Source organism: Algoriella xinjiangensis (assembly GCF_900115015.1).
GTDB lineage: Bacteria > Bacteroidota > Bacteroidia > Flavobacteriales > Weeksellaceae > Empedobacter > Empedobacter xinjiangensis.
Genome location: NZ_FOUZ01000006.1, coordinates 115,343 through 173,013, shown reverse-complemented (window position 1 = coordinate 173,013; position 57,671 = coordinate 115,343). Strand labels below are relative to the sequence as shown.

The 57,671-nt window shown below is 30.5% G+C and carries 52 protein-coding genes and 1 tRNA gene (2 of these 53 running past the window's edge); 35 read left to right on the top strand and 18 right to left on the bottom strand.

The window, feature by feature from the left end; translation table 11 throughout:
- From secD to BM072_RS07375, 3 genes are all read left to right on the top strand, one after another.
- Positions 1-2,625, top strand: the 3' portion of a protein-coding gene (gene secD / locus BM072_RS07385) for a protein translocase subunit SecD (RefSeq protein WP_245752075.1). The gene continues 348 nt to the left of window position 1, outside the view; only the last 2,625 of its 2,973 coding nucleotides appear in the window; the start codon falls outside the window, past its left edge; its stop codon occupies positions 2,623-2,625.
- Positions 2,626-2,717: 92 nt separating this feature from the next.
- Entirely contained in the window at positions 2,718-3,266 is a 549-nt protein-coding gene (locus tag BM072_RS07380) for a twin-arginine translocase TatA/TatE family subunit (RefSeq protein WP_245752073.1), read from the top strand.
- Positions 3,266-3,841: a phosphatase PAP2 family protein gene (locus tag BM072_RS07375; RefSeq protein ID WP_092908018.1), complete on the top strand. Its 576-nt coding sequence runs from the start codon at positions 3,266-3,268 to the stop codon at positions 3,839-3,841. The genes BM072_RS07380 and BM072_RS07375 overlap by 1 nt, the downstream gene beginning before the upstream one ends.
- Positions 3,842-3,919: 78 nt before the next feature.
- Here the strand turns inward: BM072_RS07375 and BM072_RS07370 are convergent, their stop codons facing one another.
- Entirely contained in the window at positions 3,920-5,068 is a 1,149-nt protein-coding gene (locus tag BM072_RS07370; protein WP_092908017.1) for an AI-2E family transporter, read from the bottom strand.
- 145 nt (positions 5,069-5,213) lie between these two features.
- A complete protein-coding gene (locus BM072_RS07365) occupies positions 5,214-7,367 on the bottom strand; it encodes a S46 family peptidase (RefSeq protein ID WP_092908016.1) in 2,154 nt (717 codons plus the stop codon).
- 282 nt (positions 7,368-7,649) lie between these two features.
- Between BM072_RS07365 and lipB the strand changes: the two genes are divergently transcribed.
- The 11 genes from lipB to BM072_RS07310 all read left to right on the top strand — a co-directional run bounded on the left by lipB (position 7,650) and on the right by BM072_RS07310 (position 24,638).
- Positions 7,650-8,363: a lipoyl(octanoyl) transferase LipB gene (gene lipB / locus BM072_RS07360; RefSeq protein ID WP_092908015.1), complete on the top strand. Its 714-nt coding sequence runs from the start codon at positions 7,650-7,652 to the stop codon at positions 8,361-8,363.
- A gap of 68 nt (positions 8,364-8,431) precedes the next feature.
- The gene (locus tag BM072_RS07355) at positions 8,432-11,152 is read left to right on the top strand and encodes a helix-turn-helix and ligand-binding sensor domain-containing protein (protein WP_092908014.1); all 2,721 of its coding nucleotides are present in this window, start codon (positions 8,432-8,434) and stop codon (positions 11,150-11,152) included.
- Positions 11,153-11,328: 176 nt separating this feature from the next.
- Positions 11,329-14,262 carry a SusC/RagA family TonB-linked outer membrane protein gene (locus BM072_RS07350; RefSeq protein ID WP_092908013.1) on the top strand — a complete coding sequence of 978 codons (2,934 nt, stop codon included), beginning with the start codon at positions 11,329-11,331 and terminating at the stop codon, positions 14,260-14,262.
- Positions 14,263-14,280: 18 nt separating this feature from the next.
- Positions 14,281-15,714 carry a RagB/SusD family nutrient uptake outer membrane protein gene (locus BM072_RS07345; protein WP_092908012.1) on the top strand — a complete coding sequence of 478 codons (1,434 nt, stop codon included), beginning with the start codon at positions 14,281-14,283 and terminating at the stop codon, positions 15,712-15,714.
- The gene (locus BM072_RS07340; RefSeq protein WP_092908011.1) at positions 15,715-17,061 is read left to right on the top strand and encodes a glucoamylase family protein; all 1,347 of its coding nucleotides are present in this window, start codon (positions 15,715-15,717) and stop codon (positions 17,059-17,061) included.
- A 51-nt stretch (positions 17,062-17,112) separates the two neighbouring features.
- Entirely contained in the window at positions 17,113-19,359 is a 2,247-nt protein-coding gene (locus tag BM072_RS07335; RefSeq protein WP_092908010.1) for a glycoside hydrolase family 3 N-terminal domain-containing protein, read from the top strand.
- Positions 19,360-19,445: 86 nt separating this feature from the next.
- Positions 19,446-20,282, top strand: a complete 837-nt coding sequence (locus BM072_RS07330; protein ID WP_092908009.1) for an endonuclease/exonuclease/phosphatase family protein — start codon at positions 19,446-19,448, stop codon at positions 20,280-20,282.
- 3 nt (positions 20,283-20,285) lie between these two features.
- Positions 20,286-21,740 carry a glycoside hydrolase family 30 protein gene (locus BM072_RS07325; RefSeq protein WP_092908008.1) on the top strand — a complete coding sequence of 485 codons (1,455 nt, stop codon included), beginning with the start codon at positions 20,286-20,288 and terminating at the stop codon, positions 21,738-21,740.
- A gap of 110 nt (positions 21,741-21,850) precedes the next feature.
- Complete coding sequence (locus tag BM072_RS07320) at positions 21,851-22,702, top strand: alpha/beta hydrolase (RefSeq protein ID WP_092908007.1); 852 nt, start codon at positions 21,851-21,853, stop codon at positions 22,700-22,702.
- Between the two features lie 144 nt (positions 22,703-22,846).
- Complete coding sequence (locus BM072_RS07315; protein WP_092908006.1) at positions 22,847-24,289, top strand: MFS transporter; 1,443 nt, start codon at positions 22,847-22,849, stop codon at positions 24,287-24,289.
- 55 nt (positions 24,290-24,344) lie between these two features.
- Positions 24,345-24,638 carry a hypothetical protein gene (locus BM072_RS07310; RefSeq protein ID WP_092908005.1) on the top strand — a complete coding sequence of 98 codons (294 nt, stop codon included), beginning with the start codon at positions 24,345-24,347 and terminating at the stop codon, positions 24,636-24,638.
- Positions 24,639-24,673: 35 nt separating this feature from the next.
- On the opposite strand, the gene BM072_RS07305 is transcribed toward BM072_RS07310, so the two are convergent.
- The 3 genes from BM072_RS07305 to BM072_RS07295 are packed head-to-tail and all read right to left on the bottom strand — an operon-like array spanning position 24,674 to position 26,568.
- On the bottom strand, positions 24,674-25,789 hold the full coding sequence (locus BM072_RS07305; RefSeq protein WP_245752071.1) for an agmatine deiminase family protein: 1,116 nt from the start codon (positions 25,787-25,789) through the stop codon (positions 24,674-24,676).
- Between the two features lie 27 nt (positions 25,790-25,816).
- Positions 25,817-26,188, bottom strand: coding sequence for a hypothetical protein (locus BM072_RS07300; protein WP_092908003.1), 372 nt, complete (start codon positions 26,186-26,188; stop codon positions 25,817-25,819).
- Positions 26,189-26,229: 41 nt separating this feature from the next.
- The gene (locus BM072_RS07295) at positions 26,230-26,568 is read right to left on the bottom strand and encodes a hypothetical protein (RefSeq protein WP_092908002.1); all 339 of its coding nucleotides are present in this window, start codon (positions 26,566-26,568) and stop codon (positions 26,230-26,232) included.
- A gap of 170 nt (positions 26,569-26,738) precedes the next feature.
- On the opposite strand from BM072_RS07295, the gene BM072_RS07290 reads away from it, so the two are divergent.
- On the top strand, positions 26,739-27,713 hold the full coding sequence (locus BM072_RS07290) for a bile acid:sodium symporter family protein (protein WP_092908001.1): 975 nt from the start codon (positions 26,739-26,741) through the stop codon (positions 27,711-27,713).
- The gene (locus BM072_RS07285; protein WP_177190275.1) at positions 27,694-28,782 is read left to right on the top strand and encodes a DUF3810 family protein; all 1,089 of its coding nucleotides are present in this window, start codon (positions 27,694-27,696) and stop codon (positions 28,780-28,782) included. The genes BM072_RS07290 and BM072_RS07285 overlap by 20 nt, the downstream gene beginning before the upstream one ends.
- Positions 28,783-28,814: 32 nt before the next feature.
- On the opposite strand, the gene BM072_RS07280 is transcribed toward BM072_RS07285, so the two are convergent.
- Entirely contained in the window at positions 28,815-29,825 is a 1,011-nt protein-coding gene (locus BM072_RS07280) for a hypothetical protein (protein ID WP_092907999.1), read from the bottom strand.
- A 134-nt stretch (positions 29,826-29,959) separates the two neighbouring features.
- On the opposite strand from BM072_RS07280, the gene BM072_RS07275 reads away from it, so the two are divergent.
- A complete protein-coding gene (locus tag BM072_RS07275) occupies positions 29,960-30,772 on the top strand; it encodes a WG repeat-containing protein (protein ID WP_092907998.1) in 813 nt (270 codons plus the stop codon).
- Positions 30,773-30,805: 33 nt separating this feature from the next.
- Here BM072_RS07275 and BM072_RS07270 read toward each other — a convergent pair whose 3' ends face one another.
- From BM072_RS07270 to prmC, 3 genes are all read right to left on the bottom strand, one after another.
- On the bottom strand, positions 30,806-31,372 hold the full coding sequence (locus BM072_RS07270) for a GNAT family N-acetyltransferase (protein ID WP_092907997.1): 567 nt from the start codon (positions 31,370-31,372) through the stop codon (positions 30,806-30,808).
- A 54-nt stretch (positions 31,373-31,426) separates the two neighbouring features.
- Positions 31,427-31,954, bottom strand: coding sequence for a hypothetical protein (locus tag BM072_RS07265; protein WP_125113015.1), 528 nt, complete (start codon positions 31,952-31,954; stop codon positions 31,427-31,429).
- A gap of 120 nt (positions 31,955-32,074) precedes the next feature.
- Entirely contained in the window at positions 32,075-32,902 is an 828-nt protein-coding gene (gene prmC / locus BM072_RS07260) for a peptide chain release factor N(5)-glutamine methyltransferase (RefSeq protein WP_092907995.1), read from the bottom strand.
- A gap of 86 nt (positions 32,903-32,988) precedes the next feature.
- Here prmC and BM072_RS07255 point away from each other — a divergent pair, with 86 nt between their 5' ends.
- The 4 genes from BM072_RS07255 (at position 32,989) to BM072_RS07240 (ending at position 36,293) form a co-directional block, all read left to right on the top strand.
- A complete protein-coding gene (locus BM072_RS07255; RefSeq protein WP_092907994.1) occupies positions 32,989-33,327 on the top strand; it encodes a DUF3060 domain-containing protein in 339 nt (112 codons plus the stop codon).
- 556 nt (positions 33,328-33,883) lie between these two features.
- Complete coding sequence (locus BM072_RS07250; protein ID WP_092907993.1) at positions 33,884-34,666, top strand: hypothetical protein; 783 nt, start codon at positions 33,884-33,886, stop codon at positions 34,664-34,666.
- Positions 34,663-35,508, top strand: coding sequence for a hypothetical protein (locus BM072_RS07245; RefSeq protein WP_092907992.1), 846 nt, complete (start codon positions 34,663-34,665; stop codon positions 35,506-35,508). The genes BM072_RS07250 and BM072_RS07245 overlap by 4 nt, the downstream gene beginning before the upstream one ends.
- A 2-nt stretch (positions 35,509-35,510) precedes the next feature.
- A complete protein-coding gene (locus BM072_RS07240; protein ID WP_092907991.1) occupies positions 35,511-36,293 on the top strand; it encodes a hypothetical protein in 783 nt (260 codons plus the stop codon).
- A gap of 76 nt (positions 36,294-36,369) precedes the next feature.
- Here the strand turns inward: BM072_RS07240 and BM072_RS07235 are convergent, their stop codons facing one another.
- Positions 36,370-37,413, bottom strand: coding sequence for a serine hydrolase domain-containing protein (locus tag BM072_RS07235; RefSeq protein WP_092907990.1), 1,044 nt, complete (start codon positions 37,411-37,413; stop codon positions 36,370-36,372).
- 125 nt (positions 37,414-37,538) lie between these two features.
- Between BM072_RS07235 and uvrA the strand changes: the two genes are divergently transcribed.
- The 3 genes from uvrA to BM072_RS07220 all read left to right on the top strand — a co-directional run bounded on the left by uvrA (position 37,539) and on the right by BM072_RS07220 (position 42,712).
- Complete coding sequence (gene uvrA, locus BM072_RS07230; protein WP_092907989.1) at positions 37,539-40,340, top strand: excinuclease ABC subunit UvrA; 2,802 nt, start codon at positions 37,539-37,541, stop codon at positions 40,338-40,340.
- A 94-nt stretch (positions 40,341-40,434) separates the two neighbouring features.
- Positions 40,435-41,973, top strand: a complete 1,539-nt coding sequence (locus BM072_RS07225) for a SulP family inorganic anion transporter (RefSeq protein ID WP_092907988.1) — start codon at positions 40,435-40,437, stop codon at positions 41,971-41,973.
- Between the two features lie 37 nt (positions 41,974-42,010).
- Positions 42,011-42,712 carry a DUF4328 domain-containing protein gene (locus BM072_RS07220; protein ID WP_092907987.1) on the top strand — a complete coding sequence of 234 codons (702 nt, stop codon included), beginning with the start codon at positions 42,011-42,013 and terminating at the stop codon, positions 42,710-42,712.
- A 37-nt stretch (positions 42,713-42,749) separates the two neighbouring features.
- On the opposite strand, the gene BM072_RS07215 is transcribed toward BM072_RS07220, so the two are convergent.
- Positions 42,750-43,241 (bottom strand): DinB family protein, encoded by a 492-nt coding sequence (locus BM072_RS07215; protein WP_092907986.1) that lies wholly within the window; start codon positions 43,239-43,241, stop codon positions 42,750-42,752.
- 215 nt (positions 43,242-43,456) lie between these two features.
- Here BM072_RS07215 and BM072_RS07210 point away from each other — a divergent pair, with 215 nt between their 5' ends.
- The 4 genes from BM072_RS07210 (at position 43,457) to BM072_RS07195 (ending at position 47,294) form a co-directional block, all read left to right on the top strand.
- A complete protein-coding gene (locus tag BM072_RS07210) occupies positions 43,457-45,097 on the top strand; it encodes an AMP-binding protein (protein ID WP_177190274.1) in 1,641 nt (546 codons plus the stop codon).
- A gap of 84 nt (positions 45,098-45,181) precedes the next feature.
- Entirely contained in the window at positions 45,182-46,351 is a 1,170-nt protein-coding gene (locus tag BM072_RS07205; protein ID WP_092907985.1) for a sigma-54-dependent transcriptional regulator, read from the top strand.
- Between the two features lie 8 nt (positions 46,352-46,359).
- Complete coding sequence (locus BM072_RS07200) at positions 46,360-46,785, top strand: hypothetical protein (protein ID WP_092907984.1); 426 nt, start codon at positions 46,360-46,362, stop codon at positions 46,783-46,785.
- Positions 46,782-47,294 carry a hypothetical protein gene (locus BM072_RS07195; RefSeq protein WP_092907983.1) on the top strand — a complete coding sequence of 171 codons (513 nt, stop codon included), beginning with the start codon at positions 46,782-46,784 and terminating at the stop codon, positions 47,292-47,294. Before BM072_RS07200 ends, BM072_RS07195 begins: the two co-directional genes overlap by 4 nt.
- Before the next feature lie 28 nt (positions 47,295-47,322).
- On the opposite strand, the gene BM072_RS07190 is transcribed toward BM072_RS07195, so the two are convergent.
- On the bottom strand, positions 47,323-48,372 hold the full coding sequence (locus tag BM072_RS07190; protein ID WP_092907982.1) for a nucleoid-associated protein: 1,050 nt from the start codon (positions 48,370-48,372) through the stop codon (positions 47,323-47,325).
- 219 nt (positions 48,373-48,591) lie between these two features.
- Here BM072_RS07190 and BM072_RS07185 point away from each other — a divergent pair, with 219 nt between their 5' ends.
- On the top strand, positions 48,592-49,419 hold the full coding sequence (locus tag BM072_RS07185) for a DUF6515 family protein (RefSeq protein WP_092907981.1): 828 nt from the start codon (positions 48,592-48,594) through the stop codon (positions 49,417-49,419).
- Between the two features lie 74 nt (positions 49,420-49,493).
- Here BM072_RS07185 and BM072_RS07180 read toward each other — a convergent pair.
- A tRNA-Met gene (locus BM072_RS07180) sits at positions 49,494-49,567 on the bottom strand.
- A 115-nt stretch (positions 49,568-49,682) separates the two neighbouring features.
- Here BM072_RS07180 and BM072_RS07175 point away from each other — a divergent pair.
- Together BM072_RS07175 and BM072_RS07170 are read left to right on the top strand one after the other, a co-directional pair.
- Complete coding sequence (locus BM072_RS07175) at positions 49,683-50,066, top strand: START-like domain-containing protein (protein ID WP_092907980.1); 384 nt, start codon at positions 49,683-49,685, stop codon at positions 50,064-50,066.
- Positions 50,067-50,078: 12 nt separating this feature from the next.
- On the top strand, positions 50,079-50,897 hold the full coding sequence (locus BM072_RS07170; RefSeq protein WP_092907979.1) for an aminotransferase class IV: 819 nt from the start codon (positions 50,079-50,081) through the stop codon (positions 50,895-50,897).
- On the opposite strand, the gene BM072_RS07165 is transcribed toward BM072_RS07170, so the two are convergent.
- On the bottom strand, positions 50,894-51,445 hold the full coding sequence (locus tag BM072_RS07165; RefSeq protein WP_092907978.1) for a YqgE/AlgH family protein: 552 nt from the start codon (positions 51,443-51,445) through the stop codon (positions 50,894-50,896). The two genes, BM072_RS07170 and BM072_RS07165, sit on opposite strands and share 4 nt — an antisense overlap.
- 86 nt (positions 51,446-51,531) lie before the next feature.
- Here BM072_RS07165 and pdxH point away from each other — a divergent pair, with 86 nt between their 5' ends.
- On the top strand, positions 51,532-52,179 hold the full coding sequence (pdxH, locus tag BM072_RS07160) for a pyridoxamine 5'-phosphate oxidase (RefSeq protein ID WP_092907977.1): 648 nt from the start codon (positions 51,532-51,534) through the stop codon (positions 52,177-52,179).
- A gap of 70 nt (positions 52,180-52,249) precedes the next feature.
- On the opposite strand, the gene rocD is transcribed toward pdxH, so the two are convergent.
- The 3 genes from rocD to hemW are packed head-to-tail and all read right to left on the bottom strand — an operon-like array spanning position 52,250 to position 55,502.
- Positions 52,250-53,491 carry an ornithine--oxo-acid transaminase gene (rocD, locus tag BM072_RS07155; RefSeq protein ID WP_092908067.1) on the bottom strand — a complete coding sequence of 414 codons (1,242 nt, stop codon included), beginning with the start codon at positions 53,489-53,491 and terminating at the stop codon, positions 52,250-52,252.
- Between the two features lie 59 nt (positions 53,492-53,550).
- Positions 53,551-54,357: a glutamate racemase gene (gene murI, locus BM072_RS07150; protein ID WP_092907976.1), complete on the bottom strand. Its 807-nt coding sequence runs from the start codon at positions 54,355-54,357 to the stop codon at positions 53,551-53,553.
- Positions 54,358-54,374: 17 nt separating this feature from the next.
- Positions 54,375-55,502 carry a radical SAM family heme chaperone HemW gene (gene hemW, locus BM072_RS07145; RefSeq protein WP_092907975.1) on the bottom strand — a complete coding sequence of 376 codons (1,128 nt, stop codon included), beginning with the start codon at positions 55,500-55,502 and terminating at the stop codon, positions 54,375-54,377.
- Positions 55,503-55,644: 142 nt separating this feature from the next.
- Here hemW and BM072_RS07140 point away from each other — a divergent pair, with 142 nt between their 5' ends.
- Positions 55,645-55,836: a cold-shock protein gene (locus BM072_RS07140; protein WP_092907974.1), complete on the top strand. Its 192-nt coding sequence runs from the start codon at positions 55,645-55,647 to the stop codon at positions 55,834-55,836.
- A 58-nt stretch (positions 55,837-55,894) separates the two neighbouring features.
- Here BM072_RS07140 and BM072_RS07135 read toward each other — a convergent pair whose 3' ends face one another.
- Positions 55,895-56,437 (bottom strand): hypothetical protein, encoded by a 543-nt coding sequence (locus BM072_RS07135; protein ID WP_092907973.1) that lies wholly within the window; start codon positions 56,435-56,437, stop codon positions 55,895-55,897.
- 41 nt (positions 56,438-56,478) lie between these two features.
- Between BM072_RS07135 and BM072_RS07130 the strand changes: the two genes are divergently transcribed.
- Entirely contained in the window at positions 56,479-56,811 is a 333-nt protein-coding gene (locus BM072_RS07130) for an MGMT family protein (protein WP_092907972.1), read from the top strand.
- 63 nt (positions 56,812-56,874) lie between these two features.
- A protein-coding gene (locus BM072_RS07125; protein ID WP_092907971.1) for an ABC transporter ATP-binding protein crosses the window boundary here: on the top strand, positions 56,875-57,671 show its 5' portion. 136 nt of this gene lie beyond the right edge of the window; only the first 797 of its 933 coding nucleotides appear in the window; it begins with the start codon at positions 56,875-56,877; the stop codon falls past the right edge of the window.

The following is a 57,671-nucleotide window of genomic DNA, read 5'->3' as shown; positions in this document are numbered from 1 at the left end:
GAAAATTTATCAGCTAAAAGTCAAAACCCAATGTTGGGAACTGCTTTGGATGCGACAGATAAAGCTCAAAAAACAAACGGTAACGTACCTTATGTAGAATTATTTTTTCAGGAATTTGATAAAATCAAAGGAGGAACAAAATATGCTGCAGCAGATTTATTTGGAAACAAAAACAATGCAGATAAGATTCCTTATAATGCATCTGATGACCAAGTAAAAGAAGTTATTCGTAAAGATATCGAAGCAAAAGTTGCAACAGCATATGATGTAATTAGCTCTCGTATTAATCAATTTGGTGTAGTAGAACCAGTAATTCAACGTTTAGGAGATAAAGGTGACGGACGAATTTTGGTAGAATTACCAGGTGTTTCGGATACAGATCGTGTAAAAAAATTATTACAATCTACTGCTAAATTAGAATTTTGGCAAGTTGTAAGACAAGATCCTACAGTTATGTCTTATTTTTCTGGTGTTAATACAGAGAAATATAAAGTAACAAACAAAGACGGTCAAGTTATCAAATCTTTAGCAGAAGTTATGCAACCAGTAGGTTCTAACGCTAGTTTTGTAGTTGACGTAAAAGATACTGCTGTTGTAAATCGCGTATTACAAGACAAAGGTTTTGTAGCGGCTTTACCATCAAATATTAGAGGATACAAATATTCTTGGGCAAATAAACCAATGGATTTAGGAAAAGCTGAAGCAAAAGGTTCTCCTAAATTATTAGAGTTTTATGCGTTAAAAGGTAAAAATGGTGCGCAAGAACCATTAATTACTGGAGATAAAGTTGTTTCTGCATCTGCAGAAAGAAATGCAGGATCTTTAACTAATGAGCCTGTAGTATCTATGCAAATGAGTCCGGTAGGAGCACAGGAATGGGCTCGTATTACAGATGAATTAAAACCATCAGGTACAGATAGAAATGGTCAAGGTGTTGCAATTGTGTTAGATAACATGGTTTATTCTGCACCAAACATCAAAAACCAAATTACAGGAGGTAGTTCTCAAATTTCTGGAAACTTTACACTTGAGGAGGCAAAAGATTTAGCAAACATTTTACAAGCCGGTTCTTTACCAGCATCATCTAAAATTGTTTCTGCAGAAATCGTTGGTCCATCATTAGGACAAGAAGCTATTAACAGTTCGTTAATCGCATTTGGTTGTGCATTTGCATTGGTATTAGTATGGATGGTATTCTACTACAGCCGTGCAGGTCTTTATGCAAATGTTGCATTAATCATCAACTTATTATTCTTATTAGGATTCTTAGTTTCGTTAAAAGCGACATTATCTTTACCTGGTATTGCGGGTATTATCTTAACGTTGGTTACAGGTATGGACGCCAATATCTTAATTTACGAAAGGGTAAAAGAGGAGTTAAGAAAAGGAAAATCATTGCGTCAAGCAGTAGATTTCGCTTATTCTTGGAAAGGAGCTTTTTCTGCTATTATTGATGCCAATTCAACATCATTTATTACAGCTTTAATTCTTTTCGTTTTTGGTAAAGGACCAGTTGTTGGTTTTGCTACAACGTTTATGATTGGTATTTTTACTTCTACATTTACAGCGATTTTTATTACACGTTATTTTGTTGAAGGTCGTTTAGCTAAAGGAAAATCAGTACCATTCTATACAAGTTTTACAGCGCATTGGTTACAAAATATCAAAGTAGATTTGTTAAAAACGAGAAAGGTTTCTTATACAATTTCTATCATTTTAACAATTGCTGCATTAGCTTCTATCTTTACGAAAGGTTTTGATATGGGTATCGAGTTTAAAGGAGGACGTACTTATACAGTTCGTTTTGACAAAAGCGTAGATCCACAACAAATTTCTGAAAGTTTAGGAGATGTATTTATCTTAGACGGAGAAAAAATTATTCCGCAAGTAAAAACTTATGGAGGTGAAAATCAAATAAAGATTACAACAGCTTATAAAGCTGACGAAGATGGATCAAACGTTGATGACGAAATTAAAGACAAATTATATTCAGGCTTAAAACCATATTTACCAGCAAATTTATCTGAAAAAGATTTCTCAGAAGATAATGCAAAAATTGGTTTAATGTCTTCTGCAAAAGTAGGTCCTACAATTGCCGATGATACAACAAGAGCCTCATTTATAGCAGTAACATTAGCATTAGTAGCAATTTTCTTCTACCTAATTGTAATGTTTAAACGTTGGCAATTCTCATTATCAACAATTATTGCATTGGCGCATGATGTGATTATCGTATTAGGAGTTTTCTCATTCTTTAAAGGAATGTTACCTTTTAATATGGAAATTGACCAAGCATTTATCGCCGCAATTTTAACAGTAATTGGTTATTCGATGAATGACTCGATTATTATCTTAGACCGTATTCGTGAAAACTTAACTGTAGAAAAAAATCATAAATTATATGATATTATCAACATTTCTACATCAGAAACTTTATCACGTACTATTAATACATCGTTGTCTACGTTCTTAATCGTATTAATTATCTTCTCTTTTGGAGGAGAATCTATCAAAGGATTTATGTTTGCAAAATTGATTGGTATCGTAATTGGTACATTCTCATCTATTTTTGTAGCATCACCATTATTATATGATTTTACTCCGAAAGGAAAAATGAATAAATAAAAGTCAAATTTTAAATAAATTTTAAGAAAGCCATCAAGTAAATTTGATGGCTTTTTTTATGGTACTCAGTTTAGATTTTATACATTTGTTTCGTGAATAGTTTAGTAATATACCCAGCGTTTTTAGACTTCCAGGAAGTCGTGATTATTATGGTGGTTGCCGTTGTAATTTTTGGACCAGATAAAATTCCAGAAATTGCACGTGGATTAGGAACTGCTGTACGTAAATTAAAAGAAGCATCAGAAGATATAAAGCAAGAGATTATGAATCCTATACAGGAATCTGATGTAACAAAAGATCTTCAGAATACAATTAAAGAACTAAATCCGATGGATCAAGTGAAAAATTCTTTTCAGAAAATTAATCCAATGGACGATTTTCAGAAGTCTTTTGATGATGTAAGAAATCCAATTGATGAAATACACAGTGCAGTTCATCAAGATAATTTGGTGGATGATGCATTAAGGACAGAACCTGTTAAAACTGAAACTCCAATTCAAGAAGAACCAATTCAGATTGAAGAAGTAACTGTAACAGAATCTGCTGTAGAACCACAAACAGAACAATTGACGGTTGAGCCACAAGAAGAAATTAAGGAACCAACTGTTAACAATGCTTTAGGCGGTTCGGTAAGTAGATAATGATACAAGATTTTTTTGATTGGGACGTACAAATATTTTTGTACTTCAATAATTTAGGAACAGAAAAATGGGATTGGTTTTGGTTACTTATAACCGATAAAAAAACATGGATTCCGTTATATGTTATTTTCTTAATTCTACTTTATACAAAATTAGGATGGAAAAAAACATTATTGGCCGGAATTTGTATTGCGCTAATGATAACTTGTGCAGATCAATTTACTAATATTCTTAAAAATTCGTTTCAACGTTTTCGACCTTGTTATACAGAATCTATTCAAGGATTATTTCGTCCGATAGATTGCGAGGGTAGAGGAAAATATGGTTTTACATCTGCGCACGCATCCAATCATATTGCAATCGCACTTTTTATGGGCGTTTTGTTAAGACGTCAATACAAATGGTTAATTTATGTTTTGGTAATTTGGGCATTAATGATAGCTTATAGTAGAGTTTATGTAGGCGTTCATTTTACCGGAGATGTTTTCTTTGGAACATTAATCGGAATATTTTTCGCTTATGTTTTCTTGAAACTTTATTATTTTCTTGAGAAAAAATATTTAAATAAAGTATAAATTAAAAAGCTGAAACAGATTTGTTTCAGCTTTTTTTATGAAGTGTTTTCTTAAATTATGTAAAATAGAAATTAGCTTTTACGCCGTTTCTTGATCTTCGACTAACTTTTTCTTCTTCTTTTTAGATTGTTTTTTATGCGCTAAAAAATTATTCAAATCCGAATCAATTTCAGTTTCGTCATCATCGCCCAACAAATATCCCCAAGGTTTTAATTCGGTCACATTATCAAAAACAATTTTCATTAAAGCCAGAATTGGTATGGATAATAACATTCCCATAATTCCCCAAGTCATTTCTCCGATAACTAAACCGATAATCACAATTAGTGAATTTATCTTGACTTTAGAACCTACAATTTTTGGCATTACAATGTTTCCATCTATGGCGTGAATGGCTAGAAAAGCAATCAATACAAAGAAAATTTTGGATGCTGACATCGTAGCAAACGTAATGATAAGTGTAACCAATAACGAAATTACGATACCAACATACGGCACAATATTGAGTACACCGGTAAGTATTGCTAAAACAAAACGATATTTTAAGTCTAAAATAGTGAAAGCAATAAATGCTAAAGTAGAAACGATAATCATTTGTAAAAACAGTCCAATTAGATATTGTTTAACCATTTTTTGAATTGATGTAATTACTTTATACACCTTTTCGTGCGATTCTGAATCAAATGCATAAAATAAAAATTTAACCAAATGACGGCGATAAATCAATAAGAAAACGACATAAAGAAATGTAAATAAAATAGTTACACTCATTGATGTTACAATAGAAACTACTTTTTCTATAACAATTGTACTTGTTTCTATGGTCGATTTTATATTTTTACTTAAATATTCTATTTGCGCGTGCGAATTAATTCCAAAAGTTTGGTGTATCCATTGTTGAATATTGGTAAAAGCATCTATAATTTGCTTCTGAAATGTTGGCCATTCATTTGCAATTTCTGCTAATTGTATTGCGATTAAATAAAAAATTCCGATAATAAACGAAGCAAATAATAACGTAGTTACAATACTTGCAACTGCGCGAGGAAATCTCAAAAATCGTTCAAAAAAATTACAAACCGGAACCAATAATATCGAGATTAAAAAGCCTAGTATTAAGGGAACTAAAATCTCTTTACCTATTATTGCAATAAATGTTAAACAAATAATTGATAATAATGAGCAGGTTAGTTTTAAATAAAATGGCCATTTTTTAATGACTTCCATAATTTATCGTGTTTTATTTAGGTGAAATTATAAGTTGATTGTAGTAAATATACTTGATAAAATTTAATATTCTTTTGATTTTTTTAAGAAATTCGCATAAAAAAACCACGTTATTAAAACGTGGTTTTCAGTTGTTTATCTGTTATTATTTACTTTCGTCAATAATAGTCATTTCGTTAATCAAACGTTGTGCGTTGGCATATTTGTCAATCACCCATAAAATGTAACGAGAATCTACCATAATGTTACGGCAAATTTCTGGATCATAATTTAAATCAGACATTGTTCCTTCCCAAACGCGGTCAAAGTTTAATCCAATTAAATTTCCTTTTGCATCTAAAGCAGGCGAACCAGAATTTCCTCCAGTTGTATGGTTTGTTGCAATAAAGTTAACCGGTAATTTCCCCGTTTTATCGGCATATTTACCATAATCTTTTGTTTCGTATAAATGTAACATGTGTTTAGGTAAATCGTACTCATAATCACCTGGAATGTATTTTTCTACAATTCCTTCCATGTGCGTAATTGGTTCGTAATAAACCGCATCACGAGGTTGGTAACCATCTACTTTACCATAAGTTACACGTAAAGTTGAATTGGCATCTGGAAAGATTTTACGGTCTGCAAAAACATCCATTTGTCCTTTCATATATGTACGCATCAACTTACTCATTTTGTCTTGATTAGCTAAATATGTAGGCGTAACTTTAGTTTGATTTGCATCTAAAATTAAACGAATTTGAGCAATTAAAGCATCGTCTTTTAATGCTTTAATAAATTCTGCATCATTTTCTGCTAATGCCTTGATGTTTCCTAATGTAGATTGTCCGTTTAATTTTTTAGTTCCATTTACAATAGAATTTCCTAATGCAGTTTTGATAGTTGCAGCAGTTGTATTTGGTAATAAATTTTGAGGAACAACCTTGAAATAATTATCCGTTAAATCCGAAGAAATAGTTTGATCTAAATCCGCATTATAATCCTTGTGCATAGAAGCAACCGTGTTTAACGATTTTGCTTTTACTTCTGCATAATTTTTTTGACCAACAGCATTCAAAATATTATTTAACGTCAATGCCATTCTAAACGTTTCTGAATTAGAATAAAACGTTTCTGTATACATTGTGTATGCTAAATTGTAATCTTTATTTACTTTGTTTAATTCGTTTAAATCAGAAATAACCGTTGCATATTGCTTTTTAAGTTTCGAATCTTTTTCAATTCTAGACATAAATTCTTGCTCGTATGCTTGACGTTTTTCTACAGCTTTAGAACGATTTAATCCTAAAACTTCTCCAATCCATTTTTTGTGAGAATTAGAAATACGCGCTTGTTTAGACGCATACGCGATACGTGTTGCATTGTCTTCTCTCATTTTTTTATCAATGTGAGATAATGCAATTGTACGAACATTGATACGCGCAGGATCAATTACATCTTTAATTTGCTCGATTGATGAAGCAGCTAAATATTCGTCCGTAGTTCCTGGAAATCCATAAACAAACGTAAAATCATCTTGTTGAATACCAGTTATATTAATCGGTAAAAAATGTTTTGGTTTAAATGGAACATTGTCTGCAGAATAATCAGCAGGTTTATTGTTTTTATCTGCATAAATACGGAACATAGAAAAATCTCCGGTATGACGAGGCCAAACCCAGTTATCCGTATCATTACCATATTTACCAATTGCAGATGGCGGCGCACCAACTAAACGAACATCTTTATACGTTTCTGTTGTAAATTGGTAATATTTATTTCCTTTGTAAAAAGGCTTGATAAATGCAGCTTGATAAGATTCTGTTTTTGTTTTACCGTTTAAATCTTCAATATTTTTTTTGATGATTTTATTACGGTCTTCTTCAGACATATTGTCTTTTACACCTTTTAAAATTGCAGATGTTACATCTTTAATATCAACAATAAAAGTTGCAGTTAAACCTTCATTAGGCAATTCGTCTTTTAACTCTTTTGCCCAAAAACCATCTGTTAAATAATCATTTTCTAAAGAAGAATGAGCTTGAATTTCGCCATAACCACAGTGATGATTTGTTAATAATAAACCATTTGGAGAAATAACTTCGGATGTACAACCACCACCAAAGTGAGCAACCGCATTATTGATACTTTTGTCTCCTGTACTAAAAATATCACTCGATGAGATTTTTAATCCCATATCCTTCATTTCCTTCTCATTCAATTCTGTAGGAATCCACATTCCACCACCTTGTTGTGCAAAAACATTAAAGTTTGCAAACAAAGCCATTAAAATTGAACCTTTAACGATTAGTTTTTTCATTCTTTATTCTGATTAATTAGTTTTTATCGATTTCTAAAAAACCAAAGATAAAGGTTTCGTTGTGTAGTTGAAAGGTTATAATCAATATTTTTAGTGATTTTTATCTCAGTTTATCAATTTATTTTATAGTAATTGAGTTTTTGTACTATTTTTTGTCTTTCAATCTTCTATTAAAGTTTAAAATCAAAAAGGATATATGTTAATGATATTAAAAATATACCGCAGCCAATCTTTATATAAGCAGCTTTCTTTGTAAATTCGCAACTCGAAACACATTGTAAAATGAAACAAGTTGTAAAATTTCAAGATTTAGGAATTGATAGAGATTACCAAGAAATTTGGGATTATCAAGAATCTCTTTTAGCAGATAATATCGCCATCAAACAATATAACCGCGCACAAGAAAAGGAAGGAAAATCTGATTTTAAAACGACAACTAATCATCTTTTATTTGTAGAACATCCGCACGTTTATACGCTTGGTAAAAGTGGACATTTGGAAAATATGTTAGCTTCTAGCGATAAATTAAACGAGATAAATGCCACATTTGTTAAGACGAATAGAGGAGGAGATATTACCTATCACGGACCACAACAATTGATTGGTTATCCTATTATTGATTTAGATACTTTTAAGCCAGATATTCATTTGTATATGCGCAATTTGGAAGAAGTAATTATTAAAACAATTGCAGAATATGGTCTAAAAGGAGAACGTTCTAAAGGAGAAACAGGTGTTTGGTTAGATCCCGGAAAACCATTTGCACGTAAAATTTGCGCAATGGGTGTTAAAGCTTCTCGTTGGATTACAATGCACGGTTTTGCGTTGAATGTAAATACAGATTTACGTTATTTTGAGTACATTGTTCCTTGTGGAATTCAAGACAAAGCGGTGACTTCTTTAGATAGAGAGCTTGGTTTTCAGATTGATATGAACGAAATTAAAGCACATGCAAAAAAACATTTTATGGATGTTTTTGATGTAGAAATAAAATAATATTATCTCGAAAATATAAATTAATTTTAAAGACTGTTTTTTAGCAGTCTTTTTTTGTATCTATTAATATGAAGTTTTATTTATTATTTTTTATACTAATTTCCAACCAACTTTTTTCGCAATCATTTGCGCCAATCATTACAAATTATTCAAAAAGCGAATATCTTGGCGAATCGCCGATTTGGGATATTACAGAAAATAAGGAAAAAGGAATTATTTATTTTGCCAATAATCGTAATATTTTAAAATATGACGGTAATTTTTGGGAAAAAATTCCGACCAATAGTTTGGCGATTATTCGTTCTATTATTTCAATCAATAACGTTATTTATACAGGTTCGTTTAATAATTTTGGATATTGGAAACTAGAAAATGGTAAGCAAAAATATACCTCAATTTCAGATCAGTATAATAGTTTTAAAGGAACTGAACAAGAGGAAATTTGGAAGATTTTCTACCACAAAAAAAGTATTTATTTTCAGTCTTTTAATTATCTTTTTGAGTTTGATGGTAATCAAGTAAAACGTTATAAACTGCCGTCTTTGTCGTCTTATGTCTACGTTGTTGACGATAAATTGTATGCTACAACGATTTCGAAAGGAGTTTACGAATTTTCGAACGGTAATTTTATCAAGAGTTTTGATGTATACAAGGATAAACCGATTGTTGTGCATGGTTTGGAGAAATACAAAGGCAATTTTTTAATCGGAACTTTAACCGAAGGAATTTTTGTTTTAAATAAAGACAATAAAATCTCTGCATTTGATGAAAAATTTAATCATTTACTAAAAAATAATCTGATTTTGAAAATGATTAAATACGAAGATAATTTAATCATCGGAACGTCTAATAACGGAATTTATGTGTACGATTTAACACATAAAACCTACAAAAATTACAATCAAAATCTAGGTTTAATTAGTAATACGGTTCAAAATATAAAAATTGATCAAAAAGGAAATGCTTGGATTGGAACTGATAAAGGAATTTCTAAGATTGAATTGAAAAATAAAACTCAATTACTTTACGATTTCAACGGTCATTTGGGAAATGTATTTACATTCGATTTTTATAAAAATAACTTGTTAATTGGGACAAATCATGGTTTTTATAACTACTCTATCACACAAAATGAAACCAATACTTTAATAGAAAAAGGCTTGATTTGGAATGTTACGAATATTGATAATCAGGTTTTTGTTTCGGATAGTTGGGGAACTAATTTGTATAATGGTAATTTATTACAGAAAATTTCACCGATAAACGGAGGATATAAATTGCTCAAAAAAGAGAATTTTTTTTATCAGTCTTCGTTTACGGGTATTTATCAATTTACAAATGAAACGCAGAATAATCCGAAGAAAATATCAAATTTATCAATGCCTATTTTAGATTTTATTGTAGTAAATAAAAATATTTTAGGAATCGGGAAAAATGGTGGTTTATTTCTTTTTGATAGTACAAAAAACACTGCAATTGAAATAAAATATGCAAATAAATCTTTGGTTAATCCTCAAATTATCTGTGAAAATGAGATGGTTTATATCTTAATTGATAATCAAACGTTGGTTAATTTTGATACAAAATCGAATAAGTTTACGGAGTTAAAATTAAACTCTAAACTAAAAAATATTAGCCGAATAAGACAATTAGGCGATAATATGTTTTTGGTAGAAGCCGACAATATTTTATATTATTCTAAAATAGAAAATAACACGTTAATTCATTATTTAATTCCTAAAAAATTGTACGATGGTAAGTTGGTTGACGATAATTTAATCGGAAAAATCAACGGACAATTTCTTTATCTAAATTTAGAGAATGGTATTTTGAAATACGATTTAAATTCAATAAAAAGAGATTTACCTCGCGTTAAAATAATCGCAAAAATTAACCAAAATATACTCGAAAATGATCCAAAAATTGAATATTCTAACAATTATATTGATTTTTATGTCTCAATCTTAAATGATGATTTTTCTAATTATCAATTGTTTTATCAATTAAATGATTCAAAAATTTTACCCTTAAATTCTCCAATTATCAATTATAAGCAATTAGAAAGTGGAAAATATGATTTAAAAATTTATACATTGAAAGATGGAGATTTTAAAAAATTGAATCATTTTGATTTTCGCGTTAAGAAAATATGGTACTTATCTACTGTAATGATTATCCTATATACTTTAGTTGTTTTAGGTGCGATTTTTTCTTTTTATCAATACAATAGATTTAAAATTAAACAACGTTTCAAGATTAAACAAAAAGCATTTGAATACGAATTGAATCTTTTGGAATTGAAACATAAGCAAGAGTTAAAAGAATTTACACACAGAAAAGAGAAAGATTTATTAGAAAACTCATTACAATCTAAATCAACAGAATTGGCTGCGCAGGCATTAATATTGGCTAATCAACGCACATTGATTACAGAAGTTAATCAGTTATTTAATCAATTAGACGCAAATGATGAAAGTAAAAAATTGAAGAAAAAATTTGAGAAAACGTTTTCGTCATATAGTTATAATAAGAACGAATGGGAGAGTTTTGAACTGAATATTCAGGAAATTCACCAAGATTTTATCAAAAGATTATCAGAAGAATACACAGAATTATCTGCTAAAGATTTGAAGCTTTGTGTTTTCTTACGCATGAATTTATCGACTAAAGAAATAGCACCATTAATGCATCTTAATTATCGCTCGGTAGAACTACAACGATATAGGTTAAGAAAAAAAATGCATATTTCATCAGAAATTAACTTAAATAAGTATATGATTAATTTTTAAAATTCAGAAAATTAATCACATCATGACTACATCAAAATAAAAAGTTAATAAAACTAACTATTTAATTATCAATATTTTAAATTTTAATATTCCGGAAGTGTATTTTGTACACTTTTTTACTTGTTAATCAAGTGTTAAATGATGCTATTTTTGAAATAACCATTTATTGAAATAAAATGAAAAAATATTTTTTTCCATTATTTATTCTCGGGTCTTTAAGTATAAATGCCCAAGTTACGAATGATTCTATACAAGTTGAAGCTGATCCTTTTGCAAGTGATTCTATCATATTAAATCAAGCAGTTGTGATAGGTTATGGGTCTGTAAAGAAATCAGATTTGACATCAGCTGTATCATCAGCAAATTCGAAAGACATTATGCAAATCGCCAGTACCACTGCAATGCAGTCGTTACAAGGTAAATTAGCAGGTGTTAATATTATAAATACTGATACTCCTGGTGGAACACCAACAGTTTTGGTAAGAGGAATGGGAACCGCATTAGGAGGTAAAGCTCCTTTATATGTAGTTGATGGTTTAATTGTGCCAAATATTGCAAATATCAATCCAAGTGATATTGATAAAATTGATGTTTTAAAAGATGCAGCATCTTCTGCTATTTACGGTGTACGTGGTGCTAATGGAGTTGTTGTAATTACAACTAAACGTGGTAAAACTGGTAAGCTAAAAGTAAATTACGACACTTATTTCGGTGTAAGAAATACTATGAATATGGTTGAAATGGCAGATGCCAATCAATATATTACTTATTTTAATGAACAACGTAAGGCAACTGGCGGATCACTAATTTCTACAAATCAAAAATATAATACTGATTGGTTTGACGAAATGTTAACTACTGGGCAAATTATTAGCAATAATGTCTCGTTATCAGGAGCTGGAGAAAGTATTAATTACATGTTTAGTGTTAATAACTTTGAAGAAAAAGGAATTTTAGAAGGAAATAATTTTAAAAGAACATCTATTCGTAGTAATAACGATTACAAATTGTTTGATGGTAAACTTAAAATCAAGCAGAGTGTAAGTGCTACTTTTTCAAGAGAAATTCCAAAGCCTTATGGTGCTTTTGATGTTGCTTATCGTCAATCTCCTTTAGTTCCTGTAAAATATGAGAATGGACGTTGGGGGTTACCAATTTTTAATACAACAACGGGCGAAGTTACTTATGTAGCAAATGCAGGTGAGGTTACAAGTAATTTAAATTCGCACGGTAATCCTATGGCGACGTTGTTTTATGACAATCAAAAAATCAATACAACGACAATTCAAGGAAATATCGAGGCAGAATTAAAGTTAACAAAAGGATTAACAATTACTTCAAGAACAGGAGCTACTAAATATTGGTATAAATACAGAGAATATAATCCAATAAAAGAAAAATGGATTGCTGGTAATCCAATTAGAACCGCTTCAGAATTTGAAGGTTTAAAAGCAGCAAACCCTACAAGTGGAACGTATATGAATAATTCGTTAAACCTTAACAATATTGAAACATTTAGATGGTCTTGGGAAAATTTTGTGACATTTGATCGCAAATTCGGAGATCACTCATTTAATGTTGTTGCAGGTGTTTCTGCTGAAAAAACAGGAATTGGAGAATTTTCAAATACAACAGTTTATGATGTGCCTGATAAAGAACAATATTGGTCTGTTCACCATGCTTCAGGAGATTATGAAGCATCAATAGATCAAAATAATTATACACCTGTTGCTTACGCATCATATTTTGCACGTTTACAGTATAATTATGCAAACAAATATTATGTTTCTGGTATTATTAGACGTGATGGTTCAAGTCAATTTAAGAACAATCAACAATATTGGGGAACTTTTCCATCAGCTTCTGTTGCTTGGAATATCTCAAACGAAGAATTTTTAAAGGATAGTAATACAATTTCATTCTTAAAACTTCGTGGAGGTTGGGGACGTTTAGGTAATGCTGATGTACCTTATAATTATACTACAATTACTACAGCTACAGGAAGTGATAATGCAAATTATGTTTTCGGACCAGGTCAAGATCTTGTTTTCGGAGCTTATGTAGGTTCACCTGCTTATGATGTTTCTTGGGAAATAGTAGAGGAATGGAGTACGGGTTTAGATTTTGAATTGTTTAAAGGAAAAGTTACAGGTAATTTAGATTATTATAACAAAACCACTAAAAATGCAATTTTAAGTATTAATCAGATTTTATCTTCTCCTTATGATAAAAATTTTGTTGATCATGCAGCAGAAGTTGTAAACAAAGGATTTGAGATTGCTTTAAACTATAACAATGAAACCTCAGGCGGATTACGTTATTCAATTGGTGGAAATTTTAATTACAATGAAAACGAAGTAACTTATGTTAAACCAGGTTATGCAGGTATGACAGGAGGGTCTTTAGGTAACGGACAAATTGCAAAACGTCTTGAAGCTGGTCAACCATTAGGTTCTTTTTGGTTATATGAAGTAGAAGGCGTTTGGCAAACACAAACCGATATTGATAACAATGCGCATCTTTCCAGTGCACGTCCAGGACATTTACGTTACAAAGATCAAAATGGAGATGGTGTAATTGATGATCGCGATAAAAAATTTATGGGATCATACATTCCAAAGTTTAATTACGGAATTAATATCAATTTAGATTATAAAAACTTTGACCTTAATATTAGTGGTTATGGCGCTGGTGGAAATAAAATTTACAACGGAATCAAAAACACGCGTTTAGGTGGAGAAAATATAACAGTTGATACATTTAATAATCGTTGGACGGGTGCAGGAACATCTAATACAAACCCTGGTTCAGAAAGAGATCAAGTTGCATCGTCTTATTACTTAGAAAAAGGAGATTATTTCCGTTTAAGCAATATTACTTTAGGTTACAATTTCCGAGATAAAATAGATTTTGTAAAAAACCTAAGATTATATGTAAGTGCACAAAATGTTTTCATTGTTACAAAATATTCAGGATTTACACCAGAATTAACACTAAATAATGAAAAAGGTAAACGTTACGATGGAAGTCCTTACGGAACAACTGGAATGGATTTCTCAGCTTATCCAAACGTAACAACATTTTTAGTAGGATTAAATGTAGAATTCTAATCTTTAAACTTTAATAAAATGAAAAAAAATATAGTTAAAATAGCAATTTTTACAGCTTTCTCATCTTTTACAGTCTTTTCTTCTTGCTCTAATGAATTTTTAGATATAGCTTCTGAGGAAAATATTGCAATAGATGATCAAGCAACTCAATCACCAGAAAAATATGTAAACGGAATTTATGGTATGTTTACAGATTGGGATTATGCATTTTCTTGGTTAGGTGTTACCGAAATGATTTCAGATAATGCAGACAAAGGAAGCTCATCTACAGATAATGGAGGAGATAAAAGAGATTTAGACGAATTGTTGCATAGTTCTACAACTGGTTCAGTAGAAGCAATGTGGACAAAATTTTATAAAACAATAGGAAGATCTTCTTATTCTATAAAATATACAACAGAATCTACAATTACAGATACAGAAAAGAGTAGATTAATTGGCGAAGCAAAATTTTTGCGAGCATTATCTTACTTTTATTTAGTTCGCATGTTTGGAGACGTTGTAATACAAGATTTAGAAGATGCTTCTACATATTCTGTTCGTCAACCAAAAGCAGAAGTATATGCCTATATCGAAGAAGATTTATTAGATGCAATTTCTAAATTACCTTTAAAAAGCGAATATGCAGCAAAAGACTTAGGCCGTGCTACAAAAGGAGCAGCTCAAGGTTTATTAGCAAAAGTATATTTATATCAAGGTAAAAATCAGCAAGCATACGATATGGCTACAACGGTCATTAATTCTGGTCAATATGATTTAGAAGCCGATTATGCAACAACTTGGCGTGTAGAAACTGAAAATGGAAAAGAATCTCTTTTCGAAATTCAGGCCAGAGGTACGGCTGTAGCACATGGTGTACAACAATATTCAGAAACCCAAGGTGCTCGAGGTACTGGTGGTTGGGGTTGGGGATTTAATGTTCCTTCTCAAAATTTATTAGATGCTTTTAATGCAGAAGGAGATGCAATTCGTCGTGATGCAACAATCATTTTTAGGGGAGAAACATTGTATGATGGTCGTTTGGTACCAACTTCTGTAGAAAACCCAATGTACAATGAAAAAGCATATTCAAGTGCTAATTTAGGTTCTGGCGATGGAGATAAAAATATACGAGTTATTCGTTTCTCAGAAATGTTATTGATTCAAGCCGAAGCAGCAAATGAGATTGGTCAAGATGCTTTAAGTTCATTAAACCGAGTAAGAGCGCGTGTAAAATTAGCTCCAGTTTCTGGTTTATCAAAAGACCAACTTCGTACAAAAATTTGGAACGAAAGACGTTTAGAATTAGCTTTCGAACACGATCGTTGGTTTGATTTAGTTCGTACAGGACAAGCCAAAGCAATGATGGCTGCTAATGGAAAAATATTTGTTACAGGTAAACATGAGTTATTTCCAATTCCTAATGCTCAATTAATTCAAACACCTTCAATGACGCAAAACCCAGGTTGGTAAATGCTTATAACATACAAAACGGCAATCCTTACTTGCGCTATATTATGTAGTGCAAGTGGCTTTGCCCAAACAAAAAAGGAAAATAAGTTGTTGGATAAAGTTCAGCAACAGACGATACAATATTTTTGGGATTATGCAGAACCACACTCAAAATTAGCAAGAGAACGATTTCATCCAGATGGATTTTATCCCGAAAATGATTCAAATATCATTACAACTGGTGGAACCGGTTTTGGATTGATGAGTTTAATTGTTGGTATTGAGCGAGATTTTGTTCCAAGAAACGAAGCAGTTGATCGTATTTTAACTGGATTACATTTTTTAGAAAAAGCAGATCGTTTTCACGGTGCTTGGCCACATTGGTTAAACGGAGAAACGGGAAAAGTAAAACCTTTTAGCACGTACGATAACGGTGGCGATTTGGTAGAAACTGCATTTCTTGCACAAGGTTTAATTTGTTTGAAAGAATATTTTAAAGATTCTAAAAACCCAAAAGAACAAGAAATTTCGAAATTGGCAGATCGACTTTGGAAAGAGATTGATTTTCAGTTCTATACAAAAGGAGAGAATGTATTGTATTGGCATTGGTCGCCAAATTACGAATGGAAAATTAATTTCCCGTTAAAAGGATTTGATGAAACATTGATTACATATATTATTGCTGCTTCGTCGCCAAAACATGCCATCAATTCGGATGTTTATTACAATGGTTGGACAAGAAATGGTGCAATAAAATCTACGGATGAGGTTTACGGTATTCCATTAGTTGTAAAACACAATGGTGTTGATAAAAATGTTGGACCATTATTTTGGGCGCAATATTCGTTCATCGGACTAAATCCGACTAATTTGGTTGATTCTATTGGAGTTGATTATGGTAAAGTTGTAAAAAATCAAACCAAAATTCAATACCTATACAACCAAAATAAAAAGGAAGTTTTTCCTAAATATGGTAAAAATATGTGGGGTTTAACAGCAAGTTATTCGTTTAATCCTGATGGTACAGAAGGTTATACTGCGCATGCGCCAACAAATGATAGAAATGTGATAACGCCAACGGCAGCACTTTCATCATTTCCATATTCGCCAAAAGAATCAATGGATTTCTTGAAATTTATTTATCAAAAACAAAACGATAAATTGATTGGTGTCGCGGGTCCTTATGACGCTGTTGATGTTAAAAATGATAAAGTTATTGCAAAATATTTGGCAATAGATCAAGGTACAATTACGCCAATGATTGAGAATTATAGATCAGGATTATTATGGAAATTGTTTATGCAGAATGAAGATGTAAAGAGAGGATTAGAGAAACTAAAATTTAGCTCTAAACCCTCAACTAATTAACAACTTGTTGTAAAATTTGGCTTAAGAAAAAGCTTATTCAAAATCGAAAAAATGAAAAAATTAATCTATTCAATTGCTTTCTTAGGATTAGCATTTAATACATACGCGCAGAAAATAAAGTTTGATAAAACAAAATCAAAACAAGAGTTTATCGATTATGTAATGAAACAAATGACTATTGATGATAAAGTTGGTCAAATGGTTCAATACACTTATGATGGAGGAGATGTAACAGGTTCTGCAATTGATAAGAATTATATAAAATATACAAAGCAAGGTATGATGGGCTCGGTGTTTAACGCAACGACAACAGATATTACCAGAAAATTACAAAAAATTGCAGTAGAAGAAACACGTCTTGGTATTCCATTAATTTTTGGATATGATGTTGTACACGGTTACGAAACAATTTTTCCAATTCCGTTAGGCGAAGCAGCTTCTTGGGATTTAAAAGCAATCGAAAAATCTGCACGTGTAGCGGCTACAGAAACTGCTGCTGGTGGTGTACATTGGACTTTTGCACCAATGGTAGACATTGGTTTTGATCCACGTTGGGGTAGAGTTTCGGAAGGCGCAGGTGAAGATACTTTTTTAGGAAGTAAAATAGCTGTGGCTCGTGTTAATGGATTTCAAGGTAAAAATTTATATGACCTTAATACAGTTTTGGCGTGTACAAAACATTTCGCAGGTTATGCGTTGGCACAAGCTGGTCGCGATTATAATTCTGTCGAAATTTCAGATCGTTTTTTAAGAGATTATATTTTGCCGCCTTTCAAAGCAACTGTTGATGCAGGTGCAGGATCGTTTATGACATCTTTTAATGAAATTGGTGGAGTTCCGTCAACAGCAAGTAAATATTTATACGATGATATTTTGCGTAAAGAATGGAATTTTAAAGGTTTTGTTGTAACTGATTATACTGCAATTCAAGAATTAATTCCGCATGGTGTTGCAAAAGATTTAGAAGAAGCAACTTTAAAATCTGTAGATGCTGGTATTGAAATGGATATGATGAGTGGTGCTTTTCTTAATCATTTAGCAAAATTAGTAAAAGACGGAAAAGTAAAAGAAGAGGTTATAAATACGGCTGTTCGTCGAATTTTAGAAGCAAAATATGATTTGGGATTATTTGAAGATCCTTATCGTTATTCTGATGCTAAAAGAGAGAAAGAAACCGTAATGAAGAAAGAATTTTTGGATGATGCGAGAGATGTAGCACGTAAATCAATGATTTTATTAAAAAACCAAAATCAAGTTCTTCCGCTTAAAGAAAATCAAAAAATTGCTTACATCGGTCCTTTGGTAAAAGATGAAAAAAATATCATCGGAAACTGGGCTGCACGTGGCGATCGTTACGGAAAAGCTTGGTCTGTTTGGGAAGGTTTAAATGATGTTTTAGGTAAAAATGCAAAGATTACGTATGCGCAAGGGACAGATTTAAATTCGACAAATACAAATGGTTTTCAAGAAGCAATCAATATTGCTAAAAATTCGGATGTAATTGTTGCGGTGATGGGCGAAAACGAAAATCAAACCGGAGAAGCAGCTTCACAAACAAATATTGATTTACCAGGTAATCAAAAAGAATTATTAAAAGAATTAAAGAAATTAGGAAAACCAATCGTTTTAGTTTTAATGGCTGGTCGTCCAATGACAATTTCTTGGGAACAAGAAAATATGGATGCTATTTTATACACGTGGTATCCTGGTACAATGGGAGGTTTAGCGATTTCGGATGTGTTATATGGAAAGTATAATCCGTCAGGAAAAACACCAATGACTTTCCCAAGATCGGTTGGTCAAATTCCAATTCATTACAATCAAAAAAATACAGGTCGTCCATATTTAGGCGATGCTGATGCCGAGCAAAAGTATAAATCACGTTATACAGATTCGCCAAATTCACCTTTATATCCATTTGGTTACGGTTTAAGTTATACAAATTTTGATTACAGTAACTTAAAATTGAACAAAACAAGTTTGAAAAATGGAACAGACGAAATTAAAATTACTGTAGACGTTAAAAATACAGGAAATTTTGATGGAGAAGAAGTGGTGCAATTATATGTTCGCGATTTAGTAGGAAGTGTAACACGACCAGTTCGCGAGTTAAAAGGTTTTGATAAAGTAATGATTAAAAAAGGTGAAACAAAATCTGTTTCATTTACATTAACGCCCGAAGATTTAAAATTTCATGATATCAATATGAAATATGTTGCCGAAGCAGGTGATTTTGAAATTTATGTAGGCGGAAACTCGAATGCTACATTAAAATCGAGTTTCGTTTTAGTTGATTAAATTCCTCATTTATAGTTAGAAATTTAATTTATTTCTCACCCAAGTAAGTATTGCGGTACTTACTTGGATTTTATTAAAAACTCACAATGAAAAAATACATAAGTTTAAGTCTAATTTTGATGATGTTGGCCTGTTTTGCACAAGAAAACTTAGCCATTATGTCATATAATATTCGATTAGCTTCGGTAGATGATGGACCAAATCATTGGAATATCAGAAAGCAAAAATTGGTTGATTTAATCAATTATTATGATGCCGATTTTATTGGTGTACAAGAAGCTCAAATTCCTCAATTGGATTTTATCAAACAAAATAATTTACAATTAGAGTTTATTGGTTTACCGCGTTCGGAGGATACGAATGCAGAATATTCGGCTATTTTCTACAAAAAAGAAAAGTATAAAGTCATCAAACAAAAAACAATGTGGTTATCAGAAACGCCAAATCAAGTTTCTAAAGGTTGGGATGCAGCTTACAATCGCATTATTACTTACGGTTTGTTTGAAAATAAAAAGACAAAAAAATCTGTTTGGATTATTAACACACATTTTGATCACGTCGGAAAAATTGCACGTCAAAAATCCTTAGAAATGATTGATAATTTAATTCAACAATTAACAAAAGAAAAAAATGTTCCAGCATTTTTTATGGGCGATTTTAATATGAATCACGATGATGCTTCGGTTAAATATATTCAACAAAAATATTTAGATACTCGTTTAAATGCTGAGGTTGTTTATGGACCAAATTTTACGTGGGAAGATTTTAAATTTCACGAAAAAGGAACCGAAGTTTTAGATTATATTTTATACAAGAAAAACGAAAAGGTGGTGTGTAAAAGTTTTAATACGATTGATGATTTCTACGATTTCAAATATCCATCTGATCATTTACCAATTTTAGCAAAATTTATTATTCAATAAGACATGAAAAAATCACACATAAAATATCCATTAATAACGTGTTTGTTATTTAATTATTTGGCTGCAAATGCGCAAGATTTTAAATTATCTAACAAAAAAATAGAAGTTTATACAACGGCAAAAAATACAAATCAACGTATTACAAAGTCTACAGATAAATTTAGTGTAAAAAAGTTTCCGCAACCAAAAGAAACTGATATCGCGATTTTTATCGATCCAAAACGTAAGTTTCAAAAGTTTGAAGGAATTGGAGGTGCAATTACAGACGCTTCGGCAGAGGTTTTAGCAAAATTACCAAAGAAAACGCAGCAAGAAATTATCAAAGCATATTACAATGAAACTTCTGGAATTGGTTATTCATTAATCAGAACAAATATCAATTCATGCGATTTTTCGAGTGATAGTTATACGTATGTAAAAGACAATGACAAAGAATTGAAGTCGTTTGATATTTCACATGATTTGAAGTTTAAAATTCCGATGATTAAAATGGCGAAAGCCGAAATGAAAGAAAATTACCGTTTATATGCGAGTCCTTGGAGTCCACCAGCTTGGATGAAAACGAACAATAGCATGTTAAAAGGTGGTAGTTTATTGAAAGAATATTATCAAACTTGGTCTAATTATTTTGTGAAATTTATTAATAATTACGAAAAAAATGGTTTGCCAGTTTGGGGAGTTTCTATTCAGAATGAGCCAATGGCAACGCAAACGTGGGAATCTTGCATTTATACAGCAGAAGAAGAGCGTGATTTTCTGAAAGATTATTTAGGACCAACTTTCGAAAAAAATAATTTAAAAGACAAAAAAATAATTGTTTGGGACCATAACCGCGATTTAATTTATCAACGTGCCTCTACAATTTTAAATGATCCCGAAGCTGCAAAATATGTTTGGGGTGTAGGTTTTCATTGGTACGAAACATGGAACGGAAGCGCAAATTTGTTTAATAATGTAGCTTTAACGCACGAAGCTTTTCCTAATGTAAATCTTATTTTTACAGAAGGTTGTAAAGAACAATTTGTTTATGACCAAATGGGAAATTGGAGTTTAGGAGAAAAATACGGCTATAATATGATGAACGATTTTAACTCTGGTACAGTTGCTTGGACAGATTGGAATGTTTTGTTAGATGAAAAAGGTGGTCCAAATCATGTTGGTAATTTCTGTTTTGCACCAATTCACGGTGATACACGAGATGGAAAGGTAACTTACACCAATTCATTTTATTACATCGGTCAATTTTCTAAATTTATTCGTCCAGGTGCGCAGCGTATTGCGGCTTCATCTAATCGCTCGGATTTGATGACAACATCGTTTATTAATAAAGACGGAAAAGTTGTAGTTGTTGTGATGAATCAAACTGATAAACCATATCAATATAATTTATGGATAGAAGGTGAAGCGGTAGAAATTAACTCGCAAGAGCATTCTATCAGTACAATAATTGTATCATAATCATTAGAATATAATAAATAAAGGGAAAATTATTTATAGTAGATTGCTTGACAAATTAATAATTTAAACGATTATAGTCAAGCAATTTTTTTTAAAAATGAACGGAAATAATGAAATATTTAGTTTTAATACTCATCACATTTAATTTTGTTTATGGTCAAAAAACAATTGTTTACGATCAACAAAATAACTTGGCTTTTGATATTTATTATCCAAAAAATTACAAAGACAACCAATCGTATAACGTTTTTGCTTGGGTACATGGCGGAGGATTTTCTGGCGGAACACGCACTGATAAAGAAGAAGTTGAGCGTATGAAAGATGCGCAAGAAAGAGGTTTTGTATCAATTTCTATCTCATACCGATTATTAGCAAATTCAGATGAAGGTTTTGGATGTGATTTACCTAAAAATGAAAAATTAATGATTTTTAAAGAAGCTTCTTTTGATGTTTTAAATGCACTAAATTATGTGCAAACCAATCAAAAAGAGTTGAAATTATCGATTAATAAATTAATTTTAGGTGGAAGTAGTGCAGGAGCAGAAACAATTCTTAATGCTTATTATTTAAGAGATCTTTGGTTTGGAAATCAATTTAATCAAGTCAAAATAGATGGTTTGGTAAGTTATGCTGGCGCAATTGTGGATGATCGTTTTGTAACGAAATCTAACATTTTACCAACCGTTTATGTACATGGTTTAAGCGATGATGTTGTGCCACCAAATAATGCGCCACATCGTAGTTGTTTAGATAATCAACCCGGATTTTTTCCATTGGCTGGTTCACAAACGTTAGTAAGCTTGAATAAAAAATACAAGCAATCGTCTTTATCAATTTTCTCGAAATCGGGAAAACATGAATGGTCTGGGCTGAAAAAAGAGTATTTGAATCAAATTTTTGAGTTTATAAATCAATCAGTTATAAATTCAGACAAAATAAATAAACAAATTAGGGTTAATTAGAAGTACTGAAATATGATTATAAACGTTATATATTCTTTACTTTATAGCCTAAAACTGTTGTATTTTACAATATAATTAACATATATTTATAGGCTAGTTACTAATTAAATTAGCAAAACAATTAAAACATTTTATAACAAACACATGAGTCAATCACAAAAAACAAATTGGGGACAATTTATTCCTTTAGTTACGGTTTTTTTCTTTTGGGGATTCGTAGCGGCGAGTAATGATATTTTGATCCCAGTATTTAAAAAAGCATTTGATTTATCGCAAGGACAAAGTCAATTTGTATCATTAGCTTTTTATATTGCTTACACAGTAGGTTCTGTCATTTACATGATTATTTCGATGATTATGGGGAAAGATTTAATCAATAAAATCGGCTATAAAAATAGTTTATCTTTAGGACTATTAATCTCAGCTTTAGGAACATTATTGTTTATTCCAGCTGCTAATTTGGAATCATATCCATTGATGCTTTCCGGATTATTTACAGTTGCTTTAGGATTTTCGTTACAACAAACCGTTGCTAATCCATTAGCTATCGCATTAGGAAATCCAAATACAGGATCGCAGCGATTAACATTAGCTGGCGGAATTAATAATTTAGGAACTACAATAGGACCTTTAATCGTAGCGTATGCAATTTTTGGAAGCGCATCTGATGGAAATACAGAATTGAGTATTGAGAGTGTGAAAATTCCATATTTATGCTTGGGATTAGCATTTTTGATAGTTGCTATTTTCTTAAAATTCTCTTCATTACCTAGTCATCCAGATCAAGAAGAAGAAACGGAGGAATCTGCTGCAAATAATAAAGATAGATCTTCGGCACTAAAATATCCACAGTTGGTTTTAGGAATGATTGCTATTTTTTTATATGTAGGTGTAGAAGTATCTACAGCAAGTAATCTACCAGATTATATGGAAAAAGAGTTAGGTTTTACAATTGCGCAAGTTGCACCATACGTTTCTCTTTATTGGGCAAGTATGATGATTGGGCGTTGGGGTGGTGCTGCCGAAGCTTTTGGTTTAGACAAATCTAAAACAATGATTTTAAAATTTGTTGCACCATATTTAGCTTTTGGTGTTTTCTTATTGGTAAATTTAATTGCTGGTCATGAACTTCAACCATTCTATTTTTATGCGATAATTATTTTAGTTTTAATCTTAGCAGATATTTCTACCAAAGGAAATCCTGCTCGAATGATATTAACATTCTCGGTAATTGGAATTATAGCTTTATTGATTGGTATGAATACTAGCGGATTAGTTAGTGTTTATGCGATAACAAGTGTTGGTTTATTTTGTAGTACACTATGGCCTTGTATATTTGCCTTAGCAATAAATGGATTAGGGAAAAATACATCTCAAGGAAGTAGCTTTTTGATTATGATGATTATGGGAGGAGGAATTGTGAGTTATTTACAAGGAATTTTAGCTGATAAAACATCTATCCACTTTAGTTATATAGCAGGTGTAATCTGTTTTGCATATTTAGTATTTTATGCATTAATATCTCCAGTTTTATTAAAAAAACAAGGAATCAGCTTGAGTAATGTAAAATCAGAAGGAGGACATTAAATAATAAATAAAAAGCTTAATCGTACGATTAGGCTTTTTTATAAGTTTATAAAAAATGAATAGATTAACTAAAATTCAGATTACTTTAGTTGTAATGTTTGTATTGTTACTAATAATCTCTGTAAATATTTTTTTTAGTTACAGAAGTATTAGCGCATTGCAAATTATAGAATTAAAAAAATTAATAGAAATTAACCCTAGTTCGGGATTAATAGATCATTATAAATCTGAAATCCAACTAATAGAACAACCTTTAAAATTATACCGTATATTTTGGTTAATAGGAGCTTCGGTTGTTTTAATTATAGGAAGTTATCTCATTTATATTTTTAGAAAGAATAAAATCTAACAAAAACCATCTCAATTGAGATGGTTTTTTTATATTTATTTTGCAGGTTGTTGCTGTGTTACACAATGTACCATTCCTCCATTTTGATATAAATTTCTTACATCAATTCCCACAACAGTTCTTGTAGGATAAAGGCTCTGAATTATTGTGTTTGCAACAATATCATTAGGATCATTATAATTTGGTACTAAAATTTTATTGTTTGCGATATAATAGTTAACATAAGAACCTTTGTAACCTAAATTTGTTCCGTTAGTTGTTACTACATTTTTTTGAGTTAATGGAACTTTTAAAAACGAATAAGGTGTACCACTTTTATTTTTAGCAGCATATAGGCTATTTATATCATTTTGTTTTACATCAAAAGCCAATAAATCTTTTTGATCCATTGTTACAATAGTTGACGAATTTCCAAATCTTGCAAATCCATCAATATGTTGATCGGTAAGCTCAAGACCAGGTTGACCATCCAACCAAATAAAATTAGTTGCTCCAAGATATTTTGTAAATATACTTTCAGCTTCAGCTAATGTCATTCCAGGATTTCTGTTATTATTAAGGATAGAGCTTTTACAGGCCATTAATGTTCCGTTACCATCAATTTCTACACTTCCACCTTCATTTACCATTTCATTAGTTAGGTTTATTAATGTTTTTCCTTGATCCTTGGCAATTTTTTGAGGAATTATATCACAATTATCAAATTCTATTGGTTCTCCAGATTCTTCATCTATTTTTTCACCCCATCCATTAAATCCCCAATCTTCAATAACTAAATTACCTTTTTCATCTCTCACATATATTGGCCCGTTATCTCTTACCCAAACATCATCTGTTTTATAAATTTTAAAATCTATATTAGTTAACGATACATTTGCATTTTCTAAAAGAGAAATAATTCTATCTTTTTCGGTTTGATTATATGCAATGATGTGTACTTTTTCGCCACTTACTAATTCCTTTGTCATTGCAATCCAAGTTGGATCCAAACTATTTCGATATTCTAATCCATATTGATATTGGTGAGGCCATTGTAGCCAAGTTCCTTCGTGCATTTCACTTTCTTCTGGCATGGTATAAAGAATTTTTTCTTTTGAAGGATTTTGATCGTCTTCTTTATTACACGAACTACAAAAACTTATAACTGTCATAGTTATTAATAGGATTTTATTCATAGGTTAATGATTTAAAATTGTTTGAAATATAGAAATGATAATACCAATAAAAGCAGAGGAAATACCAATAATGAATATTTTTAATGTCTTTTGATAATATTTAGCGGTATTATCTTTAGGATAGTTATTATTTAAAATTCTATAAAGTGCAATAATTAGTAATATTATACTTGTAAGCAAACCTATACTTACAAAATAGTCGCTTATTTGTGTTTCTGTTATAGGTTCTGTAGCCCATTTTCCCGTAAAGCCAAGTACAAAACCAAGTATAATACCAATTGAGGTAACCATTGGTTGTCTGTAATTTTGAATATTTTCGTCTATTAGAAATTTGAGATTTATATTTATAATTGAAGCTAAAATATAAAAGCGCATTAACTAAGTTAACACGCTTTATTCAATAAAAAAATAAAAATTTATTCCTGAAATAATAAATAATTTTCGTCGTCTAATTTCTGATATCCAACATCATACACATAAAAAATTGTACCATGTTTTGTATCACTCACATTTGTAATATACTTAAAATCAAAGTTACGCAAATTAAGTTCTAGTTTAGAAACCGAACGCGCACTTTCTTCCAATAAAGTTTTTAAGATACGATTATTTCTTCTTAATCGATTGTTGACATTTCGAACGATTTCTACTTTATCTCTGTTAAGATTATTATTGTACGAATTTCGACAGAAATCGTTACAAAATTTTTTGTCTTTACGACCAAACAATGTTTGGTTGCATTGTAGGCATGTATTCATAAGATTAGATTTAGGTTTGTTAGGACAAATATAATAATAAAAACATTTTAACCTAATAAAATTAATAACAATTATTTAACCACGATTTATTAGCTAGTAATCAAATTATTAGTGTTCTAAAATTTTTCTATCAAATGGTTTTATTATTTTTGTTTAAAATATATTGAATTTTGAGATTTCTGAAAAATTTACCCGATCCATTTATCATTTCGTTGTTTGTCGCAATTCTTATTGCGTACTTTTTTCCTGCAGTTAGTTTATGGAATTATGACTCGTTTAACCTAAATACAATTATAGATATTGGTATAATTTTAGTCTTTTTCTTTTATGGATTAAAATTAAATTGGAAAGATGTTTTTAAAGATTTAGCAAATTGGCGAATGCATGTTTTAATTCAATCAATCACATTTATTTTATTTCCGTTATTGGTTTTATTAGGCTATCCAATCGTAAAATTAGACGCTGCATATTTCACTTTATTTGTTGCGGTTTTTTATTTAGCAGCTTTACCAAGTACAGTTTCTTCGTCGGTTGTTATGGTTTCTATTGCAAAAGGAAACATACCAAGTGCCATTTTTAATGCAAGTATTTCGGGCTTAATAGGCATTATTGTAACACCTTTGTGGATGAGTTTATTTTTATCTAAAAATGGAGGCGATTTCAACTTGATGGCGACTTTTTTAGATTTAATTTTAAAGATTATTTTACCCGTAATTTTAGGTGCTTTTGCGCAACCATTTTTAGGAAATTTCTACAATAAATACAAAAAACAATTCTCTAATTTAGATAAACTCACAATTATTCTGATTGTTTACAATAGTTTTAGTCACACTTTTTTGGACGGATTATTTACCAAAATAGGCGTTTATCCTTTACTTATTGTTTTATTTATCGTTATTATTTTGTTTTTTGTGGTCTTTAATTTCTCAAAATGGATTGCAATTAAAATGAATTTTAACCGAGAAGATGATATTACAATTCAGTTTTGTTCTACAAAAAAATCATTGGTTCATGGTTCGGTTATTGCAGCTGTACTTTTTTCGGGTGATATCGGAATTTATTTAATTCCAATTATGTTATATCACACGTTTCAGTTAATTTATGTTAGTTATGTTGCAAATCAATATGCAAAAGAAGTGGAGTAAAACAGTTGTTGTTTTAAGTATTTTTATAGTTCAAATTATAATTTATTCAATTTTATTTTCGTTTCAGCAAGTAAACGATTTTATCATTCATCACATAACTTTTCCAATTTCAGGTTTTATTGCCAGAATCACAAATGCAATTTCTTTTCCTGTAGGCGAACTTTTCTATTTGTTTTTGGCTTTTATTGGTATTTATTTTTTAGTGAGATTGATAAAAATATCATTCAAAAAAAGAGAAAAATTACCTCAATTACTTACTCAAATTTTGATTTTTGTAAATGTAATTTACTTTGTTTACATGTTTGCTTGGGGAATTATGTATAAGAAAGAAACGTTAACATTTGATTCCAAAGAGATTAAAATTGATCCAAAAATTCTGAAAACAATTTATTGTGAAGAGTTAAACAAAGCAATTTATTCTAGAAATTTAATAAAACATTCAGGTAAAAAAACGATTCAATTTGAATCAACTTTGAATGATTATAATGCAGAGTTTTTCAAATTACAAGTTCATTTAAAAGAATTGAATTGGTTAAAAAATTATCGTTTTCTAGAGCATGCTCATTATAAATTATCCAACATTTCGATGATGCAAAATTATTTAGGAATTTTAGGATATTACAATCCATTTTCTGTAGAAGCGAATCTAAATCGATACAATACAAATCTAAAACAACCGTCTACAATGTTTCACGAATATGGACATCAAATGGGTTTCGCATCAGAAAGTGAAGCAAATTTTTTGGCTTATTATTTAGGTTCTAAATCTAAAAATCCTGAAATAAATTACGCAGTTTATTATAAAAGTGTTTATTCTTTATTGGGCGCAATTTATAAATCTGACCCTTATTTTGTGAAAATGGAATTGGATAATATGCATCCAAATATTGTTGCAGATAGAAAAGCGGAGATAGATTATTATGCTAAATATGAGGGAAAAACAAGTGATACTTTTAGCGAATTAAATAATCAGTTTTTAAAAGCAAATGACCAAGAGGGCACAATAAGTTATAGCAAATATGTAGAGTTAATTTATTATTTGCACCAAACAAAAAAAGGAACTGAATAATCAGTTCCTTTTTTATTATTTATAAGATAATCTTACTTCCAAGCGTATTTATCACCTAAACTTAATGTAGATTTGATGATGTATTTTCCTTCGTCATTTTGTTCTGTTAAAACTAAAATTGGATAATATTCTCCAACAGGAATTAACTTTGTAATATTAGACGTAAAAACTGGTTTTTCTATTTTTGTATTTCCAGAAATTGATAAAACATCAATATTCAATAACTCATAACCACTAACTTCATTATTATCTTTTATCGGTTCATTAGAAAAATAAACTAATAATTTTAATTTCTTTGTTGATTTTGAATCTAAATTCTGAATCGCATTATTTATTCCATCAATTTTAACTAATAAAGTCTGAAAATCAATTTCTAATTGCCAAACCCCAACTAATCTTAACTTTTGATTTGCATGTTCTATATCTAAACTACTACCAACTGGCGTGTAAATATTAGATAAAGAATCATCTAAAGGTTCAGAAGAAACTAATGTTTTTTCTGGTTCTTTTTGAGTAATAGGGAAAGGATCAAGTGCAATTTTTTTATCAATAAAAATTTCATTTGATTCTAATGAAATCTTATTACTTAAAATTTTATAATTAACAATTGAGCCCGAGCTTTTTTCTTTTAATAATAAAATTGGCGTATAATTTCCTTGACTCAAGGCATTAATATCCGAATTTTTGAATGTAATAATTACATTATTAAAACTTGTACCATTTCCTTCTAAGCTTCCTAATTCTGCTGTCGCATTAATTTTATTAGGTAAATTATACAGATTTACTGTAGATGTTGAAGGAACAAAGTATAAGTCTAAATAAAGACCATCACTTGTTTTTGATGTGTAGTTGGTTAACTTTCCACCAGAAATTTTGTAGTTAGACGTATTACCATCATTCGAAATTCTCCAAAGACCATCAAAAGCGTAATCTTTGTTTATTGTCGTTGGCAAATCAATAATGTTTATACTATCTTGTTGAGCTGCAACGTAACTACTTGTGATAAGACTTGCAGTAAAAAACAGTTTAGTAAAAATATTCATAGGTTGTACTTTAAGCGTTATTCAACAAAAATAAGAATTATTATTTCAAAAGACGATTACAAACGGTTATTTTATAAAAAAATCTTTCTCAATTTTCGTGACGTTTAACTAGCTTTGCAAATAGTTAGAGAAAGATGAAGAAAATAGCACCAAAAGATACCGACCAATTTGATAGTTTTGTTCATAAAGAAACAACAACTTTTGAGGATTTAACAGTTTTTGATCGTAATGGTTTAGCGCCAATTTCGATAGAAGATAAATTCGGACTTATTGATAAGGAAGGAAATGTAATTATTCCGTTTGATTATCAAAAATTGGTTTTAACAACTGTAAATGCATATAGTGCGCAGCAAAATGATAAATGGGGTTTTGTGACAAAATCTAATCAAATTTTAATTCCTTTTGATTATGACTTAACAAGTGATTTTATTGAGAACGTTTGTGCAGTTAAAAAAGATGGGAAATGGGGTTTTATAGATTTGATAAATCAAGTTGTTATTCCGTTTTTGTATGATGGTTGTACCGATTTTAAAGCTGGTTTGGCAGGAGTAGAGCAAAACGGAAAATGGGGAATGATTGATAAAAAGAATCAATTATTAATTGATTATCAATATGAATATTTAACACCAGTTGACCAAAATTTTGCAACATTTGGACAAGCAACAACTAATAAAGTAGAACGTCCAGATATATTAGCTTATTTTCCTTATTTCTTGTCAAAAGATAATAATTTGATGCATTTTGGATTGATTTCTACTCAAAATGAGTTGATTTTAGAAGCTATTTCTGAATTACCAATTCTAGAAAGTTATGAAAATCAACCAGTAATTCGTCAAAATTATCAATTGGGTTATTTAAAAGATGGAAAAGATTTTGTGAAATTCGATCAATTTTCTATAGATCCTTACGAAGAAAAAATACTGAAACAAATAGGTGTAATGAAATAAAAAAAGAGCTTAATTAAGCTCTTTTTTGTTTTTCTATTTTTGAGGATGATATTGCATATGTTCGTGATTTTCGTTCATTAACATTTTTTCGCCAACAACTTTAAATCCTTTTCTTTCGTATAATTTTTTTGCATTCGGATTGTCAAAATCGACCAATAATCCCAATACATTATTTTGCTTAATTGCGATTTCTTCAATCAAATAATCTAAAATTTTAGAACCAATTCCTTTTCCTTGAAAATCTGGAGATACTGCAATTGTATCAATATAAATTTCGCCCGCTTGCGTTTCATCTTGTGGATTTATAACTTGATTATAACTTGATTTTAAAATATCTAGAACAGGTTTTCTTAATTCTTCAAGCTTTACACCATCATAAAAAGTTGTGCAACCCGCAATTTGATTGTCATATTCTACAACAATTGTGTTTTGGTAACTATATTGATTATTTTCTTGTTGAATAAGATTTTCTAAAAATAGAGTTCCTTTTTCATCATTTTTTTCTCCAATAAAATCAAAAACGATTTTATCCATCGCCAACATCATTAATTTTGCAACTGATGAAGCGTCTTGTTTTGTTGCTTTTCTAAAATTTAACATAAAAAAATAGCCTTGAGATTTCTCAAGGCTAAGTTAGCAATTATTATAAAATAATTAGTTTGCTTTTAATTTATCTAACGTGTTGTTATATCCTTCTTTTGCTTTTGCGCCAGCTTCTTTAACATCTTGTTTTGCATCTTTCGCTGCATTGTTTATATCAGATTTTGCGTCTTTTGCAGCATCTTTGATATCTTCTTTAGCTTTAGTTGCTTTTTCGTCAACTTTATCAGCAGCATTGTTTACACCTTCTTTTACGTCAGCAGCAGCATTTTTTACAGCAGCTTTAGCGTCTGTCCAAGCAGTGTTAGCATCGTCATAAGCTTTTTGTGCAACAGCTTCAGCAGCTTTATCTCCTTTTGCTTTTGCAGCATCTAAATCAGCTTTAGCTTGATCTAATTTTGCTTTCGCATCAGTTTCAGATAATGTCGTTGTAGTTGTTGTAGTTTCTGTTACGATTGCAGTAGAATCGTTAGCCAAAGAATCTACAGTTACATTAGTTTCAGTTGTTTTTTCAGTTTCTTGTTTACAAGAAGTAGCAAATGATAAAGATGCAACTGCTACTAATACAAAAAGTTTTTTCATAGTTCGTTTTTTAATTGTTTTAATACTATTTGGTTGCAATACAATTTTGATACCAATTTTTTAAATAGTTATAAAATTATATCTGTTTTTTATAAAGTAATAACGAATAGTAGGTTTGATTTATTTTATCTCGGTAGATTTTAACATGCGATAATTTCCAGAAAGATCTTTTATAATTTCAACTTTACGAAATGCTTTTTCGAATAAAAGTTTGGTTTCTTCGGGTAAATATTGATTTATTTCGCAATAAACTGTTCCATTATTTGTTAAATTGTTTTGAGCAAAAGCAATAATTCGTTCATAAAAAATCAAGGCATTATCATCTTCTACAAAAAGCGCCAAATGTGGTTCGAATTCTAAAACATTTTGATGCATTTCTGCCTTTTCTAAATTTCTGATATACGGCGGATTAGAAACAATTACATCAAATTTTTCGTCAAAAATAAGTTCTTCTAATAAATCTTTTTGATAAAAATGAATGGTTGTAGTTAGATTTTTGGCATTGATTTGTGCAACTTTTAGCGCTTCTGGCGAAACATCAATTGCAGAAACTTTGGCTGATGTAAATATTTTTGAAAGTGTGATAGGAATGCAACCCGTTCCTGTGCCTAAATCTATAATCGATAATTTTTCTTCTTTCGGAAAATCATTACGAATGATTTCTATTAATTCTTCGGTTTCTGGACGAGGAATTAAAGTATACTCATTTACGTAAAATAAATTATCGTAGAAAAATGCTTTTTGTGTAATATGTTGTACTGGTTTTCCTGCTTTTAGGGCAATTAAATCTTCATTTGCTTCTGCTTCAAATTCAAAATTTTGAGTAGGCGAGTAGCGTAAATCAAACTTATCTTCTAAATAAATAAGAAATATAGCATCGATTTCGTCTTGACTGTATAGTGTTTGTAACTCGTTGTAGAAGTTTTGTTTTAAATCTGCTAACGTCATGGCGTTAAATTTTTGTAAAGTTAATTTATCTCGTCAATATTGCACGATTGTTGTTTTAATTTATTAAACTATTAAAAATTATCTATATGAAAATGAATAAATTAATTGCAGCAATTTTTTTCTTAGGATTAGGACAAATTGCGTTTTCTCAAATCTCGATTGATGGAACAAATCAAACGCAGACTATAGATTGTAAGGGAGATAGAGTAGAAGTTGCGGGAAGTGGACATGATATTACGTTGAGAGGGAATTGTGGTAAAGTAGTTTTGCAAGGTGTTAATAATACGGTGAAAGTTGATGGATTATTAAGTGTAGAATTGGCTGGTTCTGGCAATAAACTGTATTATTCGAAAGCGCTATCAAAAAACGGAAAATTACCTCAGTCTATTTTAGGTGTTGATAATAAGATTATCAAGAGAAAATAAGTTATATAAACTAAATTATAAGCTTCTATTACGTAGAAATTACGAATAGAGGCTTTTTTAACGCCAAATTATATACTCTTTTAGGTTTATTGTTCTGTATTATATTCTTGAAATAAGTGCATTTTTTGAGTTTTTAACATTAGAATTAGATTAGAAATGTATTAGAATTATGTTAAAATTGTGACTTCTTAATGATTTTTCTCAGCTTGTATAAATGTTAAAAATATTGATAGTTCATTCAATATGCGATATTGTATAAATATTCATAATTTAAATTTATTATTTTTGAATAAATGATAAAACAAGGTTATGTTTTGTTAATCGGCCAATTTTTATCCGTTGTTATTTTCTAATAAACAATTATAAATTTGTACGATATAAGCCACCTAAATAATTATAAGTAAATCATTTAATATACCTTATTATGTTTTTATTAATAATTAAACTCCTTATATAATGCTTTTTATTAGTAAAAAGTAACTCTCTCAAACGACCTACATAATTTTATTGTTTTTTTAAACAATAATAGATAAACGAATAACTAATAAAGAGATATATGCAGAAATTACATTTACCATTTTTATTAATATCAAGCTTAAGCATCGCTCAAGTGGGTATTGGAACATCGTCACCAATCAGCAAACTTGATGTTAATGGAGAAGTTGTTTTAAGAGGTTCACTTAGAGTTGGGGGAACTGATACAACTAAAGGAAAAGCTGGAGAAAAAGATCAAGTTTTAGTTTCGCAAGGAGTTGGAAATTCACCGACTTGGAAATATGTAAACGTTCCGTTTATGGAGAATGGTCAGTATAAATTGATTAATACTTATGTTGCAGATAATAGTACTGGAATTAGAACTTTAACAACTGCTGACGGTATTGCATTAAGTAATATTGGTGATGCTTATACTACAACTTGGGCTAAAATAGCTGGTTTAAAAACGAGTATGGAGATTCAATCAACAGAAAATATAATCACTTATCAATTGCAAGCTGGTATAGAGGCGAATACGCCAACTGGAACAGCAGTTGGAGAGGTGAAGTTTCTTTGCGGTATTTTCAAGAATGATAAATTAGTCGCACTTAGGCCAGATAAAATCACAACACTTACTGTTGGTACACCTATTCAATATATTTACACATTAAATTATACAGAAGAAAATGTAACAAAAGGAACACATGTTATAGAAGTTGCTTGCCGTAGAATAGAAGGTACTGGTCATACATTTGCTATCGGAACAAATACAGCAGGTTCTACAAATTCTAATGGTTTTGCATTGAAATCTTTTCTTAAAATTGATTTGACTGAATTAGTAACTTTTAAAACAGAAAAAAAATGAAAAAAGTCTTATTAATTATTTTAGGAACGCTTTCTTTTAATGCAATAGCACAAATAGGTATTGATACCAAAAGTCCACAAGCAAGTCTTGATGTAAATGGAGATTTTGGATTAAGAAAACGATTATTTTTAGACAATGAGAACAAAGAATCTCAAGGAATAACAGATCAAGTATTGGTTTCACAAGGAGAAGGACTTGCACCAACTTGGAAAGCTTTGAGAATCCCATTGTATGAGCCAAATAAGTTTTATTTGATTTTTAATGATTCATTTTCTGATCAAGTAGGTTTAAGAATAGCGTCTAGTCAAGTTGTTGCTTCAAATCTTACAACAGATTTAGTAGAGAATGCAACCTTAACGAATTTAAAAACAAAGGGTTTTCAGGAAATAGCAGGATTATCAAAAACATTTACGGTAAATAGTACTTCGAGTAAAGTTTACTTTCAGTTTGAGACAGTTGTTCAACAAAACAATTTAGTTCAACAAAAGAATGTGGATAATAATTCAAATTCAAGTGTAACTGGAGATGATTTAAAATATGCGTGTGGTATTTTTATAGATGATGTATTGAAAAGTATACGAATTAATACACTTTTTAATAGTACTGCTTCAAGTACCTTTCTTACACATACTCAAATTGGAGGAGCGACTAATTTAACTGCAACATCACATACAGTAAAAGTGGCTTGTGCTAGGTTTAAAACTTCTACCGACTCAAGACTTGTGTTAGCAATTGGTGTAAACGAAAGTAATACAACAAATATTAATGCTTTTATGGCTCAATCTTCTTTAAAAGTAGATGTTTACGAAATTCCTCAAAACTTTAATTCAATTTTTGACTAATCATGAAATTATTTTTATATATACTCACAATAATCTCTACAACTACATTTGTACACTCGCAAGTCGGAATTAATACCGAAAATCCGACAAGAATATTAGATATAAATGGAGATCTTAATTTAAGAAAAGAATTAAGAGTTGGAGGAACAGATATAGTTGCGGGAGAAGCTGGAACTAAAGATCAACTTTTACAAATAAAAGCGGATGCAGATACAAAGAATAATTGGAAAACTTATCAAATAGCCAATGGTACGGGTAGTTTGTCTTTGTATTATCTAAATACAACAAAAGATGATACAGGAATATTATTTAATACAACTGGAAGCACAGCTGCATATAACATGGATGATAATGCAACTGATTGGATTTATTTAACAAAAAATAAAGATAATTTTGTTGTTACAGATGGTACAGGTTCTAGTAAAGTAACGCTTAGCTTACAAACAACGGTACAAATAAATAGAGCTAGTGGATCAGCAAGTTATTCAGCAAGTTTTGCATGTGGTATTTTTCTTAAAAAAGGAACTGAAGAATATAAATTAAAAGCTGTGCGTTCTGACGTAGTAAGAGGTTTAAGAGGTTCGTACAAAATTTTTAATTTAAATGTTACTTTAGATAAATTAGAGCAAGGAAGTTATCAAGTACAAGCGGCTTGTAGAAATAGACAACTTGGTTCTGGAAGTACTTTAGTTAATCTAGGGATTGGACAACCTACAGATACAACTAAACTGAATCAAGCAATGGCTAGTTCAACTATGACAACAACACTTTTACATCCATATTAATAAAATATTTTTTCACATAAAATAAATCCCTCTTAACTTTATTAGATAAGAGGGATTATTAATTTATATTGTTTTTTTAGAATTTTTTATTCGAAATACTTTTCAAGACAATATTCTTTATCATTGTTTCATAATAATAGTAAAGTTGGCTATCATTGCTCATATTATTTTCTAAAACAATAATGCTTATGCTATTTTTCGGAATGTAAATATTCAACGAAGAAAATCCATTTCCTAAGCCAGTATGTCCAATATAGTTTACATTATTTTCTTGCGCAATTCTAATATTGTAGCCATAACCTTGTTTCTCTTTTCCAAAAACGTTATGTTGAGATTGCGCAGAAGCAGTTGTCATTAATTTATACATTTTGTTTGATAATATTTTACCATTATGCAAAAAATTATTCCAAATAAGTAAATCATTTGCGGTAGATATAACACCATCTGCAGGTAAATTTTCTTCGTTAATCAATTCATTTTTTGTTGGTTCAAATCTATTTTTATCATTTATATATCCAGTTGTTAAATTATGGGTACCATCTGCAACATAACAAAAAGTATTTGTCATTTTTAATTCCTTAAAAAGTTCATTTGCAACTTCTCGGTACGATTTTTTTGTAGAATTTTCAATGATTTTACCTAAAAGAACATTCGAAAGATTACCATATTTAAAATCTGTTCCAGGTGTAAAAAGCAAAGGTTTATCAAGTGCAACAATTCCGTGTGTATGATTTAATAATTGATGAACAGTAACAGAATCTGCCCAATTTTGCGTTAACGTCGGAATATATTTCTTTATCGGATCATTTAAATTGACACGTCCTTTTTCAACTTCTTTTAAAAGTAAAACTGATGTAATCTGCTTTGTATTAGACATAATTTCAAACTGATCATCAAGCTTTAAAGGAATTTTATCTTCAATGTTTTTATAGCCAACAGCTTTCGTATAAATAACTTTATCGTTTTTACTGATTAAAATTACACCGTTAAAAGATATCAGATTTTGAGCAGTAATTACACTATCTATTTTAGTTTTAAAATTGCTTTTATGTTGCGCATTTAGGTTAGTAATTGTAAATAATGCAAATAAACTAGCAATTAATTTTAGTTTTAACTTCATTCGTGTCAAAAGATATTTAAGTTAATTTTTTGGGTCATTCAAAAATAATAAAACAATCTGTACGCAGATAAAATTATTGTCCCCAAAAATTTATATTTCTTAAAAAAACTTACCTTTGTTCTACAATGAAGAAAGATATTAATCAACTCGATCCAAAGGATTATATTTTAATAAAAGGTGCTAAACTACACAACTTAAAAAATATTGATTTAGCAATTCCGAAGAATAAATTGGTGGTAATTACAGGAATGTCAGGTTCTGGTAAATCTACTTTGGCTTTTGATACGTTGTATGCCGAAGGTCAGCGTCGTTATGTGGAAAGTCTTTCTTCGTATGCGCGTCAATTTTTAGGAAAATTAGATAAACCGCAAGTCGATTATATCAAAGGAATTGCGCCTGCAATTGCTATTCAGCAGAAAGTAAATTCTACAAATCCACGTTCTACGGTTGGTACAACAACAGAGGTTTACGATTATCTAAAGCTGTTGTTTGCCCGCATTGGTAAAACATATTCCCCAATAACGGGCGAATTGGTGCAAAAAGATTCGGTGACAGATGTAGTCGATTTTTTAAAAACGCAACCAATCAGTGCAAAATTTATATTACAGATAAAATTAGTTGTTCCAGAAGAAAGAAATTTCGCAGAACATTTAAATATACTCCAACAACAAGGGTTTACGCGATTAAGTGTAGATGGAAGTCAAGTTAAAATTGAAGATTTAATTTCATTTAATTTTGAGCCTCAACCCGAAAATGATGTTCACTTAATTATTGATCGTATCGCTTTGCCAGAGGAAGATGAAGAATCTTTTTATCATCGATTAGGAGATTCTATCGAAACGGCTTTTTTTGAAGGAAAAGGTGATATTTCTCTTGTAAATATTGACACAAACGAAATCAAGTATTTTTCGAATAAATTTGAATCAGATGGGCTTATTTTTAACGAACCTAATATTCATTTCTTTAGTTTTAATAATCCTTACGGCGCTTGTCCAACTTGCGAAGGTTACGGAAAAGTAATTGGTGTCGAAGAAAATTTAGTCGTTCCAAACAAAGCACTTTCAATTTACGAAGATGCTGTTGTTGCTTGGAAAGGCGAAAAAATGAGCGAATGGAAAATGCATTTCATCAAGATTGCTCAAAAAGTAGATTTTCCAATTCATAAACCATATTTCGAATTAACCGAAGAACAAAAAGATTATTTGTGGCGCGGTGAAGACGATTGGGAAGGTTTGGATGGATTTTTTAAAATGGTGGAAGAAAACACCTATAAAATTCAGTTTCGTGTAATGCTTTCGCGTTATCGCGGAAAAACAACATGTCCTACTTGCAAAGGAAAACGTTTACGAAAAGAAACTAATTTTGTGAAAATTGCAGATAAATCGATTAATGATTTAGTTGATTTACCATTAAATGAATTGAATGAGTTTTTCGTAAATGTAAAATTTAATCATTTTGATGAACAAGTTGCAGGACGAATCATTTATGAAATAAAATCTCGATTAACATTTTTATTAGATGTTGGTTTAGAGTATTTATCATTAAACAGAGCTTCTAATACACTTTCTGGTGGAGAATCGCAACGTATCAATTTAGCAACTTCTTTGGGAAGTAGCTTGGTCGGTTCTATGTATGTTTTAGACGAGCCATCTATCGGTTTACATTCTCGTGATACAGAAAAATTTATCACAATTTTACAGCGTTTACGCGATTTAGGAAATACTGTAATTATTGTAGAACATGATGAAGATATCATGAAAGCTGCCGATTATATTATTGATATTGGTCCCGAAGCTGGTACAAATGGAGGAGAAGTTGTGTTTGAAGGTACTTATCAAGAACTGTTGAAAGCCGATACATTAACTGCTAAATATTTGAATGGTAAAATGGAAATTGAGGTGCCTAAAAATCGTCTTAAATCTCCAAATTATCTGAAAATTTTAGGCGCTCGCGAAAATAATTTAAAAAATATTGATGTTAAATTTCCACTCAACCAAATGACTGTGATTACGGGAGTTTCTGGTTCGGGAAAATCAACATTAATGAAAGATATTTTAACACCAGCTGTACAACGTAATTTCGAGATTTTTGGAAATAAAATCGGTGATTTTGATGAGTTAGTTGGTGATATTTCAAAATTAGAAGGAATTGAATTAATCGATCAAAATCCGATTGGTAAATCTTCTCGTTCTAATCCCGTAACGTATGTGAAAGCGTACGATGATATCCGAAATTTATTTGCTTCGCAAAAGGCAAGTAAAGTGATGGGTTTTCAGCCAAAACATTTTTCATTTAATGTAGACGGTGGTCGTTGTGATACCTGTAAAGGCGATGGAACAATTACGATAGAAATGCAGTTTATGGCTGACGTCGACTTAATTTGTGAAGATTGTCATGGACAACGTTTTAAGAAAGAAATTTTAGATGTTAAGTTCGAAGGTAAGTTAATTTCAGATGTGTTAAATCTTACAATTGATGATGCAATTGAGTTTTTTAAAGCACATAATCAAACAAAAATTGTAGAGAAATTAAAACCTTTGCAAGATGTTGGTTTGGGCTATGTAAAATTAGGACAATCGTCTAATACACTGTCGGGTGGTGAAGCGCAACGTATCAAATTAGCATTCTTTTTAACCAAAGGAGAAACAAAAAATAAAACATTATTTATATTTGATGAACCTTCTACTGGATTGCATTTTCACGATATTCAGAAATTAATTACTGCTTTGCGTGCTTTGATTGATTTAGGACATTCTGTTTTTGTGATTGAGCATAATATGGATATCATAAAAGTTGCTGATTGGGTAATAGATTTAGGTCCAGAAGGCGGTAAAAAAGGAGGTTATTTAGTTGCCGAAGGAACGCCAGAAGAAATAATAAAAGTAAAAGATTCTTACACAGGAAAATTCTTGAAAGAGAAGCTTTAAAATATATTTAAAAATAGTTAGAAAAGCATTAAAGATTTAGTCATTTTTAATGCTTTTTCACTTAAAATAATCAATAACTACATTTTCTACTTTCATGAAAATTGCATTATCACAATATCTTTCAACCAATCAAAACATAAATTACAAAAACGAAATTTTAGCAGGATTAACTGTCGCAATGACAATGATTCCCGAATCTTTATCCTTCGCAATTTTAGCAGGTTTATCACCATTAGTTGGTTTATACGGAGCTTTTATTATGGGAATTGTAACTGCAATTTTTGGTGGTCGACCAGCAATGGTTTCGGGTGGAGCAGGCGCAACAGTCATTACTTTAATCGCTTTAAATGCAACATACGGCGATCAATATATTTTTGCAGCAGTTGCTTTAGCGGGTGTTTTTCAGATTTTAGTTGGCGTTTTCAAACTAGGACGTTTTGTTCGATTAATTCCTCAACCAGTGATGTATGGTTTTCTAAATGGATTAGCGGTTGTTATTTTTATGTCTCAATTAGAACAATTTAAATCAACTACAAACGGAGTTTCAAGTTGGATTTCTGGAACACCATTATTCACAATGCTTGGTTTAACTATATTAACCGTTTTAGTGGTTTTTGTTTTTCCAAAAATAACAAAACTTATTCCAGCTTCTTTGGTTGCAATTATGGTAGTTTTTGTACTCGTTTTAGGTTTTAATATTGATACAAAAACTGTTGGCGATATTGCGAGTATTAAAGGCGCTTTGCCGTCATTCCATATTCCATATGTACCATTTAATCTCGAAACTTTAAAAATTATTTTGCCATATTCTATCATCATGGGTTCTGTTGGTTTGATAGAAACATTGTTAACGTTGACCTTGGTAGATGAGGTTACAAATTCTAAAGGTTCGTCTAATAAAGAATGTTTGGCGCAAGGTGCGGCAAATATTACAAATGGATTTTTTGGAGGAATGGGAGGTTGTGCAATGATTGCGCAAACTTTTGTGAATTTAGATGCAGGTTCTCGATCAAGAATTGGTCCTGCAATTGGAGCAATTACAATTTTAATTATCATTTTAATTGGTGCGCCAGTAATAGAAAAAATTCCGATGGCAGCTTTGGTTGGCGTTATGATGATGGTTGCGATCTCGACCTTCAAATGGGGATTTTTTAAATTAATTACTAAAATGCCAAAATCAGATATTTTTGTGAGTGTTTTAGTTGCAGCAATTACAATTCTTTTACATAATTTGGCTTTGGCTGTTTTTGTAGGGGTTATTGTTTGTGCGTTAGTTTTCGCTTGGGATAATGCAAAACGTATCAGAGCGCGTAAATCTATAGATGAAAAAGGACGAAAAGTTTACGAAATTTATGGTCCATTATTCTTCGGTTCTGTTACTGCTTTTTTAGAAAAATTTGATATAAATGATGATCCAAAAAATATTGTTATTGATTTGAAAGAGAGTAGAGTAGTTGATATGAGTGCAATTGATGCTTTAAATTTAATTACATCTAAATATACCCAACAAAATAAGCATGTTATATTGCGACATTTAAGCGAAGATTCCATTAAATTATTAGCAAATGCAAAAAGTATTATTGAGGTAAATATAGAAGAAGATCCAACTTATAAAGTAATGCCAAAGAATTAAGAATATAAATTAACACCATAATTTAATTAACACAATTATGAATGAAAATGAATTAAATTTTGAGAATTATCGATCGAATTCTGAACGAAAAAAAAATGTGATATTAAGTTTTTATATTGCCTTTGTATTTATTGTAATCTCTTTTCTTATCGGAATTTATTATTATTTTGAATTAAATAAATATGCTAATGCAGAAATTGAAGATGTTTCTACATTAGAAATGGTTTATAGTATAAGCGGAGTCTTACAAGTTTTATCTATTATAGGAACAATGATTTTTTTTGTTTTATGGTTCAGAAGGGCTTATGCAAACTTAAGTAGGGTTGGTCTTTCTATAGATAATAATGATAATATGGCATTTTGGGGATTTGTAATTCCGTTTATGAATTTTGTAAAACCTTTAAAAATAGCGAAAGAAATCGACTTGAAATATGATTATTTACTTCATAAATTTAATGAAAATCATGTGTCAAATTTAAATAATTATAATATTTTAATTGCTTGGTGGATTGCATACTGGATTGAGAATGTTGTTTCAAGAATTGCGACTAAAATTAATTATGATTCAATTGATCAAGCTTTATATTATCAAAAATTAATTTTAGTTAGTGATGTAGTTTCGCTAGTTTCTATTAGTTTAACAATTTTAATGATAAAAACACTTTCTAGATCAGAACAAGAGTTAGAACAATATTTAAAATTAGAAGAACTTTCTACCAATAATATAATTTTAAGTTAAACAAAAAAGCACTTCAATCGAAGTGCTTTTTAATTATTTATAAATATCTCTCATTAATAATATTGAGATGATGAATAGAATGTCCAGCTGTAACAAAACCAATTTTTTCTACCGAAAATTCTTTGTCACCAATTTTTCCCGTTTTACTTAAAACATCATCATCAAAAGCTAAAAATTGATAATAAGTTGCTTTCATCAAATTTGTCCATTCTTTTATCAAATCTTGAGGTTTTCTTGCGTTTGCATTTGATTTTTTTGCATATTCATTTTCATCAAAAAAGTTAAGTGATTGTTGATCTTCTCGTGCAATATGTTGCGCTCTGTAAGAGAAAATTCTTTCGCAATCAATGCAATGTTGCACAACTTCTTTTACAGTCCATTTTTCGTCTGCATAACGATAATCCCATTTATCTAACTCTGTAACAATAGTTAATGTCTTTTTAATATCCGAAATTCGCGTTTGTAAAGCGTCTTCAACTTCAATTCCATCATAAATTGAAATATAGTTATCGTGGTTTATAGTACTCATTGTTCTTATTTTTTTACAATTTAGAAAATTTTTCGGTTGATCTAAATTAAGTATTTGTTAAAATTTTAGGTTATTTTTTTTGATATTATTTCTGATTTTGATAAAAAATTATGATTCTTTCATAAATATTAAATCAATCTTTTCAGAAGTTTTTAAAACAAAAAATCATGTTTAAGTTTGAGATAGAAAGACTATCTAACTTTATATTTTATAAAATGATTTCAAATTTATCATATTCAAGTGGCGCTTCAGAACAACCTTTATTAGGTGAAACTATTGGAGAAAATTTGCGTAATACTGTCGCAAAATACCCTCAGCATGAAGCATTAGTTTGTGTTGACCAAAATTATCGCGCAACCTATACCGAATTTTATACACAGACCGAACAAATTGCCAAATCTTTATTAGCAATTGGTCTAAAAAAGGGAGATCGCGTTGGTATTTGGGCGCCAAATAGGGCAGAATGGGTTTTGTTGCAATATGCAACGGCTAGAATCGGAATGATTCTAGTGAATTTAAATCCTGCTTATCGCGAAAATGAGTTAGAATTTGTTTTGAATCAAGCAGAAATATCAGCTGTTTTTGCTTCGTTTAACTTTAAAAGTAGCGAATATAAAACAATGCTTTATGCGGTAAAAGATAATACGCCAAGTTTAAAACATATTATAATTTTTGAGGATGATTGGGATAATTTTTTGTTGAAAGCAGAAGATATTTCAACGTCAAGAGTTAGTCTGTTAGAGCAATCTGTACAGTTTGATGAAGCCGTTAATATTCAATATACTTCGGGAACTACAGGTTTTCCGAAAGGTGTTACTTTAACACATCATAACTTAATTAACAATGGTTTTTTTATAGGAATTCGCTTAAATTATTCTCAAAATGATCGTGTTTGTATTCCAGTTCCGTTTTATCATTGTTTCGGAATGGTAATCGGTAATTTAGCTTGCACAACACACGGTGCATGCATGGTGATTCCGTCCGAAAGTTTTGATCCAGAAAAAGCTTTAAATGCAGTAGAAGTAGAAAAATGTACATCATTATATGGTGTTCCAACTATGTTTATAGCCGAATTAGAATTGCCAAATTTTGATCGTTTCGATTTATCATCGCTTCGTACGGGAGTAATGGCAGGTTCGCCTTGTCCGATTGAAATCATGAAAAAAGTGCAAGCCAAAATGAATATGAAAGAGGTTAGTATTTGTTATGGAATGACCGAAACTTCGCCAGTTTCTACACAAACTATTATCGGAACACCTTTAGAAAAGCAAGTTTCGACGGTTGGTACAGTTCAAAATCATTTAGAAATTAAAATTATAGATCCAATAACGGGCGATATTTTACCACGCGGTGTTGCGGGCGAATTTTGTACAAGAGGATATTCTATCATGCAAAAATATTGGAACAATCCAGAAGCTACAGCGCAAGTAATTGATGAAAATAATTGGTTGCATACGGGTGATATTGCGACGATGGATGTTGATGGTTATATCAATATCACGGGACGTTTAAAGGATATTATAATTAGAGGTGGAGAAAATATTTCGCCCAAAGAAATTGAAGATTTTTTGTATGAAAATGAAGCAATTTCTGATGTTCAAGTCATTGGTGTTCCAAGTATAAAATATGGAGAAGAAGTAATGGCTTGGGTAAAAATAAAAGATGGAATATCTATTACAGAAGACGAATTAAAAGAGTATTGCTTGTCTATAGCTCATTTTAAACGTCCAAGATATTGGAAATTTGTAACCGAATTTCCGATGACAGTTTCAGGTAAAATTAGAAAAATTGAAATGCGCGACGTTTCAATAAAAGAATTAGGTTTAGAAAATGCTAAAAAAATAAAAACTTCTTAAGATGTTACTTTTATAATAGGCTCAAAAGAATAATTTCGATTATCTTTGAGTCTATTTAATTTATTAAAATAAACGATCATAAAGATGTCAAATATCTTATTAATAGAAGATGAACAGGCGATTCGTAACGTTTTGAAAAGCATTTTAATGGATGAAAATCCAAAATGGAATGTGGATGAAGCTGAAAACGGTGCGGTTGGACTTGAAAAAATAAAAGAAAAAGAATACGACTTAATTATTAGTGATATAAAAATGCCAATTAAAGACGGAATGGAAGTTTTGTCTGAAGCAATGGATTATAATCCTGAGTTAACAATGGTGATGATTACAGGTCACGGTGATGTTGATTTAGCGGTTGATTGTATCAAAAAAGGCGCGTATGATTTTATATCAAAACCACCAGATTTAAATAAATTATTAACGACTGTTCGTAATGCTTTAGATCGAAAATCTTTACTTTCTTCGAACAAAGAATTGAAAAAAGAAAACAAAGCGCTTAAAAAGAAAGTAGCAAAAAAATATGAAATGATTGGTGATTCGCCTGCTATTTTAGAGGTAAAACAAATCATAGATAAAGTTGCTGCTACGGATGCACGTGTTTTAATTCTTGGTCCAAATGGAACAGGTAAAGAGTTGGTTGCGCATCATTTACACGAAAAAAGTGAGCGTAGCGTAAAACCATTAGTCGAAGTTAACTGTGCTGCAATTCCAGCAGAATTAATTGAGAGTGAATTATTTGGTCACGTAAAAGGTTCTTTTACAGGAGCGGTTAAGGATAAACAAGGTAAGTTTGAGCTAGCAAATAGTGGAACAATTTTTTTAGATGAAATTGTAGATATGAGTCTTTCAGCGCAAGCCAAAGTTTTGCGTGCGTTGCAAGAAGGTAAAGTTTCGCCAGTTGGCTCAGAAAAAGAGATAAATGTAGATGTTCGCGTAATTGCTGCGACAAATAAAGATTTGCGTAAAGAGATTAGCGAAGGTCGTTTTCGCGAAGATTTATACCATCGTTTGGCTGTAATTATTATCAATGTTCCTGGGTTGAATGATAGAAAAGAAGATATTCCGGCATTGGTAGAATATTTTGTTTCTGTAGCAACAAATCCTAAAGATTTTGATAAATCTGCTTACGAATCTTTAAAAGAAATTGATTGGACAGGAAATATCCGCGAGTTAAGAAATGTTGTAGAACGTTTGTTGATTTTAGGTGAAAATCCCGTTACACGCAAAGATGTTGAGCAATTTGTAAAAAAATAAGATTTTCGATGAAATCGCTCTACTTTTTAACCATTTTTATATGTTTTTTTGCATTTTCTTGTAAAAAAGAAGTTGTTGCGGATAAAAGTTCGGAAGGATTATCGCATGAAGATGTTTTGTCATTAGAGAAAAATTCTGTTTTCACGAATGAAGCATTAATTTATAAAGGAACTTTCGAAGGAAAATATTTTGGCGATAAAGTCGTTTTAAAACTAACCGACAATGATTTTTTTGTAGAATATAAAGGCAAAAATTATCAAGGAGAATGGGTGAAGAAGGATGATGGATCATTGATGGAAATCGAAACAAAGAAAAATAAACTTCCTTTTCAGTTTATGCGTTGGTCAGACAATTCAGAAATTATGATTCTTAATGAAGATGGTTTGGCAGACGATAACGGAGAAAATTATTTAATAAGAGTAACAGAAAAATGAAAATAGCGAAAGTTTTAGGCGTATTAATTTTAACTTTATTAATAAGTTGTCAATCAGATTCTAATACATCTAAAAATGATGAATTAGGAAAACGATTTTTTGAAAATTATGCTTCGAGAAAGGATTATAGCAAAATGTTATCGTATTATAATGATAGTGTTGTGTACGAAAATGTAGCGCAATATTCTGGAGGAGCTACGCTAGAACCGCGATATTTATTAAACGAAATTATTCGTTGGAATGATCAAACGATGCAATATGATGGCAATAAATTGTTGAATGTAAAAGAATTATTTACAAACGATACGATGATTATTGCAAACGGAGAATTTTCTGGATATACATATAATGGAATGAAATTTCCGCCGATGAAGTTTACTACGTATTTATATTTAGACAAAAATTCTAAAATTAAAAAGCAAGTAGATTGGTTTAATTATCCGATAGAAGATATAATTGAACTTTATCAATTGCAACAAAGTCAACAAAAAATAAAATTAGATAAATAACAAAAAAGCCTCAATATTGAGGCTTTTTTTATTGTTCTGTATTGAAATAAACTTTGTAATAAAACATCTTTTTATCTTCGTCAAATCCACGTTCCAAATATTCTTCGGCAGCATCTGGATTTGTTAAATCTAGTTTGATATTAATCTTTGTATCAAGTTTTATTTCGCTCTTAATTTTCTTACTTTCTTTCATCAATGTAGGTACAGAAACTTCAAAAGATTCTACAAATTCTACACGATTATTTTCGCTATAATCTTTTTTATACTCTTTAAACTCATCAATTAACTCAAATGGTTTTAAGACTTGATCTTCAATTATTTCATTTGTTACAAATTCGTTAGAATTTAAGACATTAATTGAGTTCGAAATAAATTCTGCTTGTTGCTTTTTATCAGTCTTGTCTAATAGAAAATCATTGGAAAAATCGGTAATCAATTCCATATACTTTTTTGTATGGTAATTGTTATCTTTTATCAAATCAATTTCTAAGAAACTCTTTTTCCAATATTCAGATTCAACGTTTTTATCATCAATAGAAAAAACTCGAAAACCTTCTTCTTTGTGAACATCCAAAATCATACAAGCTTTGTCAATTCCTTCAAGTTTATAGCCTTTCCAAATGTTATAATCTAAGCCTTTTGATTCGTCAAAACGTAAAAATTTCTTTTTATTTTCTAACTTATAAATACCAATTCCGCGACAAGGAATTCCGTCGAACATCATGTTTTCAAATAATGTGACAAATACTTCACCTGTTTTTATTTGAGGATGCAATGATTTTTCGTACAAATGACTTAAAACTTCTTGCGAAAAGTCAATAAAATCTACTTTTTCCTCAAACATTTGCGCACATTGATTGTACAAAACATTAAACTCTAATTTTTCGGTATAATGAGTAAAATGATTAATTTCGAGCGATTTTTTGAACGGATTTAGCAAAAAAGGAATCAATTGTTCTTCTTTACTTTCATCATATTCAAGTGTTTTATCGGCAAATATATTTGCTTCTTCGCGAACTTTATGTCCAACTTTTTGCAAACTTATATGGGCGATATATGCATTTTTTACGTCAATCATCGTTAGTATACTATATGAAGCAAAATTAATGAAAATCAATTGATGTCCGGAATAAAAATATTAACAAAATTGTCAAACAAAATTGTCAATGTAAAATATTGATAATTAATTAGTTAAAAATAATTTTAAATAAAATGTAGTTTTAGAATGATATTTTAAGGATTTATGGCACGGAAATAGTAATATGCTAGATGTCTTAATTTATTTAAAAAATAGGAAATGAGAAAGATTAAATTTACACTTTTAGGAGTTGCGTTTACAGCAATGATGGCTGTTGGAGTAAATGCACAAGAGAGAGGAAATAGGAGAGGAAGCGATGGAAATTCGCGCGAAACAACTAGAGTACAAACAAATAATGGACGATCAGAAGTTGCGAAAAACGAAAATAGAGTTAGTACACGAGTTGATGCGAATAGAACAGATAGAGTTTCGAGAGATACAAATAGAAGTGATGTAAATAGAACAACACGACCAAGTACAAATAATGATCGTATTTCCAAAGACAACACGGCGGTAGTTGGTAGTAGACCAACAAGTAACCGTGATAGGAACAACGGAAATAGAAATAATGATAACAGAAATTCGGAGCGTAATTATAAAAACAATCCAATCAGAATAAACAATAGTTCGTACAGTAGAAATTACCGTCCAGTATCTAATATTGATTTTAATCGTTATCAAAAATACTCGTACAATAACAATAATTTTTACGGAAATGATGGTATATATTACAGATCTTACAACAAAGGATATGTACGTTACATGCCAAGTATAGGATTTAGAATTAATATATTACCAAGAGGTTTTGTAACGATAGATTTAGGTAGAAATCCGTATTATTTTTACGAAGGAGTTTACTACAAACCATACAGAAATTACTTTGAAGTAATAGAAGCACCAATTGGAGCAATTGTATATGCTTTGCCTGCAGGTTATGAAAGAGTAAATTATGAAGGCGAAAATTTATATGAATTTGGAGGAACTTTGTACCAAAAATTTTATGATAGAGGTACAAGAGCTTATCAGGTAGTAGGTTATTTAGATTAAAAAAAAGAATACATAAGTTAGGTTTTAGGTGAATAAAAATCCCACAACAAGTTATCTTGTTGTGGGATTTTTTGTAGCGAAGAGCAGAATCGAACTGCCGACCTCAGGGTTATGAATCCTGCGCTCTAACCATCTGAGCTACCTCGCCGAAATATTAATTTTTGCAAAGATAATTTTTTTGAATAATCAATGCAAAACTTATTTTGATTTTCTTTGGTAGATACAATTCATTTTATATCTTGCGACTTCAATTAAATAGAATTATGCCGAAAAAGAAATATCAAGTAGAATTTTCAATTAAGTCATCTCCATCATTGCTATATAACTATATATCAAATCCTTCAGGATTGTCAGAATGGTTTGCAGACAATGTAAACTCTCGTGGAGAAAAGTATACTTTTATTTGGGATGGTCACGAAGAATCTGCGTTTTTGATGAAATCAAAGCAAGACAGCTATGTTCGTTTTCAATGGGAATATGACGAAGACACAAAATATTTCTTCGAATTAACAATTGTAGAAGATGATTTAACAAATGATGTTTCAATTGTGATTACAGATTTTGCAGAAGAAGACGAAGTAGAAGAGTCTAAACAATTATGGGAAAGTCAAATTGAAGATCTTAAAAAAATATTAGGATCAGTTTAAAAATCTATTATTTTGAAAATTAATTTAGGTGGCGTTATCACCGAACAAGTAAATGCAGTAATAGGACAACAAAATAGAGCTTTTCGAAATGGTGACGCTGTAAAAGAGATTTTACGCTACGTAAACGGTGAAATTATAGATTGGGAAGATCATTATTTTAATTTAATGGCTTCTATGCGTATTTACCGCATGAATATTCCTTTAGATTTTACGCCAGAATTTTTTCAAGATCAAATAAATTTACTTGCACAAGCCAATCAAACAACATCAGGAAAGGTAGAATTTTTGGCATTCCGTAATGATGAAGCAGATTATTTAAAAGCGACAATCAATTATGTTGTTTCTATCGAAAATAGTAGCGAAGATTGGATGTTTTTAGAGCATGAAAACGAGATTGATGTTTACAAGGATTACGCTATAAATACAGCTTTTTATTCGTTAGTAAACACATATCGTCCAGAAGAAAATATTGCAGAAATTTATCGTCTTGAGAATGATTACGCCGATATTATCTTGTTAAACGCCAACAAAAGAATGGCAAGATCATTAAAAGGAAATATTTTTGTTTTAAACGATCAAACAATCAGAACTCCTAAAAAAGAAGAAGGAGTAATTACAAGCGTATTGCGAAATAATTTCATTAAAAAAATAAATAAAGCAGAAGAATTTACAGTAGAAGAAGCAGAAATTTTTCCATTCGAAATTCAGAAAGCAGAAGAAGTTTTTATTTTGATTGACGGAATTGGAATTTTACCAATTACTCAAAATCGAAAGAAAATATATACTTCAACTAAAACAAAATCGATTTTTAATCTTCTAAAATCGAATTAATTCATAGAAGGATCAGCGGGGGTGTTTAGCCAAATTAAGTTTTCACCTCCAAGTTCTTTCATCAATTTTTTCCACAAATCCGAATTCCAATTCTCAAAAAGATCAAAATCTAAATCGGTAATTTCCCACGAATTATCATCCAATTCATTTACAATTTGTTTTGGAGACCAACCGCAATACCCAATAAAAAACTTGATTTCGTCCTCTTTTATTAAATCCTGATTAATTGCCTCGCGCACATCTTCGTAAACGCCAGACCAATAAATATCATCCGCAATCCATTCGCTATTTCTAATCAAATCTGGACGCTTGTGTATATAATAAATATTTTCTTTATCAACTGGTCCGCCTTCAAAAACAATAGATCCAGCCTCCATTTCAGATACAAAAATACTAATTGGCAGATGCGAAGATCGGTTCAAAATAAAACCAATACTACCAGATTCAAGATGTTCTGTAATCAAAATGACACTACGCTGAAAAATATCGTTAGTTAATGCAGGTTTTGCAATTAAAATAGCTCCTTTTTTAATACTTTTGATAGACATATCAAATGATGTTTTTGTTGTTTTAGGTTTTATAAAGTCTGATTAAAAAATCAGTGATATGGTTTAAAAATATAAAGAAAATATTAATGAAACAAGATTTAAGTTATAAAAGAAAGGTCTACGAAAAACAAGCGATGAATTTTGATTCGTTGAGAGATAATCCGATCGAACAATTTAGAGATTGGTTTGTACAAGCAGAAGAATCGGATGGAGTAGACGAAGCTAATGCAATGTCGGTTGCGACGATTGGTGACGATGGTTTTCCAAGAACGCGAGTTGTTTTGTTGAAACGTTATACAGACGAAGGTTTTATTTTTTATACCAATTACAATAGTCAAAAAGGAAAAGCTTTGTTAGAAAATCCGAAGGTTTGTATTTCATTTTTCTGGCCATTTTTAGAACGTCAAATTATAATAAAAGGAATTGCAGAAAAAACATCGGACAATACATCTGATGGTTATTTTGAAACACGACCAAGAAGCAGCCAATTAGGTGCTTGGTTATCGGATCAAAGTGCTGTAATTGATGAAAATGAAGATTTAGCTGCTGAAGAAATCGAATTAGAAAAAACATACGAAGGTAAAGAAATTCCTCGCCCAGCACATTGGGGTGGCTTTTTAGTTCGCCCAACTGAAATTGAATTTTGGCAAGGTCGTCCAAGTCGTTTACACGATCGTGTTCGTTATGTTTTACAAGAAGATTTTGATTGGAAAAAAGAGCGTTTAGCGCCTTAAAATAATAATTTATAAATAAAAAAACCTGATGAAACATCATCAGGTTTTTGCTTAAATATTTTATTGTATATTATTTATTAAACTCTTCTGCAGTTTTACGAATAACAGCAATACATTCGTGTAATTGTTCTTCATTTATAACCAATGGTGGTGCAAAACGAATAATGTTTCCGTGTGTAGGTTTAGCTAATAATCCGTTTTCCATCATTTTAACACAGAAATTCCAAGCAGTTTCAGAATCTGGTGTATCATTGATTAAAATTGCATTTAATAATCCTTTTCCACGAACAGATTTGAATAAAGGAAAATCTTGAATTAATTTATTAATTTCTGAACGGAAAAGTTGTCCTAATTTTTCTGCATTATCTGCTAATTTTTCGTCCAAAACAACTTGCATCGCTTCCATAGCAACGGCGCAAGCCAAAGGATTTCCACCGTAAGTAGAACCGTGTTGACCAGGTTTTATAACATTCATAATTTCATCATTCGCCAATACTGCCGATACAGGATAAGCTCCTCCAGAAACTGCTTTACCTAAGATTAATACATCTGCATTAATATTTTCGTGATCAATTGCTAACATTTTACCTGTACGTGCAATTCCGGTTTGAATTTCGTCCGCAATAAATAAAATATTATTTTGCTTACATAATTCTTCGCAAGCTTTTAAATATCCTTCAGAAGGTACATTTACACCAGCTTCTCCTTGAATTGGTTCAACTAAAAATCCACAAATTTTATCTGCTTTTTCTGCAAAAACTTGTTTCAAAGCATCAACATCATTGTATTCTACAGCAATAAAACCGCTTGTGTACGGATCAAAATGTTTACGAGCATCTTCGTCATTAGAAAAAGAAATAATAGTTGTTGTACGTCCGTGGAAATTATCTTTACAAACAACAATTATTGCTTCACCAGCAGCGATTCCTTTTTTCTCATAACCCCATTTGCGGGCCAATTTTAAGGCTGTTTCTACTGCTTCGGCTCCAGTATTCATTGGTAAAATTTTCTCAAAACCGAAAAGGTCTGTCATAAATTTTTCGTATTTACCTAATTCTGCATTGTAAAAAGCGCGAGAAGTTAAAGTTAATTTTTCTGCTTGTTCCTTTAATTTGTTTACAATACGAGGGTGACAATGTCCTTGATTTACTGCTGAATAGGCAGATAAAAAGTCAAAATATTTTTTACCATCAACATCCCATACATAAATTCCTTCTCCTTTTTCTAAAACAACAGGAAGTGGGTGGTAGTTGTGTGCTCCGTATTTTTCTTCAAGTGCAATTAACTCAGATGATTTTTCGTTTGTGCTCATAGCTATGTTTGTTTGTAATTTAATCATAAAAAAACCGACAAAATAAAAGTCGGTTTATGTTAAGAATTTAATCTTTTTTCTGTTAATGAAATATCTTTTCCGAAGAATTTTTTCGAAACTTTCAAGAAATTATCTGTGTAATCGGATAAGTAGAAATCGTATTGCGGAATATTATCTTCCGAAGCTAGTTTTCCTTCTCGTCCTAATTGATAGATAATTTGATTTACGACAATTAAAGGCGAATTTACAATGGTAACTTTTCCTTCAAATACCTGATTGATTTCTTTTTCGACCAAAGGATAATGTGTACATCCTAATATAATCGAATCAATTCCTTCTAGTTTTTTATTGGTTAAATACGTTTCTAAAACTGCTTTAGAGATAGATGTATTTGCAAAACCTTCTTCTATAACCGGTACTAATAGAGGTGTTGCCATTTCGACAACTTTTAGATGTTTGTTAAATTTACGAATCGATTTTTTATATGCACCAGAATTTATGGTTGCTTTGGTTGCAATAACACCAATTTTTTCTCTCAACTCAAAAGCAATTTTTTCTGCAACTGGAGAAATCACATCAATTACGGGAATATCATTTCCAGCCGCTTCTTTTATCGCATCAATCGAGTTAGAAGTTGCAGAATTACAGGCAACTAAAATTGCTTTGCAATTATTTTCTTTTAAAAAATTTGTAATATCAACGGAAAAACGTGTAATTGCTTCTCTAGATTTTTCACCGTAAGGTAAATGTTGCGTATCGCCAAAGTAAATCATACTTTCGTGTGGCAAAAGACGTTTTATTTCTTTTGCAAACGTCAAACCACCAACACCAGAGTCGAAAACACCAATTGGTCTGTTATCATTCATACAGCAAATTTAACAAATTAATCGACGTAAAATAGTCTTGAAGCAATTCCATCTGCGAAAAATTTTGCTTCTGGTTTCAAAATAATTTTATTCGCTTGTTTTTCAATAAGATTTTCTTGTAAAAGTTTCTCAATTTCTTGATTAAAATATTGAATAAGTTTCGGAGAAAATTCTGAATTTAATCGATTTAAATCTATTCCATAAATAGTTCTTAATCCAATCATAATCATTTCATTAAATTGTTCTAGTTCATTTAAAACTTCAATCTCATGAGGAAAAATATTTTGTTGAATAGATTGTATATATTTCGAATTATTAGCAATATTCCAAGCGCGTTGTTTTCCGTTATATGAATGCGCAGAAGGTCCAATTCCGATATAAGGCACTCCTTTCCAATAGTTTGAATTGTGATGAGAAAAGTGATTTTCTTTTCCAAAATTAGAAATTTCGTATTGTATAAAATTGTTACTTGTTAAAGTATCAACCAAAATTTGAAATTGATCATTTTGACGATTATCATCTATTGGTTTAGTTTCTCCTTTTTTGATTTGATGATCTAAAACTGTTTTTTCTTCTACCGTTAATGCATAAGAAGAAATATGTGGAACTTCTAATTCTATAGCTTTCTGAAGGTTTTTTCGCCACATATCATCCGTTGTTGTCGTAGAGCCGTAAATTAAATCAATAGTAATGTTGTCAAAACCAAAATCTTGAGCAATTTTTATAGATTTTTCCGCTTCTAAAGCATTGTGTGCGCGATTCATTAAACGTAAATCTTCTTCAAAAAAAGATTGTACTCCAATTGAAAGACGATTGATTGGCGTTGATTTTAAGAAAGCTAATTTTTCTTTTGTTAAATCGTCGGGATTTGCTTCTAACGTTATTTCTTTGATTTGTGAGGTCGAATAATTTTTAGAAATTGTATTAAAAATGCTTTCTAATTCATTTTCTGATAGAATAGAAGGAGTTCCGCCACCAAAATAAATTGTTTCTAATGGTTGATTGATTTCATCTTTTCTCATTTCTAATTCTTTATTAATTGCTTTAATTAACAAAGATTTTGACTGAAGATTTGTTGAAAAATGAAAATCGCAATAGCTGCATTTTTGCTTACAATATGGGATGTGAATGTAGATTCCTGCCAAGGTTATTTATTTAATTGCAAAATTAGGTTTTTTAAAAATCTGAAACGGAATAATATGGCAGATTTATTTTTTTAAAATATTTTTTTAAATCATAATGATTATTAAAATTAAACTTATATCTTTATCCCGAAAATATAATACTATGAATAAAGGAACTGTAAAATTCTTTAATGACGAAAAAGGATACGGATTTATTAAAGATGACGAAACAGGAAGTGAGTACTTTGTACACGTTTCTGGTTTAGCAGACAAAGTAGAACAAAATGATAAAGTATCATTTGATCTAGAACAAGGAAAAAAAGGTGTTAATGCCGTTAATGTTAAAGTAATTTAAGAATTTATTATCTCAACATATTTCTTGTAAAGCGACCAATTATGGTCGCTTTTTTATTTTAATTTAACTCATCTTTTGATTCATAAAATTCAGCATCATTCAACAAATCATTTACAAAATGATACAATCTTCCGAGTTGAAATTTTGCAATATAATGCCCGTACAAACTTGCTGCATAAGTTCCTAAACCAATTAATAAAGCAATAGGAACAGCCCAAATCCAAACGCTTGTGCCTTGCACAATATATTCTGAAAGGGCATAAGAACCAAGTGTTATAAAAATTGCGCCGCTTATACCGTATAAAAAAGCGAAAAATGTCCAAACATTAGGTTTTGGACCAATAATTCCGCGCACAACCAAATAGCCCAAATGATCTTCATCTTCTTCTATACGAATTTGCAATTGTGGATGCCAATATTTGTCTTTATCTTTTCGTAAACGCACCATTGCAATCTCATTATTGGCGTAACCACCGTATTCTACCGAATTTTTTTCGAGATGTTTTTTGATTAAATCAATAAATTCTTGCTTTGATAATTGCGTAAAAACTTTGAAACGAGGACGGCTTAAGAGAGATTTAATTGGCACTTTTTGGCTCATAATAGTTATGCTTTTCTTAAATTTACAACAAATGTTTTAATATGACTAAAATCATTTCTGATACCTACGAAAAAATATTTGAGTTGGTGCGTCAAATTCCAGAAGGTAAAGTTTGTACTTATGGTTTAATTGCTCAAAAAATAGGCGAAAAATTTTCAGCTCGTGTTGTTGGTTATGCACTAAACAATACACATTTAGGAGAAGACGTTCCTGCGCATCGTGTTGTAAATAGAAATGGTTTGTTGACTGGTAAACATCATTTTAATCCGTCAACATTGATGCAAAAATTATTAGAAAACGAAGGAATTAAGATTGAGAATGACAAAGTTGTCGATTTTAAAAATCATCTTTGGAATCCTTCTGAAGGAAACTGATATTTATTTGTAACATTTTTAACTTTCTTCTTACTAACTTTACATATTAAATTGAAAAGATAAATGGATTTTTTATTGCAAGCCGAAGGTTTAACAAGGAAATATAAAGATAAAGTTGCGCTTAATAATTTTAGTATCAATATTCCGAAAGGTTCTATTTACGGACTTTTAGGACCAAATGGTGCTGGAAAAACAACTTTTATTAGAATTGTTAATCAAATTACTGCGCCAGATAGCGGTACAATTTTATTGAATGGAGAGCCATTAACAAGCAAAACAATAGGGCAAGTAGGTTATATGCCCGAGGAAAGAGGTTTGTACAAAAACATGAAAGTTGGTGAACAAGCACTTTATTTTGCAAGATTGAAAGGTCTTTCTGCTGCTGAAGCTAGAAAAAGAACAGAATTTTGGTTTGAGAAATTGGACATGATGTCTTGGTGGAACAAAAAACTGAGCGAACTTTCTAAAGGAATGGGACAAAAAGTTCAGTTTGTAATTACAGTAATTCATAATCCGTCTTTATTAATTTTTGATGAACCTTTTAGTGGTTTTGATCCTGTAAATGCACAAATTATTGCGAACGAAATTTTAGAACTTCGTGATAAAGGAACAACTATTATTTTTTCGACGCATAGAATGGAGTCGGTTGAAGAAATGTGTGATCATGTTGCTTTAATTAATCAAGCAAATAAGGTATTAGATGGTACGATTGAAGAAGTTCGTAATCAATTTAAAACAGGTAAATTTTCGATAGAATTAGGTGATATTTCGGCTGATAATTTACAGAATTTAGCCAACGAATTTGATATTTCGGATGTAAAAGAAATCAATCAACGAACTGAATTTAATTTGTTATACAA

Excerpts from the sequence above, each read along its gene's own strand:
- rocD (WP_092908067.1), bottom strand. The coding sequence starts at position 53,491 with ATGAGCACAAACGAAAAATCATCTGAGTTAATTGCACTTGAAGAAAAA.
- murI (WP_092907976.1), bottom strand. The coding sequence starts at position 54,357 with ATGAATGATAACAGACCAATTGGTGTTTTCGACTCTGGTGTTGGTGGT.
- BM072_RS07265 (WP_125113015.1), bottom strand. The coding sequence starts at position 31,954 with ATGAAAAAACTTTTTGTATTAGTAGCAGTTGCATCTTTATCATTTGCT.
- BM072_RS07340 (WP_092908011.1), top strand. The coding sequence starts at position 15,715 with ATGCTTATAACATACAAAACGGCAATCCTTACTTGCGCTATATTATGT.
- BM072_RS07305 (WP_245752071.1), bottom strand. The coding sequence starts at position 25,789 with ATGACAGTTATAAGTTTTTGTAGTTCGTGTAATAAAGAAGACGATCAA.
- BM072_RS07240 (WP_092907991.1), top strand. The coding sequence starts at position 35,511 with ATGAAATTATTTTTATATATACTCACAATAATCTCTACAACTACATTT.
- BM072_RS07275 (WP_092907998.1), top strand. The coding sequence starts at position 29,960 with ATGAAGAAAATAGCACCAAAAGATACCGACCAATTTGATAGTTTTGTT.
- lipB (WP_092908015.1), top strand. The coding sequence starts at position 7,650 with ATGAAACAAGTTGTAAAATTTCAAGATTTAGGAATTGATAGAGATTAC.
- pdxH (WP_092907977.1), top strand. The coding sequence starts at position 51,532 with ATGAAACAAGATTTAAGTTATAAAAGAAAGGTCTACGAAAAACAAGCG.
- BM072_RS07325 (WP_092908008.1), top strand. The coding sequence starts at position 20,286 with ATGAAAAAATCACACATAAAATATCCATTAATAACGTGTTTGTTATTT.
- BM072_RS07165 (WP_092907978.1), bottom strand. The coding sequence starts at position 51,445 with ATGTCTATCAAAAGTATTAAAAAAGGAGCTATTTTAATTGCAAAACCT.
- BM072_RS07235 (WP_092907990.1), bottom strand. The coding sequence starts at position 37,413 with ATGAAGTTAAAACTAAAATTAATTGCTAGTTTATTTGCATTATTTACA.
- prmC (WP_092907995.1), bottom strand. The coding sequence starts at position 32,902 with ATGACGTTAGCAGATTTAAAACAAAACTTCTACAACGAGTTACAAACA.
- BM072_RS07245 (WP_092907992.1), top strand. The coding sequence starts at position 34,663 with ATGAAAAAAGTCTTATTAATTATTTTAGGAACGCTTTCTTTTAATGCA.
- BM072_RS07135 (WP_092907973.1), bottom strand. The coding sequence starts at position 56,437 with ATGAGCCAAAAAGTGCCAATTAAATCTCTCTTAAGCCGTCCTCGTTTC.
- BM072_RS07335 (WP_092908010.1), top strand. The coding sequence starts at position 17,113 with ATGAAAAAATTAATCTATTCAATTGCTTTCTTAGGATTAGCATTTAAT.
- BM072_RS07315 (WP_092908006.1), top strand. The coding sequence starts at position 22,847 with ATGAGTCAATCACAAAAAACAAATTGGGGACAATTTATTCCTTTAGTT.
- BM072_RS07130 (WP_092907972.1), top strand. The coding sequence starts at position 56,479 with ATGACTAAAATCATTTCTGATACCTACGAAAAAATATTTGAGTTGGTG.
- BM072_RS07370 (WP_092908017.1), bottom strand. The coding sequence starts at position 5,068 with ATGGAAGTCATTAAAAAATGGCCATTTTATTTAAAACTAACCTGCTCA.
- BM072_RS07285 (WP_177190275.1), top strand. The coding sequence starts at position 27,694 with ATGCAAAAGAAGTGGAGTAAAACAGTTGTTGTTTTAAGTATTTTTATA.
- BM072_RS07350 (WP_092908013.1), top strand. The coding sequence starts at position 11,329 with ATGAAAAAATATTTTTTTCCATTATTTATTCTCGGGTCTTTAAGTATA.
- BM072_RS07310 (WP_092908005.1), top strand. The coding sequence starts at position 24,345 with ATGAATAGATTAACTAAAATTCAGATTACTTTAGTTGTAATGTTTGTA.
- BM072_RS07330 (WP_092908009.1), top strand. The coding sequence starts at position 19,446 with ATGAAAAAATACATAAGTTTAAGTCTAATTTTGATGATGTTGGCCTGT.
- BM072_RS07270 (WP_092907997.1), bottom strand. The coding sequence starts at position 31,372 with ATGTTAAATTTTAGAAAAGCAACAAAACAAGACGCTTCATCAGTTGCA.
- BM072_RS07200 (WP_092907984.1), top strand. The coding sequence starts at position 46,360 with ATGAAATCGCTCTACTTTTTAACCATTTTTATATGTTTTTTTGCATTT.
- BM072_RS07210 (WP_177190274.1), top strand. The coding sequence starts at position 43,457 with ATGATTTCAAATTTATCATATTCAAGTGGCGCTTCAGAACAACCTTTA.
- BM072_RS07220 (WP_092907987.1), top strand. The coding sequence starts at position 42,011 with ATGAATGAAAATGAATTAAATTTTGAGAATTATCGATCGAATTCTGAA.
- BM072_RS07195 (WP_092907983.1), top strand. The coding sequence starts at position 46,782 with ATGAAAATAGCGAAAGTTTTAGGCGTATTAATTTTAACTTTATTAATA.
- BM072_RS07300 (WP_092908003.1), bottom strand. The coding sequence starts at position 26,188 with ATGCGCTTTTATATTTTAGCTTCAATTATAAATATAAATCTCAAATTT.
- BM072_RS07255 (WP_092907994.1), top strand. The coding sequence starts at position 32,989 with ATGAAAATGAATAAATTAATTGCAGCAATTTTTTTCTTAGGATTAGGA.
- BM072_RS07280 (WP_092907999.1), bottom strand. The coding sequence starts at position 29,825 with ATGAATATTTTTACTAAACTGTTTTTTACTGCAAGTCTTATCACAAGT.
- BM072_RS07185 (WP_092907981.1), top strand. The coding sequence starts at position 48,592 with ATGAGAAAGATTAAATTTACACTTTTAGGAGTTGCGTTTACAGCAATG.
- BM072_RS07175 (WP_092907980.1), top strand. The coding sequence starts at position 49,683 with ATGCCGAAAAAGAAATATCAAGTAGAATTTTCAATTAAGTCATCTCCA.
- BM072_RS07205 (WP_092907985.1), top strand. The coding sequence starts at position 45,182 with ATGTCAAATATCTTATTAATAGAAGATGAACAGGCGATTCGTAACGTT.
- BM072_RS07225 (WP_092907988.1), top strand. The coding sequence starts at position 40,435 with ATGAAAATTGCATTATCACAATATCTTTCAACCAATCAAAACATAAAT.
- BM072_RS07215 (WP_092907986.1), bottom strand. The coding sequence starts at position 43,241 with ATGAGTACTATAAACCACGATAACTATATTTCAATTTATGATGGAATT.
- BM072_RS07355 (WP_092908014.1), top strand. The coding sequence starts at position 8,432 with ATGAAGTTTTATTTATTATTTTTTATACTAATTTCCAACCAACTTTTT.
- BM072_RS07250 (WP_092907993.1), top strand. The coding sequence starts at position 33,884 with ATGCAGAAATTACATTTACCATTTTTATTAATATCAAGCTTAAGCATC.
- BM072_RS07345 (WP_092908012.1), top strand. The coding sequence starts at position 14,281 with ATGAAAAAAAATATAGTTAAAATAGCAATTTTTACAGCTTTCTCATCT.
- BM072_RS07320 (WP_092908007.1), top strand. The coding sequence starts at position 21,851 with ATGAAATATTTAGTTTTAATACTCATCACATTTAATTTTGTTTATGGT.
- uvrA (WP_092907989.1), top strand. The coding sequence starts at position 37,539 with ATGAAGAAAGATATTAATCAACTCGATCCAAAGGATTATATTTTAATA.
- BM072_RS07365 (WP_092908016.1), bottom strand. The coding sequence starts at position 7,367 with ATGAAAAAACTAATCGTTAAAGGTTCAATTTTAATGGCTTTGTTTGCA.
- BM072_RS07190 (WP_092907982.1), bottom strand. The coding sequence starts at position 48,372 with ATGATTGACGTAAAAAATGCATATATCGCCCATATAAGTTTGCAAAAA.
- BM072_RS07375 (WP_092908018.1), top strand. The coding sequence starts at position 3,266 with ATGATACAAGATTTTTTTGATTGGGACGTACAAATATTTTTGTACTTC.
- BM072_RS07140 (WP_092907974.1), top strand. The coding sequence starts at position 55,645 with ATGAATAAAGGAACTGTAAAATTCTTTAATGACGAAAAAGGATACGGA.
- BM072_RS07295 (WP_092908002.1), bottom strand. The coding sequence starts at position 26,568 with ATGAATACATGCCTACAATGCAACCAAACATTGTTTGGTCGTAAAGAC.